Genomic DNA, 54,830 nt, shown 5'->3' on the forward strand with positions numbered 1-54,830 from the left:
CCCGGGTCGGAAGCGGTGAGAGTCTCCAGTCGGGCACGGACGCCTGCGTCGTGCAGGCGCGGGTCGGTGTTGCGGGTGGACGCCGTCGCGCGGGCCAGTGCGAACTCGTCCGCGACGGATTCACCGCCGCTGGTCAGGACAGTGCCGAGAACCACCACTTCACGGACCTTCTCCGCGCCGAAGGCCAGCCACGACCGCAGCGCCTCGTCAAGGCCGGTTTCCGCGTCAAGGGTGTATGGGACGTGCAGCAGGGAGCACGACGTGGACACGGCGAGCGAACCGACGTTTCCGAGTAGGGTCTCGAGCGCTGCTGATGCCCGGTCGAGATCGGTGCGCCAGATGTTGCGTCCGTCGACGATGCCGGCAACAACATGCTTGCGCTTCAGTCCGGGAACCGAAGCGAGCGAATCGGATCCGTCCACCAGGTCAACGCTCAGCCCTTCAATTCCTGTCGAGACCAGTGGCGGGAGGGCGTCACCCAGGCTCCCGAAGTAGGACGCGACGAGGATCGCCGGACGCGATTCGACCGCGGACAACTGATCGTAGGCGCGCTTGACTGCGGCAATCTGTTCGGCCGTGCGGTCGGCGACCAGTGCGGGCTCGTCGATCTGGACCCACTCGGCGCCGGCGTCGGCGAGGATAGTGAGCAGGTCTGCATACAGCGGGACGATTTCGTCGAGGCGGTCGAGGAGCGGAGCGTCCGAGCCGACCGACTTCGACAGAAGTAGGAACGTCACCGGGCCCACAACAACCGGACGGGCCGGAATGCCGAGGGACAGAGCTTCTTCGAGTTCGCGGAGCACCTTCGAGGGGTCCAGGGAGAACGTGGTGGACGGCGAGATCTCGGGCACCAGGTAGTGGTAGTTCGTGTCGAACCACTTGGTCATTTCGAGCGGCGAGACCGTGTCGTTGCCGCGGGCAGCGGTGAAATAGCGGTCGAGTTCATCCTCGATGCCGGCGACGCGGGCGGGCAGGGCGCCAAGCATCGCTGCGGTGTCGAGGATGTGGTCGTAGTACGAGAACGTGTTGACGGGCACGGAGTCGAGGCCGGCCTCGCACAGACCGGTCCAAGCCTGTCGACGTAGGTCCTTTGCCACCGAGTCGAGCCCTGCCGCATTCAAGCTGCCGGCCCAGTAGGACTCGACGGCCTTCTTGAGCTCGCGGTTCGGACCGATCCGAGGGGAGCCCAGTACGGTCGCGGTGAAGGTGAGTGTCACGAGTTTCTCCACTTGCTTTGGACGGCAGCTGCCGGGCACCGCGTGCGTGGTGACGGGGATCACTCCATGGTTACACGCGCAGCGTGGGCGGCGCAGACGAAGGCTGCCGACTGCCGGCGTGTGTGGCAACTCGAAAGGGAAGCCGCTACTGTGGCAGCCATGCAGCGCGCATATTTCTGGTTTGGCAGGTCGGCCCCGGGTGGGTCGGTCGGCGTGACCACGCGCTGACTTCCACCCCAGAGCCGGATTACAGACCGGCTCGCGGGATTCTTCACAGTCTTCGAGGGTCGGTGTGAGAACAGGAACCCGAATACATGACTGTCACTCTCGACACCACTACCCGTAGTGATCGCCTCGACGACCAGCGCACCGTGAGCATTAGCCCCCTCGTGGCCCCGAACGTCGTGCGCGGTGAATACGCCCCCGACGACGTAGCGTCCGCGACCGTGCGCTCCGGACGTGCCGACACCGTGAAGGTGCTGAACGGCGAAGACGACCGCCTGCTCGTCGTAGTCGGACCGTGTTCGGTGCATGATCCCGTCGCCGCGATGGATTACGCACGCCGGCTCGCCGCGAAGGCCGAGGAACTGCGGGACGACCTGCACATCGTGATGCGGGTCTACTTCGAGAAGCCCCGCACCACTCTGGGCTGGAAGGGCCTGCTCAACGACCCGCACCTGGACGGCACATTCGACATCGACACCGGAATCCGAATGGGTCGCAAACTTCTTCTCGACGTGTCCTCGCTCGGCCTTCCCGTCGGGTGCGAGTTCCTCGACCCGATCATGCCGCAGTACATCGCGGATCTGGTCACGTACGGCGCGATCGGTGCACGCACCGCCGCCAGCCAGGTGCACCGTCAGCTGTGCAGTGCACTCTCGATGCCGGTAGGCATCAAGAACTCCACCGAAGGTGACGTGCAGGTGGCTGTCGACGGCACGCGGGCTGCCGCGGCCAGTCACGTGTTCCCCGGCACCGACCTCGACGGGCGGGTGGCTCTCATCCGCACCGCCGGGAACCCGGACTGCCACGTGATTCTGCGTGGCGGAAGCGATGGCCCGAACTACGACGCGGAAACCGTGTCTGACACGCTCGCCCGGTTGCGCAAGTCGGGGCTGCCGGAACGCGTCGTCGTAGACGCGAGCCACGGCAACAGCAGCAAGGACCACGAGAAGCAGGTAGACGTCCTCGGCGACATCGCCGCCCGTCTCGAGGCGGGGGAGAGGGGCATCGTCGGTGTGATGGTGGAGAGCTTCATCGAAGCCGGCCGCCAGGACCTCGCTCTCGGGAAGGCCGAGGATCTCACCTACGGTCAGTCGATCACCGACGCATGCATCGACTGGAACACGACGGCGGCGCAGTTGGATCGCTTGGCTCAGGTGGTGGTGGCGCGCCGCGGCTAGCTACCGGACGCCTCGCGTTCGGAACTGGACGCTGATTCGCGGTCCGAGCGGGCGGGCACTCTTCGGTACGCAATGTTCCCAGGTGCGCTGGCAGGATCCACCCATCACCAGTAGATCGCCGTGGCCCAGCGAGTACCGGATCGAGCGCCCGCCGCCGCGTGGACGCAACATCAGCGCTCGTGCCGTGCCGAGAGACAGGATGGCCACCATCGTGTCCTCGGTGCGGCTGCGGCCGGTGTCGTCGCCGTGCCAGGCGGCGCTGTCGCCGCCGTCGCGGTAGAAACACAGGCCGGTCGTCACGAACGATTCGCCGAGTTCAGCCTGATAGTGACTGCTCAGGGCCCGCCGTGCGGAATCGAGGACCGGATCAGGGAGCGGGTCGTCCTTGCCGTAGAAGCGGACGAGACGAGGGACATCGACGACGCGGTCGTACATCTGCCTTCGCTCGGCTCGCCACCGCACCGTCTCGGCCAGCGTCGTGAACAACTCGTCCGAACCGGTCATCCAGTTCGGACGCACGTCGACCCACGCGCCCGACGTCAGCGTGCGCCGCGTGACCGTGGGCCCGAGCTCGCCTAGTTCGACGCCGAACGACGCGTCGTCGAACAGCGAGGCCTGCAGCTCGTACCCCGAGTTTGCGGAGGACATCAGCTCACTCTACCCGACTATCGAACATATGTTCCCACCCAAAGATTTCTCCTCTGTCAAGGATTCTGACGAGGTCCCGGAGTTTACGATCCGGGAAGGTCGAGATCGCCGTATCGAAGGATCATCCAATCGCGATCGCGCCAGAGATCGATGGAGTCGGCACACCGGGGATGGCTACCGGGCCGATTTGGAGAACCGTTGCGCCCAGCGGGTCCCAGTACGTGATGGCATAGCCGTAGGGCGACGGACGCGGGTTGATCAATGCCGAGGGAACTCGGCCCCCGGAAAGGTCGGCGGGAAGCCAGAACTCATTCGTCAGGGCCTTGCCCGCGATCGCGTACCTTGCCGTCTCCGGCGCTCCGGCTTGCGGGTTCGGGATCCGACGCAAGCGCAGGTACTCGCCGTTCGACCCGGGGCGGAGTTGGGTCTCGGTGAACCAATCGACGCTGACGACCTCGTAGACGGGCACGTCGGCGTCGAACAGTGCCTGATACCCAGCGGCTCCGACGTCGGAAATCGGGTCGGCCGCTGCCATGCCCGGTCCCAGCGCCACGCCGGCGAGAAAAATCGCTGCCAATCCTGAAGTGACTCTTCGGCGTACGGCCATCTTGTCAGCCCCCCTCTGCGATGATGCGAAAAGCGACATACAAACCGTAATGGCGGGATCGCGCCACCTGAGAGTGTGTCGTGTTCAGTGCCAGTTCTGTTACCGCAATCAGGGGAGGACTCCTACCATGACAAGGCTGGTCAAGACTCTGACGTACGACGAGACGGCCCGATTCGGTTTCCGGGCCACCGATCTCGGATTTACCGCGCAGACCAACCACGGGTACTGCATCACGATCTTCGGCGACACGTTCAACGACACGCCCGATCCCGCACCCGACCAGGACTGGCGCAGTCCGGTCGGGCTACGGCAATCCAACGCCGACATCGAGAACGGAATCATCTGGGACAACGCCATCAGCGGTGCCCGAGCGGAGCAGATGCTGCCGTATCGGCATTTCCGCGGCGACGGCATCACCCAGATTCCGAACGATTTGATCCACCTACCCGACGGCCGCTATATGCTGACCACGTTCGGCGTGCGGGACTGGGCCAACGCCAGCCGGGGAGGTTCGTGGACGACGTGGAATTCGAGGATGTGGACCTCGACCGACGCCCATGGGGAGAACTGGGTCCGTAGCTGGGACGTCGAGGCCAACCACGTGAACTTCGACTTCCCCAACGGCTGGGAGTGGAGCCACTTCCAGAACAACAGCATGATCATGTTTCCGGGCGAGCCGTGGGTCTACTTCTACGGCACCAACGAAGGCCGCTGGAACGGCGGCGGCATCCACCTGATGCGTGTCAACTGGACATCGATGTGGCATCGCAGCACCTACGAGTTCTGGGGTGCCGACGCGAGCGGAACCTGGGCGTGGCGCCGCGGCGGGAACACCACCCCCATCCTGATTCCCACCTTGCCGAACAACGCGATCGGAGAACTGTGCGCACAGGTCATCGATGGCCGGGTGGTGCTCGCCTACATCGATGGAATCCTCGGTGCGGTCACCCGCACCTCGCCGCGCCCCGAAGGACTGTGGACGGGCCCGAAGGTTCAGGTCACCGGCATCGCCGCGCCCGCGCTGTACGCCGCGGCAATCCACCCCTTCAGCCACCTGGGCCGGGCGCAGATGCTGCTTTCTCAGTGGCCGCAGAATCCTCTGAATCCGGCGGCACCGACCATCTGGTACGGCGTCAAGCAGTGGGAGGTCAGCCTCGAAGGCTCGCTGATGTTCACCAAGAACGCGCGGATGCTCGAAGACACGGGCAACGTGCCGGACGGCATTGTCACCCCCGAGTGCTACCGCGGATACCTCACGCCCCAGCTGCAGAATCTCGAGCGAAAGGAGCTGGCCGAAGTGTTGATCGATCTCGCCGACGATGATGTCGACCCGGACTGCATCAACCAGGCCGTAACCACCGACGAGATCGAGGACACTCGTACCTCGCCCGCGTCGACGAACAACTTCGGCGAAAAGTAACACGGAGGCTGGTCCAGCGCTGAAATCTCTGCGCTGACCGAAAGGTCGACCACGACACGATCTCGGTCCTCGAGAGCGGACGTGCCGGTCGGGCCGAGATCCCGCGTTGACATGAGCTTTGTACAGGGGACCTGCCGTTGTGGCCTCAGCCGGTCGGGGTCAAGGTGTCCTGTCGGCGTTCATAGACGGGCCCACCCGGCCCCCGTCATCGGGTTCACTGCTGCCAACGGTGTCATCGTCTCCGGTTGTGCCGACTGGGCCACCAGAACGGACGCCCCTCGAGCGCGGACAGACTCGGCACCAACATCGGAGCCATCGCGAAAGCGGCGATCGCAACGCCGATTGCCACACCGAATCCGAGTTGGACGAGGTTCGCCAGCCCTGTGAGGGTCAGCGATGCGAATGTCAGTGCGAGGATCAGCCCCGCCGCTGCCACGGTGGGCGCGTCGTTCGCGACGGCGATCCGCGCCGCGTCGCGCGCGCGGTGACCATTGCGGAACTCCTCTCGCAGCCGCGAGGCGAGCAGGATGTTGTAGTCGGTTCCGATCGCGACGACGAACAGGTAGAGCACGATCGGAATCGAGAAATCGATGCCGACGTATCCGAGGCCGTGCAGGAACATGAGCACCACTGATCCGAGAGTGGCAACGAATGTCAGTGCGACGCAGATCAACAGATTGAGGGGAGCCAGCACCGCGAGTAGCAGCAGGGCCAGGATCACGGCGATCGCGATACCGGCGACCGGGAACACGAGACGGGTGTCGGCAGCAAGCTGCTCTCTGACGTCGGCGAATGTGGATGTCTGTCCTCCCACAACGACTTCCGCGCCCGGGACGGCGCCGTGGGCTGCATCCCGGATCGGCCCCTCGACCAGGTCGAGGGCCGAATTCGTATAGGGGTCGTCGCCGAGGACCACGTTGACGAGGGCCGCGTGACCGTCCTGGCTGAGCTGCGGCGGGGCCACCGAGGACACACCTGGCACCTGCGACACAGACGTGACGAGTGGAGTGAGGGAGTTCGGGTCGAGCGGACCCGGCGCAACTACGTACACCTGGGTCGGGCTGAGCGCGCCGGCGGGGAACGACTTCCCGAGAGTGTCGAATGCTTGCTGTGACGGGGTGTCAGAGGGTAATTCACCCAGCGTGTTGTACGTCGATTTGTAGCCCGAAGCGAAGGATGCCAGCGCGATCAGCACCACACCGACGGCGGCGGCGAACACGGCCGGGCGGCGCCCGATCGCGGCGCCGATCGAGGCGAACGGTGTGTGGGGACTGTCGTGACCCGGCCCGAGTGGCCAGAACAGGTGCCGGCCGAGAACGGTGAACACCGCGGGGATGAGCGTCAATGCGGTCACGAGCATGACGGCCACGGCCACAACGAGCCCGGGTGCGAGCGTCGAGAGCGAGCCGAGTTGCGCCAGTAGGAGGGCGGCGAAGGCGACGATAACCGTCAGTGCCGACGATGCGATCACCCTCCCCACGACGCCGACCGAGAAGATCAACGATTCCTCGTGTTCGGACATGCCGGTCCCTGTTTCGAGGCGTCCTTCGCGCGCATTTTGCCGCAACCGTTCGCGATAGCGGAACAGCAGGAAGACGATGTAGTCCGTGCCGACGCCGAACAGGACGACGACCAGTAGAGGTTGCAGCGTCGTGCTGACCTCGAAGTCGAACACATTTGCCAGCATGGCGGTGAGCCCTGTAACCACCGCTAACACGGCTCCGATCACGACTACCGGCAACACCGAGATGATGGGACTGCGGAAGATCAGGCCGAGTAGGGCGAGGATGATGATGACGGTCGCGATCGTGATGACCTTGTCCGCGTTGTCGTAGGCGGCGGTGGTGTCGACCTGTATGGCTGCGTTCCCCGTCAGGCCGCTGACGAGTCCGCTGCCCTCGAGTTGCGTCTCGGCGTCGGCGCGGACGATCGGCACGGCGGCATCGACCTGCTCGTCGCCGGGTTGTCCGTTGAAAATCACTTGAAGGGCGGCGGCCTTCCCGTCGGTCGACAACGAGGCCGGCGATTCCTGCACACTCAACACACCTGGTATGGCCGAATCTTGCAGCGAGGTAGCGAGACTCAGTGCCGTTTGCTGATCAGTGGTGGACAGGTCTGCGCCGTCGGCACGAGTGACCACCAGGCTTCCGGTAGCGCCCGACTGAGTGGGGAAGTATTCGCTGCCGACGTCCTGGGCCTCTGAGGACTCGAATGAACTGGGAAGGAACGACTGTTGGTTGCCGGTGGTGTAGTCGTCGAGACTGGGCGCGAACACAATGACGGCGATCGCGGCGACCACCCATGCCGCGATGATCTGCCACGGATGCGTGACGACTGTGCGAGCAATGTAGGCAAACATCATTCCCCGTTCCGGGAGACGAAGGTTCGACCGCCCGGGCAGGGTGGTCGCACACTGCCTCGTTATCGTCGCACGCAGCGGGTTGAGAAGGTTGCGAATGAGCGCAGTTCAGTCCTGGAGCGGGCACGCGGCCCAGCTCCAGGTCAGGGAGCGGGGCCGCAGTGGATCGTGGTGCTCGTTACCGCAAAGGCGTGAAATCTCGGCTACCGAGGTAGTCGGGGCGGCGCGCGGGCGCGGCGAACGGTTCCGTCAGTGTGTTCTCCACACTGTTGAACACGATGAAGAGGTTGGAGCGGGCGAACGGTGTGATGTTGCCGTTCGAGCCGTGCATACAGTTGGAATCGAATACGGTGGCCGAGCCTGCTCCACCGGTCATTACGTCGATTCCGTACTCGTTGGCCATTCGCGTCAGGGTGGGGCGATCAGGAGATCCGGTCGGCGGGACGTAACTGACCAGAGACTCTTTGTAGTAATCCTCCGGGGTCTGCCCCGCGCACGAGACGAAAGCGCGGTGCGAGCCGGGCATTATCATCAGCCCGCCGTTGTGCCCGTAGTTCTCGGTCAGCGCGATCGAGATACTCGCGGCCCGGGGTCTCGGCATTCCGTCTTCGGCATGCCAGGTCTCGAAGTCGGAGTGCCAGTAGAACGGCCCACCGGTGAAGCCGGGCTTGAAGTTCAGCCGAGACTGGTGGATGTACACCTCGGAGCCGAGGATCTGCCTGGCGATGCCGACGACTTCGGGCCTTCGGACGATATCGTCGACGACGTCGCTGAGGTGATGGACGTCGAAAACGGAACGGACGTCGCCGTCGCCGTTCTCACGCACCACGCGGGCATCGCCGCGTAGGGTGTCGGTTTCTGCGAGGCGCGTCATCTCGTCCATGAGGTCGAACACGTCTCGCGGAGGGATGATCTTGTCGGCGCAGTGGTAGCCGAGACTGTCGTAGTCGGCGACCTGGGCGACTACGAGCGGTCCGGACTTTGGGTCACCACCAAGTGGATCGAACCAGGTGACCGGATCCTCTCGGAGTGACGTCGTGCATTCGTTGCGGTCCCGCGTGGGGTAATTGTCGACGACGGCCGTACGCATAACTCGTGTTTCACCCTTTCGGATTGGACAACGATCTACGCCTCCGACGTTCCCACTGGTCGTCAACGATTGCAATAGGACACAGGTCCAGTGAAGCTGGACTGGACCGCGACGACGAGGCGTCGCGGTGGGATCCTCACCGTCATGGTCAACTCGGCGGCAGTACTCGGTGTGGCGGCGATCGCGCTCGGCTTGGTCCTCACCCCAGGCCCCAACATGCTGTATCTGGTCTCACGCAGCATTACTCAGGGGCGAAGGGCGGGCCTGATCTCACTGGCCGGTGTCGCTTTCGGGTTCCTGTGCTATCTGGCCGCTGCAATTCTGGGAATCTCGGCGTTGTTCTCGGCGGTTCCGCAGGCGTACACGGCGTTGAAACTAGTGGGGGCGTGCTATCTAGGGTGGCTCGCTTGGCAGGCATTGAAGCCTGGTGGCACGGCGATCTTCGCCCGAGACCAGTCGGAACACGGAGCGGTGCGAACGGATTCTTCGCGGAAGCTCTTCCTCATGGGTCTGACCACCAATCTTCTCAATCCCAAGATAGCCATCCTGTACTTGGCTCTGATCCCGCAGTTCGTCCACCCTGCGGCCGGGTCTGTGTGGCTGCAGAGCCTGTTGCTCGGCGGTGTACAGATCACCGTCGCGCTGACCTTGAACGCGGTGATCGTGTGTCTGGCAGGATCTGTCGCGGTCTTCCTGTCGGATCGGCCGACGTGGGCTCGGGCCCAGAAGCTGTTGATGGGCACAGTCCTCGGCGGTCTCGCCGTCCATCTGGCGGTCGATTGAGCGGCTTCGTTGAGCCGGGAGTGCTCCGGACGTGAAGTTGCCGGCCGGGACGCTGCGCAAGCCCCCCGACCGGCTGAAATCACGCCTCTACGCGGGATCGCCTGTATGCCCCGATCATTGCATCGATCAAGACGAATGCGAGCAGGCTCACAACGAGTGGCGGCACGAACCATCCGATGGTGCCGACGACGGCGGCCCCAACCGCGAGGTGCCACGCGCGGAGGCGCCGAACCGACCCCCTGGCAGGTGGTCGGCCGACAGCCCACTGTGAACCACGCGTCGGTCGCCTGTGCCACCACATGAGGTATCCGCGCACGATCACCGTCATGAGCGCGACGGTGAGTGCGAGCAGGGCTAGCTGGTTCGCGAGGCCGAACAGCAGACCCGAGTGCAGCTGAACTCCCCAGGAGGTCAGCTTGGCGGCGAGGGGCCAGTCGGCGAAACGCACCGTGTCCGTCACCGTCCCTGTCTCGCCGTCGATGGCGATGGTGTCGGTGCTGAATACCCAAGATTCGCGCGTTTGGGTAACGGTGAACGCGGTGTCGGCCGTCGCGGGTATCGAGGCCTCGACTGCTCCGTCGACCCCGTGCTTGCGCGCGATAGCCAGTACCGAGTCGATATCGGATACGGCTGTCCCCTCCGGCTGTGTAGACGGCGTGTCCGCGGTGGGCGAGAGGGACTTGGTGATGGAGGGCGTCGTCAAACTGAGTTCCTCACGCACCGCGCCGGCGTTCTCTTCGGCGTATGCCCAAGTCAGCCCGGTGGCCGAGATCAAGAGCAGACCGAGGCCGATCCAGAGGCCGACAGCGCCGTGCCAGCTGAGCGCGCGTCGTCGTCCCTTCGCGGCCAGTTCCGGGGTCAGCAGTCGTGAGGTAGAGGTGTTGCGGCGTCGGGCACGCAGGTATCGGCTGACCCAGAGATAGATTCCGCCGAGCGCGATGACCCACAGCCATACCGCCGCCAGCTCAATGTAGACGTGTCCGGGCTCGCCGAGGTTCAGATCTTTGTGGAGCTGGCTGATCCAGGCCCGCACCGGCAACGCGTTGTCGGCGCCGTAGACGGCGGACTCGCCGAGTGCGGCTCCGGTGGCAGGGTCGATGAAGACGGCGAGCCTTTCCTCCTCGCCGAGCGTTGGGTCGGTGAACAGGACCTGCGTCGTGTCGCCCGGTCCGGGTGCTGGACGGACGCCGGCCAGGGGCAGGTCCGGTTGCCCCCGCTGCGCGGCCGTGACCTGTTGCGCGACAGGGATCGGTTCACCGGTCGATTCGACGTGCAGGTAGTCGCGGTAGGCGAACTGCTCGATGGTCAGTGCGGCCGCGTAGAGGCCGCCGCTGATGGTGGCGACGAGGATGAACGGCGCCACGAGGATTCCCGCGTAGAAGTGCAGCCGTAGCATCAGTGCGCGGAATGTGGAAGCGGTTCCGGGTGAACCGGCGGGGTCTGGTGCGCGCGACGGCGCGCGTTTGGGTATGGAAATGGACATTGACAGTCTCGTTTCGCCTTCAGAGGGCAGGGGGAGCGCAGCGGCGCCCACCTGCCGGTGCGCGTCGCTACGAGAAGAGGTGTGCGAAAGTCCTTGGTGGTCCACGGGTTCCGATGCCCGAAGAGGCGAGTAGGCGAAGAACCACCCGTGCGTGGTAGACGAGGGGCTGCGCCGTCGAGTGATCGGAGTCGACACCGACCGCTCTCAACAGCACCCGTGTCACACGCCTCACGACGGATGTCGCTATCGAGAATCCGCGCTCGGCCGCGCGAATCAGTAAGGCGGTGACCAGCACTGCGGCCGCGTGTGCAGAGATCATCGACACGGACGGCAGGCTCATGGGATGTGCAGACGCAGCGGCGGGAACCGAGTGCCCGATGACCTGACCCGCGAAGAGGATGGCCATCAGTGTCAGGAGCGGATTACGTGTGCTGCGAAGGGATGCCCCGGCCACACCGACAGCTGCGCAGACGAGTACCAGCAAGGCCAAAGACCCCTGGCCGATGGACGTGTGACCGCCGCTCGCCGCATGCGTGGCGATGCTCGTCGCGCCCGACATGCCGCCCACGAAGGCACCGCGCAGCTGCACGGTGCCAGGGCGTTGCGGAGTCATGGAGGCAGCGTACCTGTGGTCAGGAGCTGCAGGTACCCCATGCGATCGCCGGCGATGGGATACGAATTTCACGTCACAGTGGACGCGGAACACGCAAGCGGGCGTGCCGTGGCCGGTTGGTCGAGTTCCTGGTAGTCGCCCTGCTCGAGGTTGACGATCGTGCGGTCGCTCGATCCGCTGATCTGGATCATTGGAAGACAGTTGACGGTCGCGTTCGCGAGCGCCACCAGCCCGTTGAGGAAGCCCGGCGCCGACACTGTCAGGCAGATGCCGGGGCGCCCGGTGAGATAGCCCGCGGCGGCGATCTTCCCAGAGCATCCCCCCGCAGCGGTGCCGGTCCGCCCGTGCGGCCAGGCCGGACCGAAACGTTGGGCATGCCCGGATGTCGGCTCTCGGTGCGGCCGACGGCGCACGGTCGACAAAATAGGTCATATGACCTAGTCTTGTGTCATGAACGACGAACTCTTGTATGACCCCTCCGGACCGGTGCTGATCGCTGGTGGGTATGGCACCGTGGGCGCCCAACTTTCCGAACTTGCCGGGACCGAATGGCCGCTGTTGCTCACCGGGCGCCACCCGGAGCGGGGTGAGGATCTTGCTCGGCGGCACGGGGCGACGGTGCGGCGATGGGACGTCACCGGACCGGAACCGTTCGCAGCCCACGTCCGCGCCGTGGTTTCCGCGGTCAACGACCCGGACGACCGGGTGCTCCGCGCGGCGGTGCAGGGTGGTGTGCCTTACGTCGACATCACCCGGTGGACCACTCGGCTCGCACGTGCGGTCACAGTCGCAACGCTTGCGGATCCGACTGCGCCGGTGCTTTTCTCGTCGTCCTGGATGGGCGGCGTCACGAGTCTGGTCACGGCCGCCCTGGTTGCCGAACGCGGCGGAGACGCGACATCGGTCGACATCGCGATCCGGTACGACATGCAGGATTCGGCCGGCATCGACTCGGTCGACTTCCTCGACCGGCTCGGCTACGACTTCGAGGTGCGACGTTCCGGCAACGCCGTGACGGTGGCGCCGTTGTCCGACACCCGGTGGGTCGACGTCGCCGGCTCTCGAACCAAGGTCGTCAGGCTCGACACTCCCGAGCAGTTCACGCTGCCGTTGACGCTGAGTGTGGGCAGCGTGGCCACCAGGATCGGGTTCAGCTCCAACTCTGCCACGGCAGCCCTTCTGGCGGCGAAGAAGGTGGGACTCTTCCGATGGGGGCGCGGTGAACGTTGGACCTCCGTTCGCCGATCCCTGCTGTACTCACCCGGCGACGGCGGAAGCGCGCAGATCCGCATCGACGTCGTCGGTGACGCGGGCGCTCGTCCGCGACGATCGTCGATTCCCGCGGTCAGGCGCATCTCACCGCGCTCGGCGGATTCCTCGGCCTGCGCCGGGTACTCGCGGCCGATGCGGTGGCCGGCGTCACCTTCCCCGAACTGCATCCTCGTCCCGAGCCCGCACTGGGGGAACTCACGAAGAACGGGGTGGAAGTATTGAGGTCATGATTTCGTCCAAGGGTGCGCAGCGACAGACCGAACTGCTCGACGCCGCCGAACGTGTGCTCACCGCACGGGGCAATGCGAACGCTGCGCTCCGGGATTTCGCGGCGGAAGCGGGGGTGCGAATCGGCCACCTGCAGCACTACTTTCCCACCCGCGCCGACTTGATCAGGGCAGTGCTCGACCGCGCGATGGCACGTTCGTTGGCGCGCTTGGCGGAGGCGACGGGTCTGGATGCAGACGACGGAGCGGAACCGGCGGTGACCCGTGAGGACACGCAGCGGATGCTCGAGGTTCTTCTCGCCGAGCACGACGACGTCGGCTTCGTCCGCCTGTACCGGGAGATCTGGGCGATCGCCGGGGGAGACGAGCCGACCGCCGCGGTTGTCCGGGCCTTCTACCGCAAGTACGTCGACTTCGTCGCGGACCTGATCGCGTGTGCAAGGACGAGCGTCTCGGAGGAGCAGCGAAACGCGTTGGCGGAGATCGTGGTCAGCCTCCTCGAAGGCTCCTCCGTCGTCCGATCGGACATAGGGGTCCTGCGCACGGCGGAAGGGGACCGCGAACTGGTGCGGACCGCGGTGATGCTGATCCACGGTGACGGGGTCAGCCCGGACTGACCGGCCGGGCGTACCCCGTCACCTCCGCGGGTATCAGCCCTTCGTGGCGCTGATACCCGCGCGACGACCGAGGAAACTGCCGTCGCCGAGGGACGTGCCGCTGGCGTAGCCCCACGCACATACGCCCGCGGTGCAGCGTCCGGCTGCGAACAGTCCGGGAATCGGATCGCCGGAGACGTGCAGCACCTCCGACGCGGTGTTGGTGCGCAGGCCGCCGAGCGTGAACCCGGCGGTGAAGTGCGCAGTCACCGGCAAAGCATACCGGCGGCCGAGATGTGTCGGTGTGCCGCGCTAGCGTCGGAACATGGGATATGAATTTCAGGTCACAGTGGATGCGGAAAACCCGCATACCCTGGCGAAATGGTGGGCGCAGGCGCTCGACTGGGAAGTGGAACCGAGCGACGAGGGATTCATTCGCGGGCTCGTCCAGGCGGGTCACGTTCAGGAGTCCGACACAATGAAGTTCGAGGGCGTCCTGGTCTGGCGAGAGGGCACCGCAATCCGGGACCCGGAGCATTCGGAGCGGCCCCGTGTGCTGTTCCAGCTAGTCCCCGAATCGAAGACGGTCAAGAATCGACTTCATCTGGACCTCCGCGTCGGGGACGGCCGCGACAGGGTCGCCGAGCGACTCGAGCAGTCCGGCGCCACACTGCTTCACCGAGGCCGTCAGGGACCAAACGAATGGATTACGATGGCCGATCCCGAGGGCAACGAGTTTTGTGTCTGCTGAGGAGAGGTTCACTCAGCGATAGGAACTCGGCGTACCGCCAGTCCAGCGCTTGAACGCACGCCGGAACGCACTGGACTCGGAGAAGCCGAGCCTTGCCGACAAATCCTCCACGGTTTCCCCGCGTCGGAGTCCGGCGACGGCGGCGTCGCGCAGGACTTCCTCCCTCAGTTGGTTGAGCGACGTTCCCTCTTGGCGGAGGAGGCGTCGAAGGTGGGGCACACTGATCGACAGCATCTGAGCGATGTCCTCGGCGGTGGACGTGCGGCCCTTCAGTCCGAGTTCGAGTACGCGCCGTACCTGGGTCGACGCCGCGCTGTCATAGTCGCGCTCGGACATCAGGAGTGTGGGCGACTCACGGAGATAGTTCTCGAGCGTCTGCTCGTTCTGAATGATGGGCGAACGCATTACTGCGTTGTCGAATTCTATTGCGGGGATGTGCGAATCAAAGTCGACCGGTATGCCGAAGATGTGATCGTAGTTCTCGGCGAGACGCGGGACCGGTGGTGGATACGGCAGTTCTACCGCCAGCAGTGGCACCCGTTTGCCCACAAGCCATGCGGCGAAACGGTGGAGCAGGATCAGCAGGAAGTCGGTGGTGAGCCGAGCGGCTTCGAGCGACAGATGAGCATCTTCGGTCTGCTTCGCGGCGCCGGGGCGGATGTCGATGGTCATCCGTGTCCCGCCGTTGGATCCGGATGCGATGTGCAAGGCGGGTAGTGCCGGCAATGCATGGAGGATGTCGGCCATCCGCTCGAGGGCTGCCGACAGATCCTCGGTGTGGATCAGGGCGAGACACACCAACCGAAAGGTACCGCGGGGGACGGGTGCCGGACCCAGTCCGAACAATTCGTCATCCGTGATCTGCCAGACCGCCTGGGTGAACGCGGTGACCTGCGTTGGCGTCAATCGGGCCAGAGGGTCGGAGAGCGAGGCTGTCGTGAGTCCCGCCGCAGACAGCGCGGGCGACAGGTCTACTCCGCTGCGCGAAGACATTTCGAGTGCGCGTCGCACGAAGTCGGCGGGGATGGTGCGCGCCGTCACGATCGGGACGCCCCGAGGGTTCGGAGCCGTCGCCCGGCCTCCTCGAGTACGTGGTCTCGTTTGCAGAATGCGAAGCGCACCAGGGTATTCCACTGCTGTGGATGGTCGGTGAACACGCTGACTGGTACCGCGGCGACGCCGATACGCTGGGGGAGCCTACGACAGAAGTCGATACCGTCGTGCTCGCCGATCCCGGTGATATCGGCGCACAGGTAGTACGTGCCGCCGCCAGAGAGGACGTCGAGACCGGCTCCGACGAGCGCAGCGTAGAGCACGTCGCGCTTGGTCTGAAGGCTGTCTCGCAGTTCCTTCACCCACTTCTGTTCGTGCGTCAACGCGTGGGCGATCGCGGGCTGGAACGGTCCGCCGCCGACGAAAGACATGTACTGCTTCGCCGCGCGCACCGCGTCGATCAGTTCCGACGGTCCACAGGCCCAGCCGATCTTCCATCCCGTGACGTTGAACGTCTTCGCGGCGCTCGAGACGGAGACGGTTCGTTCGTACATCCCCGGCAGGGTGGCCAGGGCCGTGTGCGTTCGGCCGTCGAAGACCAGGTGCTCGTACACTTCGTCACTGAGAACCAGCAGGTCATGCTCGCAGGCGATTTCCGCGATGGCGCCGACCTCGTCCGAGGTGAATACGGTGCCGGTAGGGTTGTGCGGAGTGTTGACCACCAGCATCCTGGTCTTCGGCGTGATGGCGGCCCGAAGAGCGTCGAGGTCGAGGACGAAGTCCGTGCCCGAGCGGGCGAGCGGCACGCTGCGACGTACTGCTCCGGCGAGCGCGACGGATGCGGCGTAGGAATCGTAGTACGGCTCGATCAGCACCACTTCCTCACCCGGCTCGACGAGGCCCAGGATCGCGGCACTGATTGCCTCGGTGGCGCCCACGGTGATCAGCACTTCCGAATCGGGCTCGTGGTCGAGACCGTAACGGGCCAGCCGGTCGGCTGCGACAGCCTGGCGCAACACTGGCATGCCGGGGCCAGGCGGGTACTGGTTGAGCCCATCTGCGATGGATTGGCGCGCGGTGTCGAGCATCGAAACCGGTCCGTCGCTGTCGGGGAATCCCTGACCGAGGTTGATGGCGTCCTGACTGACCGCGAGCGCAGTCATCTCGGCGAAGATGGTGGACGCGAACGGCCGCAAGCGCGCGACGGTGCGATTGCGCGGCGTTGCGGGCATTACTGCAGCGTAGTCGGTGTGATGTCGGATGTTGCACACGGCCGCGTCACGTTTGGCGGGGCTGCCTCGTCCTCTGTATAGACGGCGCGCGAAGGGCGCCCGGTAACGATGGAGGACACAATGCCGCGCATTCCTGCAATGGCCCCGGCTGACGCAGGCCCGTTGGTCAAGGTCGCGTACAAGTACGCCGCCCACAAGTTCGACGAAGTGCCCGAGCCGTTCACCGTGCTCGCACATCACCGCAAGCTGTTCGTCGCATCAGCCCGCCACGAGATGGCGGTACAGAAAGCGTCGACCGTGCTCCCTGCAAACGTGCGTGAGATCGCCGTCTACCGTGTGGCCTGGACGATCGGTTGCTCGTGGTGCGTGGACTTCGGCACGATGCTGCAACGCTTCGACGGACTGGACGTCGAGCGGCTCGAGCACATAGGCAACTACGCGGACTCGCCCTCATACAGCGAGGACGAACGCGCGGCTATCGCATACGCCGACGCGATGACCGCGACACCCACCGAGGTCACCGATGAACAGGTTGCAGATCTCGAGCGCCGGTTCGGGCGCGACGGCGTCGTCGAACTTTCCTATCAGATCGGTATCGAGAACATGCGGGCCCGGATGTACTCGGCCCTTGGCATCACCGAGCAGGGATTCGGCACCGATTCGTGCCGGGTACCTTGGGCGGACGACGGGGTCACGAAGGGGCGTCCGGGAGCCTGATTCCGCCGAACTTATCCGGATTGGCAATGTCGTAGGCGGCGTAGACGACACCGTCCCTGACGGTGAACCCACCCACTCGTGGGGGCGAGCTGCGGTGGGTTCCGTCGCCGGTGATTCCGGCATTGAACACGCCGAGTTGCCCATTCACCAGGACGGGATGGATCGCGGTGAACGCTTCCGGCCCGTAGCGACGGGCGAGACCGAGGAAGAATCGCGCGAACTTGTCTGCACCGCGGATGATATTGATCGCTGTGCTCGTGATGCCGTTGGCGTCGCCGATGACGAGGGCATCTGGGTGCAGCGCAGCGACCACGGCGCCGAGGTCTCCTCCGGCGAGGGCATCGAGCAGGCGCTGCACGGCGAGGGCATGCTCCTGGTCGGGAACGGCAGGTGCGGTTGCGGCAGCGGCTTTGCGCGCCCTCGATGCGAGCTGCCGCGCGGCCGGCGTTTCGATGCCGAGGATGCTTGCCACTTCGCCGAAGGGCACCCCGAACCCGTCGTGAAGGACGAATGAGACCCGCTGCTGCGGAGTGAGCGTGTCGAGCACGATCAGGGCCGCCAGACGGTTGTCTTCGTCCCGGACAACCGATTCCAGCGGATCCGGTTCCTCCGACGGAGACAGCGAGGTGACTATCGGTTCCGGAAGCCATTGGCCGACATACTGTTCCCGGCGCACCGCGGCCGAGCGTAGCCGATCGAGACAGATCCTGCCGACCACTGTGGTGAGCCAGCCGCCGAGGTCGCGGATATTCCCGGCATCCGCACCATGGAGTCGAAGCCACGACTCCTGCACTGCGTCCTCAGCGTCGCTGACACTTCCTGTCAGCCGATAGGCGACGGAAAGCAGGTGCCGCCGGTGGGCCTCGAACTCGTCTACCAAACCGGCTACGGCCATGCCGATATCCTAGCTGCGGCCCCGACTACCTTCCCGGGGTATGCGAAACGTTTCACCGTGGTGATGGGCGGCCCCAGGGATCAGTTGCGCCTTCGTTTCGGCTCTCCTCGTGTATCTGCCAGCCCCCCGGCGAGATCTTCCCACGGCCCGCACTGATAATCGCAGGTACATTCGTTCTCATGCGCTTCGGATTGTTCGTTCCTCAAGGTTGGCGTCTGGATCTCGTCGGAATCGACCCCGCGGATCAGTGGTCGGTGATGCGTGACTTCGCGTTGCGTGCAGACCAGAAGTCGTGGGATTCGCTCTGGGTCTATGACCACTTCCACACCGTTCCGGCCCCCACCGAGGAGGCCACGCACGAGGCGTGGACTCTGATGTCCGCTCTTGCGGCAGTGACCTCCCGGGTCCGTCTCGGCCAGATGTGTACGGCGATGAGCTATCGCAATCCTGCGTACCTCGCGAAGGTCGCCGCCACGACCGATCTGATCTCCGGTGGACGTGTCGAGATGGGGATCGGCGGAGGCTGGTACGAGCACGAGTGGCGGGCGTACGGGTACGGATTCCCCTCTGCCGGAGAACGTCTCGCCCGGCTCGACGAGGGCGTGCAGATCATGCGCCAGGCATGGGCTACGGGAACGGCGACCTTCGAAGGCAAGCACTATCAGGTTGACGGCGCCATCGTCCGTCCACGTCCGCTGCAGGAAGACGGTATTCCCCTCTGGATTGCCGGCGGCGGGGAGAAGGTGACGCTGAAGATCGCGGCAAAGTACGCGCAGTACACCAATTTCGACGGAACCCCCGACGTATTCGCGCGCAAATCCGAACTCCTGCGCAAGCACTGCGATACCGTCGGTACCGACTTCGACGCGATCGTTCGGTCGGCCAATTACAACGTCGCGATCGGCGCCACCGAGGCCGAGGTCGAACAACGGTTGAACACGCTGAAGCAGCGCCTCACGCCCTACGTTGGCGCCGACGCTGCGGAGGGCACGCTTGTCGCGTTCCGCGGTTTGCCCGGTGTGGGAACGCCGGAACAGGTCATCGAGAAACTGTCCGCCGTGAAGGAGAGGGGAATGTCCTACGGCATCTTCTACTTCCCCGAAGCCGCGTACGACACATCGGGCATCGAACTGTTCGAGCAGGAAGTCCTGCCGGCGTTGCGATGACCACCGGACCCGGGCGGGCATAGGGTGGCAGGCATGTTCGTCGTCGCCTTGGATTCCGAGATGGTGCGGCTGAATCCACCGGTTCTCACCGATATCGATGAGATCTGCACGGGGTGCCAGGACCGTTCCATCGCGGAGTGGACGACCCTGCCCGCTCCGTACATGCGCTCGGACGCCGAGCGGTTCGTCCGGCACACGGCGCCGTCTGGTTGGTCGGATCGCAGTCCCACGTGGACAGTTCGAGAAACAGACGACGGGCCCGTGGTGGGAATGATCGGCCTCATTGCACGAGACGCCACTGCCGGGGAGATCGGATACTTACTCTCGCCCGCCGTGAGATCACGGGGACTCATGACTGCTGCGGTGAACCTGGTGTGCGATTTTGCGTTTCGGTCGGACGGAATGGGGATGGAACGGATCGAGTGGTGCGCGTTCGTCGGCAATCGCGCCTCGGCGGCGGTCGCCCGGCGGGTGGGATTTCGGTTCGAGGGTGTCCAGCGCGCAGGGCTGGTGCAGCGCGGTGTTCGACGCGATGCTTGGATGGCTGGTCTGCTCGCCGACGATCCGCGGCGGCCCGTCGCCGGCTGGCCCGGTTACGAGCTGATCAACGTAGGATCTCCGGAAGTTCTTCCTCGGACAAGATGACTCGCTGATCGGGGCGGGTCCGGATCTCCTCGGACTCCGCGATCCGGCTCTGCAGGAAGTCCCACTCCACCTGATCGATGGCGTTCACCGCACGCGAGCGCACTGCGGTGTCGCGGGTGCCCCACGCGATCGGCATCGGGCTGACCGTCTCCCATCTGTCGGCGTCACTGTGGTTGCGGCGGTCGCCCAGCAGCGCGACGGATGGCACCTTGTCTCCAATGCTCTGTTTCTGACCGGCACGAATCGGAATGTTGCGGGTGACCAGCGCGTACGATGGCCCGCCCGTGCCGGGCTTTGCGATGTCGATCAACGACAGCAGCGTCATCGCGCGCGGATGGATCTCCGCCACGAGAGCCGGAACGAGTGGACTCTTTGCGTACAGGTCCTCGATGCTCCCGACCTTCTTCGGCACCCATAGCGCTACCCACACCGAGGCGAGGGCTGCGATCGCGGCGAAGACGCCGAGGGCGATCGACCAGAGCTGGCCCAGCAGGATCAGAACGACTGCGGTTGCTGCGAGCAGAAAACCCAAGATGATCGCAGACACCTGCAGGCGTCGCATGTCGGCGAGCGTCTGGTTGACAGACTTCGCGTAGGCCCGGTCGACGGTGAACTCGAAATGTCGCACGGGCTCAGCTTAGGGCCCCACGTTTGGCGCTATCGGGTTGCCCGATGTTTGGACCGGGTTACCCCATGGTTGGACCTGTCGGGTTACCCGATGGTTGGACCTAGCAGGTCGTCGGCGTCGGTGATCCGGTAGGCGTAACCCTGCTCCGCAAGGAAGCGCTGCCGGTGGGCGGCGTATTCGGCGTCGAGGGTGTCGCGTGCCACCACCGAGTAGAAGTGGGCCTGGCCGCCGTCTTGCTTGGGTCGCAGCAGTCGGCCGAGCCGCTGAGCCTCCTCTTGTCGCGAACCGAACGTCCCCGAAACCTGGACGGCGACGGATGCTTCCGGGAGATCGATCGAGAAGTTGGCGACCTTGCTGACCACGAGGATCCCGATCTCGCCCGCGCGGAACTTGTCGAACAGTTCCTCCCGGTCCTTGTTCTTGGTGGAGCCCTTGATGACCGGGGCGTCGAGGGCCTCGCCCAACTCGTCGAGTTGATCGAGATACGCGCCGATGACCAGCGTCGGTGCGTCGGTGTGCCGCGCCAGGATCGACTTCACCACCGCGGTCTTGGTGTGCGCGGTGGAACAGAGTTTGTAACGTTCGTCGGGTTCGGCGACCGCGTACGACATGCGTTCGGCGTCCGTAAGAGTCACCCGCACCTCGACACAGTCGGCAGGGGCGATCCACCCCTGTGCCTCGATGTCCTTCCACGGGGCGTCGTACCGCTTGGGCCCGATCAGGGAGAACACGTCGCCCTCGCGACCGTCTTCGCGTACCAGAGTGGCGGTGAGGCCGAGGCGTCGACGCGATTGCAGGTCAGCGGTCATCCGGAACACCGGTGCGGGAAGGAGATGGACCTCGTCGTAGATCACCAGTCCCCAATCGCGGGAATCGAACAGTTCGAGGTGCTTATATTCGCCCTTAGTGCGTCGGGTGATCACCTGATACGTGGCGATCGTGACCGGACGGATCTCCTTGCGCTCGCCCGAGTATTCACCGATCTCCTCCTCGGTGAGCGAGGTGCGCGCGATCAACTCGCGCTTCCACTGCCGTCCCGCGACGGTGTTGGTCACCAGAATCAGGGTGGTGGCCTTCGCTCTCGCCATCGCCGCCGCGCCGACCATCGTCTTGCCTGCGCCGCACGGGAGAACGACGACGCCGGAACCACCGGCCCAGAATGAGTCCACGGCCATCGTCTGGTAGTCGCGCAAGTGCCAGTGACCGTCTGCGGACCCCGGTGAGGTGCCATCGAAGTCGAGGTCGATGGGATGGGCCTCGCCGTCGACGTATCCGGCGAGGTCCTCGGCAGGCCAGCCGACCTTGAGCAGCAACTGCTTGAGGCGCCCGCGCTCGCTGGGGTGCACCATGATGGTGTCGTCATCGACGCGCTCACCTAGCATTGGCGCGATCTTCTTGTGTCGGGTGACCTCGGTGAGGACGGCGCGGTCGAGGCTGACGAGGGTCAACCCATAGGCAGGGCTCTTCACCAGTTGCAGGCGACCGTAGCGGGCCATTGTGTCGACGATGTCGACCAGCAACGGCTGAGGGACCGCGTATCGGGAGTAGTTGACCAGCGCGTCGACCACCTGCTCGGCGTCGTGACCGGCGGCCCGTGCATTCCACAATGCAAGGGGAGTGATCCGGTAGGTGTGCACGTGTTCGGGCGCGCGTTCGAGTTCCGCGAACGGCGCGATCGCCTGGCGGGCGTCGTTCGCGCGTTCGTGATCGACCTCCAACAGCAGGGTCTTGTCGGACTGGACGATCAACGGTCCGTCGGTCACAGAAGCCTCCTCGTATACGGTCCCAGATGCGGTCAGCCTGTCCATTGTCCTGATATGTGCGCCGCGGCGCCACGCCGCTTACCGCCCGCTGCGCCGGGTACCGACATATTTCGGGTCAGTCGACCCTCGCGACGGACGTGATGCGATGGAGGGTGAACCGCCGAAGGCTGCCGCTCGCAGGGTCGAACGCGTCGAGTTGGCCGCCACCGACGGCCACGGGATCGACGACGCGGTGGGACGCGACGCCCTGCGCATCGACGTAGCCGATGGCGATGCTGGCCCGCTCGCGCGCGGCGGCGGCGAGCAGTGCGACGGTCGCCGCGCTGCCGGCCCTTGAACCGTCGGAGCGGATGCGGCCGGAGCCCTGGGTCGATGCGGCGAGATCGCCCGCCCGGATAGTCCGTACCACTGCGGCGAGTTGGGCATCGGTGGGGACGGCCGGTGTTCGGTTGGCCGTGGCCTTGCGGCGGGTCAGCACACGCGCACCGCGCGCTCGTAGGTCGACGAGCGCGCCGGACGAATCTTCACCGGCAGGAGCGAAGCCTGCTCTGCGTAGTTCGCTGAGTACCGCACGCAGTGGCGCCTGCGAGACCGCCACGGTCGGTGCCAACGCTCGCAGTGCCAGGGAAGCGGCCACCGGCGACGCAAGGACCTCCGCGAGTAGTGCGGGGTCCTCGCAGCGCACGAACGACGACGCGACACCGGCGCGCAATCGCCCGTGCCGTCTTGCAACATCGTCGATCAGGTACGACAGCGACTGCGGGACGGGAGTGCGTGATCGCGTGGAGAACAGGCGGTGGAGTTCTGCTGCCGTCATCCCGACGTCGAGTGCACGCCGGACGCTGGCCTCGCTGATCCGGTACATCGATGCCGCGCCCGCCGACTCGATGTCCGCAACCAGTGTGATCTGCTCGAGCAGGTCGGGAGTGAGCGGGCCCGGGGCGACCACGGTCAGGTCGGCCTGCACGAGCACGTGGTCGACAGGCTCGGGAAGGGACGAGTGCATCTCGGCCTCGGCGTCGCCGCCGTGCAACAGAGCCCGGCCTGATGAACTGAGGGCCCCGCGGGCGACAAGCCCGAGCGTGGCAGCCTCTTCGAGGGTGCGTTCCACCGCGTGGACCCGAAGTCGGGTGCCCCAGCGGGGACGACGCCAGGCCAGTAGCCGGCTGACCTCTGCGGGCCCCGCCGCCTGTCCGCTGTCGAACTCAGCCAACAGTCCCAGTATCGCCTGCCGGTCGCGGGGTGCGGACGGCGCCCGCACCTCCTCGGAAAGTGCGGCGACAGGCTTGTCGTTGGCATCCCGCATGCCGATCAACCACGCCATGCGGGGTAACGCCAGCCACGCTTCGGCGAGCGTGTGCCACCGCCGGGCCACTGGCGCGTGCAGCCAGTTGTCGACGGCCGCGGTCGGGGCCCAGTAACTCTCTCCGCCGCCCGCCGCTGGTACGTGGTCGGGGATGCCGTGGGCGATCAGCCCTGCGGCCGAGAGTAGTTCCGCGAGGAGGCTCAGCCGGTTCTCGTCGATGCCCGTCGTCTTGGATATGCGCCGGAGTTCACGGACCCCGAGGCCGCCCGCTCGCAACGCGGGCGCCGGGGCCTCGCCGAGGGCATTGATCACGTCCTCGCAGTGGCGAACCAGTTCGAGTGCCTCGCCTGCTGCAGCGGCATTGACGTCGGCTGGTTTGTGCTTGCGTCCCGCCACCTTCGGCGGGGTGAGCGATGTGACATCGAAGACGGCCTCCCCACGTAGCACTTGCCGCACTTGGTGGTGCAGTTCGACGGTTTCCTCGTCGATCCGGCGCAGCAACCCCGCGGCGAGGAGTCGTTGGACAGGTCGGTCCGCCGGCGTTCCAGGGGCGGCGTCTCGGGTGCGCCCGATCGAACTAGACTTCGACAGTGTCTCGAGTATGTCGCGCTCGACGGTGTGCAACTCAGCAAGCGCGGCGGTGATCCCGGGTTCGTCGAGTGCCGCGGTGGGTTCTGCGCCGTGCCCGATGCGCCACGGGATGGTAGACGCCACGGCGGGGACGATGCGGAGGGTGGTCTTGTCGCCCCAGACGAGTGCCAGCGACCGCAGGGCCTCCAGGGTGGCGTCGACAGTCTTCTTCGACGCCCGAGACCCCACCGCTTCCTGCAGGTTGGCCCGTGACACCACGTACTCGTCGGCCTGCTCGAGGGCGAGGAGTTCGAGGATGCCGAAGTCCAGAGCGGTGAGGCCGTCTGCCGCGCGCGCCAACGAGGCCCGCTGTTCGGCACGTCCGGCGAGGACGGCGACGGTTGCAGGTGGCGGTACCGCCAGGTCGGGGCGCTTGCGTAGTAGGTCCGTCAGTTCGGCGTCGCTGAACGCGGCCAACCACTCCGCGAAGCTGGCGACGCCACGCGGAGTGTCAGCGGCGACAGGAGTGCTCGCGGAAGTGTCGTCGGTGTCGGTCATCGACTATCAGATTAGTTCTCCCAGGGCGCCATCCTCCGACCTGGGCAGAAAACATGCTGCTCCGGGCACGCTGAGGGCCTATTGAAGAGACCTGGGCTGTACGCCGCCGCGCGCTCCTGTCAAAATGACTCCGTGGCTAACAATTCGAAGCAGCAGTACGTGGATCCAGGGTGGCCCGAAACCGCCGACGGAGATCAGGCCGTGACCGAACTGTCATCGACCCGCGCGGGCGGGCTGTCTCCGTTCGGTGAGGACACCGAGTTCCCGTTGCCGGCGGACTCACTGCCGTACGCACACCCGTACACGGTGATCAACCGCTGAACTAGCAGCAGACGAATGACCCTGCACGGGATCGGTGCAGGGCCACTCTGCTGTTACGGCGTGCCCCCCATGATGAGCGGTGTTGTCCCGGAAGCAGCGGTGACAAGTCCGATGCGCATTGTTGCGGGGGACTACTGCGCGAACATCTTCAGGATCTGGCCCATGCCCTGCACGATCTGGAGCGCGGCGTCGATCCCGTCCTGAATGTCTTCGGTGTCGGGTGCGTCCTGCGTGCCGTTGGGGAGAGATTGGGTCCCGGGGGCGCCGATCGCATCCTCGATCGTGTCTGCGTTCGATGAGGTGCTGGGTGGGCTCTGCGTGCCGTTGGGGACAGATTGGGTCCCGGAGGTGCCAATCGTGTCTGCGTTCGATGAGGTGCTGGGTGGGCTCTGCGTGCCGTTGGGGAGAGATTGGGTCCCGGAGGTGCCGATCGTGTCTGCGTTCGATGAGGTGCTGGGTGCGCTCAGAGTTTGAGTGTCGGACACCTCGTGCACAGGCGCAGGGGCGTTGCGCTGGGTGGGTGCACTGTTCAGGCCGAGGTTCGAGGAACAGGTCGGCCATGCGCCCCAGCCTTGGGAGTCGAGAACCTTCTCGGCGACGACGATCTGCTGTTCGCGCGTGGCCTGGTTGGCGGTGGCGGCGTACTGGGTTCCACCGTGTTCGTTCCAGGTGCTGTTTGAGAACTGGACTCCGCCCGCATAACCGTTTCCGGTGTTGATGCCCCAGTTTCCGCTGGACTCGCACTGCGCAAGGCGGTCCCAGTCGGAGTCGGGGGCCGCGTTCGCGGTGCCAGAGAAGGCTGCTCCTGCCACACCCATGATCGCACTGGTGACGGCGATCTTGGCGACGGTGCGGCCGGTGTTGCTCTGCTTGCGATGGCGTCCGCTCATTGTGGTCGAGATCATTGTGGTCGAGATCATTGTGGTTGAGTTCCTCTCCACACGCGCCTGCGAGGTCAGCTGTCGGGTTCTGGCTGAGAGGTCGCCCGGCCTCGCCGCTCTCTGCTAGAGAGGGTCTGGCTTCACCCCAAGATTAAAGTGTGCGTGACACATTCGAATCGGTGTCCATCTGAGAACTTGCGTTCCCTGGAGGACCTTGGGTCCCCCGTCCTCGTCCCTGGAATGCTTCGTTGGGACTCCGATACCCGCGGGACGAGGCTTGGCGCGGCGGGTCGGACGCGGCCGATTTCCTCGACCGCTGATGAACGTAATAGGACAAAGCTGCGATGTCACTAGTTTGATAAAGCAACGTGTTTTTCGTCATTGCGAGGTTCCGTTTACGTGCACCCGAACTCTTCCCAGCTCGCAGTAGCGATGGGGCGTGTATATCGACACTCCGCCACGCCGCCGCTACTGTTCCGATATGTGATAGAGATCACATCGAAATGCGTCGCATTGTCGAGGCACGTCGACTAGGTCCTCGCTTTGGAGCATGAGGGAGATGGCGATCATCTCGAGATTCGCGTCAGCGAGGGGGGTGCCGATGATGGTGATAGCCATGGCAGTCGCCGACGACGTGACCGATCGCAGGCAACAGGCAGAAGAGGGGCCCTGCACCGGATCGGTGCAGGGCCCCTCTTCTGCGAGGTTGAGGGGGGGGGCTACTGCGGGAGCAGTGCCTTGTTCGCGTCGATGAACTGCAGGATCTGGGGATCGATCTGGAAGCCCTGAGCCTGGACGGCCTCGATCGCGGAGTCGACGACATCTGCGAACTGCGAGGTGCCGGGAGCGCTTTCCATGAAGCCGGTGATAGCCGGGGCCTCAGGGGTTTCGCGCACGGGAGCGGGGGCGTTGCGCTGGGTGGGTGCACTGTTCAGGCCGAGGTTCGAGGAACAGGACGGCCATGCGCCCCAGCCTTGGGAGTCGAGAACCTTCTCGGCGACGACGATCTGCTGTTCGCGGGTGGCCTGGTTGGCAGTGGCGGCGTATTGGGTTCCACCGTGCCCGCTCCAGGTGCTATTTGAGAACTGGAGTCCGCCCTGATAACCGTTTCCGGTGTTGATGCCCCAGTTTCCGCCGGACTCGCACTGCGCAAGGCGGTCCCAGTCGGAGTCGGGGGCCGCGTTCGCGGTGCCAGAGAAGGCCGCTCCTGCCACACCCATGATCGCACTGGTGACGGCAACCTTGGCGACGGTACGGCCGGTGTTACTCGGTTTGCGATGACGTCCGCTCATAGTGGTCGAGTTCCTCTCCACACGCGCCTGCGAGGTCAGCTGTCGGGTTCGGGCTGAGAGGTCGCCCGGCCTCGCCACTCTCTGCTGGAGAGGGTCTGGCTTCACCCCAAGATTCGAGTGTGCGTGACACATTCGAATCGGTGTCCATCTGAGAACTTGCGTTCCCTGGAGGACCTTGGGTCCCCCGTCCTCGTCCCTGGAATGCTTCGTTGGGACTCCGATACCCGCGGGACGAGGTTTGGCGCGGCGGGTCGGATGTGGCCGATTTCCTCGACCGCTGATGACCGTAGTAGGACAAAGCTGCGATGTCACTATTTGATAACGCAAGGCGTGTTTGTCCGTTATTAGGTCCCGTTTGGGTACATGCGGACTCTTCCCTGCTCGTGGCGGTAGAACGGCCTGAATGTCGGTCCGTCACCGTATCGTTACCGCGCCGTTATGTGATTAAGGTCACATCAGCGAGGGGTATCGACTATGTCTTTGCCGAGTGGCATTAGCGAAATGGGGATCATCTTGAGGTTCGCGACGGCGAGGGGGATGCCGATGATGGTGATCGCCATGGCGATCGCGGTGAGAATGTGACCGAGTGCGAGCCACAAGCCCGCGAAGATGAACCAGATGACGTTGCCGATCAGCGACCCCGCACCCGCCGTCGGTTTGTCGACCACGGTCTTGCCGAACGGCCACAGTGCGTAGACGCCCACCCGGAACGATGCGATGCCGAACGGAATGGTGATGATCAACAGGCAGCAGATGATGCCGGCAACGAAATACCCCAGCGCCAGCCACAGGCCGCCGAACAAGAGCCAGATGATATTGAGCAGCAGTCTCATGATCGCTCCATCGGTCGGTGGTCGAGATCGTCAGCGCGCGCGCCTGCCCTGCATCAGCGCCGCGACGATGCCGAGCAAGAATCCGATCGGGCAGGCGAGGGCGATGAGATACAGAACGAGTCCGGGTTTGTTGTCGGACAGGATCGGGGTCAGGAAGATCGCAACGATAGCCACGAAGCCGAGCGCGAACAGGGTGAGTGCGACCCGCAGGAAACCGTCGCTGGTCCGTGACGGGCGAGTGGTGCTCTCAGGAGTCGGTTCGTGGGCCACAACTTGCAACGATAGTGCCTGGAAAGTGGAATGCTGGATAGGGTCCGCGCAAGGTAGACTGAGAGCGCTGCGCGTCCCGCACCAGAGGTGGGGGCGCGCTGTTTTGCATACTGCATATCAGTGCAAAAAATGCACTTCAAGGGATGAGCGGGTGAACGCGGTGCCGACCGGCAAGGTGAAGTGGTACGACGTCGAAAAAGGCTTCGGATTTCTGTCGCAGGAGGAGGGGGAAGACGTCTATGTGCGTTCGTCCGCTCTGCCCGACGGGATCGAGGGCCTCAAGGCCGGCCAGCGAGTCGAGTTCGGTATGGCTGCCGGACGTCGAGGTCCCCAAGCACTGAGCCTGAAGGTGCTCGACCCGGCGCCGTCGCTGCACCAGAAGAGCGTCGCCCGCAAAGAGCCCGCCGCCAAGAAGCACACGCCGGACGAACTCCACGGCATGGTCGAGGACATGATCACTCTGCTCGAGGCGACGGTTCAACCAGATCTGCGCAGGGGCAAGTACCCGGACCGCAAGACGGCCCAACGAATCTCCGAGGTAGTTCGCGCCGTCGCCCGCGAACTCGACAGCTGACCTGCGTTCTCGTCAGCGTCCTGATCAGGCCTCAGCGTCCTGATCAGGCCGTCTTGATCGACCAGACGGCCCGGGCATGTGGCAGTCCCTCCTCGTCGACGACTGCAGAGGGCAATTGGATCTCGACTCCGGCCAGCTGCAAGTCCTCCGACGAAGGCACGGTCACGGCACGGGTCTCACCGGCGCGGTGCGTCTTTTCCAGAATGACGGGTCCGCCCGACGCGTCCTGGTAGAGGGCGAAGATGCGCCAAGGCGCGTTGACGATTTCCGGTGGCAGCGACAGTTGCAGGGGGTAGCCGGGGGGAACGTCGAGTTCGGTGATTCCGCCGCTTTCGCAGTCCTCGAGGTACAGGTTGCAATACCCGAAGGGAATCACCTGCTCGGATCGGTCGTGCGCGAAGGCCGTGATCACGGGCAGACGGGTCGGCGAGTCGCGAACGAGTGTGTAGAGGACTCCGACGAAGGCCACCAGGACCACTACCAGTCCCGCTGCCGACAAAGCCAGGATCTTCTTGGTGCGCAACTGCATGCTCACTTACTTCACACTTCCTGTCGATCGGCCGACCCGGTGGGTCGAGAGAGGGTCGGCTACTTCTTGTTCTGCCAAGTCGGGGCGTTTTCCACCGAGTCCTGGCAGCAGCGTGTTCCCGCGATAGGTGAGGATGGTCTGGACGAGTCCGACGGTCATGACGGCCGACACCACCGAGAACCCGATCCAGTATTCGGTAGGCAGCAGGACGCCCAGCGCACCACCGACCACCCAGCTCAGCTGGAGAACCGTCTCAGATCGTCCGAATCCCGACGCGATCGATTCTTCGGGGAGGTCGTGCTGAAGCGACGCGTCCAGCGATACCTTGGCCAGCGCGCTCGCCGCAGACGCGACGAGGGTGGCCAGCGCTGCCGTCATCAGGTTGTCGGTGACGGCAGCGATCACGGCGATGATCCACACCGCGCCCGTGCATCGCAGGACGATCAGCGCGGGACGGCCGAGTTTGAGCCGGGCACCGGTTGCGTTGCCGGAGAAGTTGCCGATAGCGGCGGCCGCACCGATGAGTCCGAGCATGGCTGCCTGGACGAGGGGTTCGTGGTCGGTTCGAGATTTCGCGACGAACGCGATGTACAGGGTCAAGAATCCGGTGAGGACACGGATGGTGCTGTTGCCCCACAGCCCGGTGATCACCGCTCGGCCCAGCGGTTGTCTGCGTCTACCCGACTTCGTCGCAGCGGCCGAGTCGGGCTGCGACTTCGTCTCAGCGGTGGAGTCGGGCTGCATCAAGGGGGTGCGGCTGATGACCTCAGTCACCTGGTCGCCGCCGTGATATTTGAGAGTGGCCGGAACCTCGCCCTCGGTGACCTCGACCCACGACGGGATGCGCATGCTGAGATACGCGCCGAGCGCGGTGGTGACCGCTGCCAGCCACAGTGCGCCGACGGAACCGGCAGCGAGCGCCAACCCGCCGGCAATAGCGCCGGCGCCGATGGTGCCGCCGAGGAGGCCGAACACGGTGAGCCGGGAATTGACTCGCACGAGGTCGATCTCCGGTGGTAGTACGCGCGGGGTGACCGCGCTCTTGAGCACCGAGAAGGACTTGCTGAGCACCATCATGCCCAGCGCGGCCGGGTAAAGCATCCAACTGTCGAAATTGAAGACGAGAACGAGCGCAAGCGCGGTCCGCAGTCCGAACGACGTGGCGAGGGCGACTCGGCGGCCGTGCTGCAGTCGGTCCAGCATCGGGCCGATCAGCGGGGCGATCACCGCGAACGGGGCGATCGTGATGAGTAGGTACAGCGCGACCTTGGTCTTGTCCTCACCGGTTGCGGCGGAGAAGAACAGGGTGTTGGCGAGAGCGACCGCAATGGCAGCGTCCGTCGCGAAGTTTGCCATCACCGCGTAGGTGAGTGCGGTGAGTCCCGACTTGTCCGCACCGTCGGCCTTCGCCGCGCGATGGAATGTCGCGATGCCCCTGTTGGTGAGTTCGCGGCTTCGCATCGCCGCAACTCGCGTCACCGTGAGCCTGCGCGGCATCGGGGGCGCCTTGGGCGCATCCGCCGAATCCTCGTCGGCGCGCGTTCGTGATTCGCCGCCGACCGGGTGAAGGGGAGGGAGGGGCGAGCGCCGGCCTCCTACGCGGGCCGCAGGCGGGTATTTGTCGTAGCCGGGATGGGCGGTGGGCCCGAACTTCTCGTCGGGAGCCCAACCGCCGCCCGAGTCGTAGGGTTCACGCGGTCCGGTCACACCTCAATTCTGTCCTAGTCGGGTGACATGTGACCGGGCAACCCCAGGCAATGCTGGTCATTGCGGCCTGTCAGGGAACGAACCGCACCTCGTACATGCGTGGCCAGTACTTTCCCGTGAGTAGGAAGCGGTCGGTTCCCGGAATCTGGGCGATGCCGTTGAGGACGTCGATGGCACGTGGGCCCGGCGGGAGCGCAGCGCGCAGGGCAGAGGCATCGATCATTGCTTCGACCCGGCCATCCGCAGGATCGAGGCGGGCAACGGTGTCGGTGGTCCAGATGTTTGCATAGATCGAGCCGTCGTCTGCGCACTCGAGTTCGTTGAGATTGGTCAGTGGAACCCCGTCACGCATTGCCTCGACGGTCCGCCGGGGTTCGAACGTCGCGGGGTCCCGGAAGGTGAGGGTGGATGAACCGTCGCTCGTGACGAGAAGATCGGGCAACGCGCAGATACCCCACCCCTCGCCGTCGAACGGGACCCTGCGCTGCTCGGCGAGGGTGGTGCGATCCCGGACGATGGCGAAGCCGTCGCGCCACGTCAACTGCCAGACGGCGCCGTCGCTCACCGTGATGCCCTCCCCGAACAGGGGCGCCGGCAAATCGGCTCGCGCACGGACGATTCCGCTGTCGAGATCGGTTGCCTGCACCCAGGACTCACCTGGCCGCCCCGTCCCCTCCAGTAAATCGGTGCCGTCGATCTCGAGCCCCTGGGTGAAGGCGTTCGGGTCGTGGTCGAGGGTTCGGACTATCTCGACGTGCAGATCGACGGCGGACACACCCGGCGATGCGGGACTTTGCGGGGCGCAGGCGGTGACCACCCAGGCCATCGTGAACAGGGCTGCGACGAGGTTCCGGCGACCGGTCATCAGACCAGCATGACAGCCCAGGTGGGCGCGCACTTGTGATGGTGCGGCAAACTGGTGGTGTGAGTGTTGCTTCTTCCGATGAGCGCGCAGCGGTGCGCCCCGTACTGACCCATGCCGCCGACCTTGCCCGTACCGCATTGCTCGAACTGCAGGACGGGGGAGTCGGCGACTACCTGGATGTCGCGTACGAGGACGAGTGCGCCGCGACACACCGCTTCGCTGCCGACCTTCCGGGCTACCGGGGCTGGCAATGGGTGGTGGTGGTGGCTGCCGGTCCCGAATCGGACCGCGCCACTATCAGTGAAATTGCCCTCCTCCCCGGACCCGATGCCTTGGTCGCACCAGAGTGGATTCCGTGGGACCAGCGCATCCGCCCGGGCGACCTGTCCGCAGGCGATCTACTGGCGCCCTCCGCCGGTGACCCCCGGCTTGTCCCCGGCTACGTCGCGAACGGCGACCCGGAGGTCGACGACGTCGCACTCGCACTCGGTATGGGTCGCAGACAGGTGATGAGCCTCGAAGGTCGCCTCGATGCGGCTCAGCGTTGGCACGACGGCGACTTCGGACCCGATTCCGATATGGCCAAGGCTGCGCCGTCGACGTGCGAGCTATGTGGGTTCTATCTTCCGCTCGCGGGGTCGATGCGCGCGTCGTTCGGGGTGTGCGGCAATGAGATGGCTGCAGACGGGCATGTCGTCGACGCAATGTTCGGATGCGGAGCACACTCCGACACCACGCTGCCGTCGGGCGCGGGCTCACCGCAATACGACGCCTACGATGACGGCGCCATCGAGGTCGTCGAACAGCCCCAGTCCCAGTCCCAGGCAGAGGGTGTCGGCGAGTCAGGGTCTGCTACTGAATCGGCTGCGGCCGAGGACCCCACATCGACCAGCTAGCCGACCCTTTCGGCACCCGTGGGCTGCGTGATTCGACGCTGCTCGCCTGGCGCACATCCCCCACTCGACTGCGTGAGGACGCCGCCGCCGAGTCCGACCTGGCCCGCGCCGGCTACCGCGACCGACTACTGACCGAACTGGCGCAGAACGCCGCCGACGCCGCGGCCCGTGCCGAAGTGCCCGGTGAGCTGTCCGTGCACCTGGACGGACGGGTTCTGACGGTATCCAACACCGGCGCCCCGCTCGACGAACCGGGAGTCCAGGCGCTGGTCGCGTTGCGGGCGTCGAACAAGGCGGCGGGAACGGTCGGCCGCTACGGAGTCGGGTTCACGGCGGTGTTGTCGGTGAGCGAGGAGATCGAGGTTCGGTCGACATCTGGTTCCATCCTGTTCTCCGCCGTCCGGACTCGGTCAGCCTTGACGGACGTCGACGGAGCGGATCCGGGACCGGTTGTGCCGGTCCTCCGACTGGCGTGGCCGACCGAAAACCGCCCCGCCTCGGGAGCGGCGTCGGAGGTCGTGCTGACACTGCGCGAAGACGTCCACGCGGAATCGCTCCTGGCCTATATGACCCGTGAGGCCCCCGACCTTCTGCTCGAACTTCCTGCCCTCGTCTCGATTACCCTGGGAAACAAGCAATTTCGGCGAAGTGAGCGTCCGTTGGACTCGGGGCTGACGGAGGTTGCGATCGGCGACGACCGCTGGTGGCAGTTCGAGTCGGGGCGTGCACGCTGGCTGGTACCGGTCCAGGACGGTGTCGCCTCTCCGGTGTCCGAGGACGTCTTGCGTGCACCCACCCGGTCGGACGAGGAACTATCGGTACCCGCGATCCTCGTTGCCGACATCGCCATGCAACCCGACCGCAGGCGCGTCCTGCCGGGTGCCGCGATCGCCGCCGTGGCCTCCGGTTACGCCGAGTTCGTAGCCGCCCTGCCGCCCGACCAGCGAGTGTCGCTGGTTCCCGTCCCGGCCTTCGCGCGCGGCGAAGTGGACTCGGCGTTGCGCGAACACCTGGTCGCTGAACTGCGGGCGCGGCCTTGGTTGCCGACTGTGGGCGGCAAGGACAGGGCACCAGACCGGTCGTCGGTCGTACCGGGGCTCACCGAGGAACTCGCCGACCTCCTCGCCGACCTCGTAGACGGTCTTGTGGTCCCGGATCTGTCGGGGCCACGGTTCTCGCCTGCCCTGGCAGCCGTCGATGCCCACCGCATCGGACTGGCCCGTATCACCGAACTCCTCAGCGGCATCGAACGCGAACCTTCCTGGTGGCAACGCCTGTACGCGGCGCTCGAACCCCTCGCCGTCGACGCGATCGCGGCCGAGGAACTGGCCTCCATCCCGGTTCCGCTGTCCGACGGTCGCACGGTTACCGGTCCGCGAACGGTGTTACTGGGACACGACATCGACGGTGCCCTCGGGGTCGACTGGACGAGGCTGGTACACCCCGATGCCTCACATCCCCTGCTGTCGCGACTCGGCGCGAAGACCGCCACGGCCATCGACCTCCTTTCCGACCCGGCGTTGAGGGCCGAGATCGAAGACCTCGACCACGACGATTCGGCAGCGGCAGAGGAGTTGTCCTCCACTGTGCTGGCGCTTGCGGGACGTGTCGATCCCGGCACTCTGCCGTCGTGGCTCGGACAGCTACTCCTTCCGTCCGTCGACGGCGAACTGCGAGGCGCGGATGAACTGCTGTTGCCCGGTGCGCCTCTCGCAGAGGTCCTGGTGGACGATTCGCCGTTCTCCAGCCTGGATGCGTCGTTCGCCCAACGGGTAGCTGAAGACGCACTCCAGGCGGTGGGCGTCGGCTGGGGATTCACCGTACTGCGCGCCGAACTTCCCACCGGTCCCGATCAAGACCTCGACGACGAGGACCTGTGGTGGGAAACGCTCGACGACGATCCCGACACGATGGAAGCCGTCCGAGACCTGGACCTGGTCGAAGATGACCGCTGGCCGCGGGCGTTGACGATGCTCGCGCAGGATCCGGTCACCCGTCCTCTGCTCGCGGACCGCGGCGGCTACACCGCATGGTGGCTGCGTCGCAATGCGGAAATGGGCGGTCAGGCTCTGGGTCTGCTTCGCGGACCCGCGGATGACACCTTCGCCGGCCTGCTCGACCCCGTCGACCACCCGGAGTCCGCAGTGCTCGCCGCAGCGTTGGCTCCCGCGACGGTCGACTCAAACGACCTTGCGCAACTGCTCCTGGACCGACTGGCGGATCCGCGTCGCGAGCCGACCCCTGCGGTGACCGTGCGCGCTCACAGCCTGCTCGCCGCGGCCGTCGCCACACGCGTTCTCGACCTCGGGGAACTCCGACTCCCCGAGAACGTGCGCAGCCTCACCGGCGCGCTGATCGACCCGGCCGACGCATTGGTGTTGGACAAACCCTGGCTCGCCGCTGCGGTGCCCCACGAGCGTCTTGTGGTCGGAAGCATCGAGACCGCCGACGCGCTCGCTGATCTCCTTGACATTCCCGTCACGTCCACCGCGATCCAAGGAGCCGTCAGCAGTTCCGGCCGCGAGTCGTCGTGGGAACGCGAACCCGCCGCCGTGCTCGCGTTCGCCACGCTCGGTCGGACGCTCCCACAGGGGATCGTGTTCGTTCATTCACGGCTCACGGTGACACTGACCGGCGCGATCGACGCGGAGGTGACGGTGCCGTGGTGGGTGGACGGGGCTGGGACGGTGCACTGCTCGGCATCGTGGAGCGAGCAAACATGGAGTGGTACCGGTGTCGCTTGATCAGAGCGTTCTCGACAATGTGATCGGCGATCGCACCGCGTGGATGATCGACGTCGCGACCGTCGTCACGAACATCGGGGGAACAGTCGCCGTCTTGATCGCGTCCACAGTCTTGACGGTCGCTCTCCTGCTGCAGGATCGCCGTCGAGAAGCCGTACTCGTGTCCGGCGCCGTGCTGTCGGGCCTTGCCGTGATGACCGGGCTCAAGTATCTATACGAGAGGCCGCGCCCACCGCTTCCGGAACGACTGGTCGAGACGTCGACCTACTCGTTCCCCTCGGGTCACGCGATGCTTACGGCTGTCCTCGTCTGCGTCCTCGTCGCCGTGACCCTGAGGGTGGTGCTGGACCGGCAGGTGCGAATCGTGGTTGTCGTCCTGCTGGTGCTATACACGCTCGCGGTCGGACTGTCTCGGGTCTATCTTGCGGCACACTGGACGACCGACGTCCTCGCCGGATGGACGTTCGGAGCGATGTGGGGGGCGTTCTGGGTCTTCTCAACCCGCACCCAACGCATTCTCACCCGTCGCATTCGCGTCTAGAGCGACCCCTGCTGTTGCGTTAGGGCAGTTCCCTGCAGAGCTGCGTTAGAGCAGTCCCTGCAGCTGCGTTAGAGCAGTCCCTGCTGTGCACCCCGACTGCCACGCCGGGCCGCTCTCCTCTGCAGCGCGAACAATCCGTAACCGAGGCACCCAACGACGATGCCGGCAATGCAAGTCGAGAGCGCACTCGACCACCGGTCGCCAGTGATGATCACCACCACGGCCGCGGCCGCCCATGCCAGTGTCCCCAGGATCAGTGCAGGTCGCGGGTCTGCCAGGCGTTGCGACAGGGGTGGGCGGTCTGCGATCTCGTTCACCAGGAGAACGTTACTCTCGCCGGCGTGCCCTAATCTCCTTCTGCGACGCGCGACTTCAGGTGAGGAACTGAGAACATATGGGCACGACCCCGAAACTGCTCGACAACTATTTCAAGATCACCGAGCGTGGTTCGACGGTAAGCGCGGAGATCCGCGGTGGGGTGGTCACATTCGTGGCTATGGCGTACATCGTGGTGCTCAACCCGCTCATCCTCGGCAGCTTCTCCGCGGAGGATGCTGCCGCGAAGACCGATGTCCTCGGAAACATCCTCCCCGTCGACCAGTTGGCCGCCGTCACGGCCCTGGTCGCGGGGCTGATGAGCATCATTTTCGGCCTCGTCGCCAACTATCCCTTCGCCATCGCGGCGGGCTTGGGCATCAACAGCCTTCTCGCGGTGACGATCGCACCGCAAGTCACCTGGCCCGAGGCGATGGGACTCGTGGTCATCGACGGCGTCATCATCGTCGTGCTGGCGCTCACCGGATTCCGGACCGCCGTATTCAATGCCATTCCGGCTGAGCTGAAATCTGCGATCGCCGCGGGTATCGGCATGTTCATCGCCTTCATCGGCCTCGTCGACGCCGGTTTCGTGCGCCGCATCCCGGATCTCGCAGGAACCACCGTCCCGGTCGGCCTGGGCATCAACGGATCGATCTCCTCTTGGCCGACCGTCACGTTCGTGTTCGGTCTACTGCTCATGGGCGTTCTTGTGGTCCGTAAGGTGCGAGGTGGTCTGCTGATCGGCATCGTCGTCACTACGGTGTTCGCAGCGATCGTCGAGGCCGTGATCGGCGTCGGGCCGTCGCTAGGTGTGAACCCTCAAGGCTGGAACCTCAGCGTCCCCGCAGCTCCAGATGTGCTGGCCGAACTTCCGGACCTCAGCCTGGTCGGCGACGTCAGCATCTTCGGTGCCTTCACCCGTATCGGTGTTCTCGCAGCCAGCCTGCTGGTGTTCACCCTTGTGCTGGCCAACTTCTTCGATGCCATGGGGACGATGACCGGCCTGGGTAAGGAAGCCGGCCTCACAGACGAGGACGGCAACGTCCCCAAGATCGGACGGGCTCTGGTCATCGAGGGAGCGGGGGCAGTCGTCGGTGGCGGCGCGTCGGCCTCGTCCAACACGGTATTCGTGGAATCCGCGTCGGGTATCGCCGAGGGTGCCCGCACGGGGCTGGCGAATGTCGTGACGGGTGTTCTGTTCCTGGCAGCGATGTTCTTGACCCCGCTGTACGAGGTTGTGCCGATCGAGGCGGCGGCCCCAGCGCTGGTCGTGGTGGGTGCCATGATGATCGGCCAGGTTCGTGACATCGACTTCAGCAAGTTCTCGATGGCGTTGCCCGCATTTCTCACAATTACCGTCATGCCGTTCACGTACTCGATCGCGAACGGTATCGGCGTCGGATTCGTGTCCTGGGTCGTCCTGAATGCCGCGAGCGGGGGTATCAGGAAGATTCACCCGCTGATGTGGGTCGTGGCTCTGCTGTTCGTGGCCTACTTCGCGGTGGATCCAATCACCGACGCGTTAACGTAAACGCGGGCCCGCCGGTCCCGTATTGTCATTGCAGTGACCACGGAAACCCGAGCACTCGCCAGCGACCTCTCCCTGGCTGTCGTGCGCCTCACCCGCCACCTGCGCGGACGGCGCATGGATGCCCAGGTGTCGCTCACCCAGTTGTCGGCTCTGGCCACCCTCTCCCGCGACGGTGCCATGACACCGGGCATTCTGGCCGCCAAGGAAAAGGTGCAACCACCGTCGATGACCCGCGTCATCGCCTCGCTGGTCGAACTCGGTCTGGTCGAGCGTGCACCACACCCCACCGACGGACGGCAGATCATCGTCACGCTCACGGATTCCGGTCACGCGCTGATCGTCGACGAGACCCATGCCCGTGAGGCATGGATGAACGAGCAACTGTCCGGACTCGACGATGCCCAACTGAAGGTTCTCAGCGACGCGGTCGGCATCATTACGTCCATCGTCGCCAATTCGGAGTAGACCCGGCGCGTCTTCGAGCACGTTCTGGCGGTACGCCCTGCTGAACCGGATGAGACGCCGATATCGCACTTCTGCTGATTGTCACTGGTGGCACTGTGTTTGCGCGACTGGTCGTTTGCGCGACTGGCTCGTCATCCCGGGCGGTGTGCGTTGTGACGGCGTGCATACGGCACGATGGACCGGTGGTTCATGTCATCGACACAACGGATCCGGCCGACACCAGGCTGGACGACTTTCGTGATCTCAACTCTTCGGATCGGCGCCCCGACCTTCCTTCGGGCAAGGGGCTGGTCATCGCTGAGGGAGTGCTGGTGGTGCAGCGTCTGCTGGCGTCCCGGTTCGACACCATCGCTCTGCTGGGTGTCGATCGGCGCCTCGAGGAACTCTCCGGCGACCTCGACGGTGTGGACGTGCCGTTCTACCGGACGACGGCGGAGGTCATGGCCGAGGTCGTCGGATTTCATCTCAACCGGGGTGTGCTCGCGGTGGCGCGGCGTCCCGAACCTCTGGAGTTATTCGACGTGCTCGGCAATTCCAAGACGGTCGCGGTGCTCGAAGGCGTCAACGATCACGAGAACCTGGGTTCGATGTTCCGCAACGCCGCCGGACTCGGTGTCGACGCCGTGGTATTCGGAAAAGGGTGCGCCGATCCGCTGTACCGGCGAGCAGTGCGGGTCTCGATGGGACACGTTCTGCGAATTCCGTTCGCCCACATGACGAAGTGGCCCCACGACCTGGAGGTGCTGCGGGAGCGAGGTTTCCAGTTGATCTCATTGACCCCGAACCCCGAAGCGGTGACCTTGGCAGAGGCCATGACGGGGGAGAAGGTGGCGCTCATACTGGGCGCGGAAGGTCCCGGACTCACCGAGCACGCCATGCGGGCCGCCGACGTTCGTGCCTGTATTCCGATGGCACCCGGAACTGACTCGCTCAATGTCGCGACCGCGGCAGCAATGGCGTTCTACGAGCGCGTCCGAACGGGCGTGTGAGGATGCGGCACCCCCAGTCCCCGAATCAGTCGCATTACTCGTATCAGTCGGCGGGAACGCCGTGGTTCACCGGACTCGTCGTCGCGGGGTTCTCGGCAACTCTGGTGCTCGTCGCGGTCGTCGCGTTTGGCTCCCAACTCGCTCGTATCAGTGTGGCGCTCGCCGTCATTCTCGAACTCGTGGTGGTGGCCGGTGTCGCACCGTCGGCGTGGCGACTACGCCGGGTCCCGGTCTGGCGCTGGCTCGTGTACGGCTCCGCGGCAGGGGTTCTCGGTGGGTGGGTCGCGATGATCATGGGCGCCGTATAGCGTGGACGGGCGCGTTCAGAGGCCGAAGTATCGACGGAGCGCCACACCCTTGCGGGTGCCGCGCGGTGGTGCGGACCTCTTGGTAGCGGGATGTTCCGTGTCGGCCGGCGGTTCGACCTCAGGGTCTTGGCTCGGATGGTGAACCGCGAATCCGAACACGGTCACGCTCTTCGGATCGACCTCCGCGCCCTCGGGTGCGCTGTTGTACCTGAATCCCAGCCACTCCAGGTTGGCGCCCTCGGCGAAATGCTGTGGGTGGAACGGCAGCGACTGCGGGTCGGGAAGGGCTGCAGAGGGGTGCTGCAGCGGAAAGTCACCGGCCCAGAAGGGTTTCTCCCACACCAGAGGGATCCCGAGATCCTCGTGGATGTGGACCGGTGTCGCGCTGAACGACCTTGTCAGGATTCCCTCCTCCCACATCGCGAACGAACCCCACGCGATATCGGGCTTGGAGGCCACATAGTAGGTCTTCGCGAATCCGGTAGGGCGGATGTGTGTCTCGGGCAGGGTAGATGGACGCGGAACCGCCAGATCGATTCCACACACCACTGCGATGCCAGGGTAGCAACCGACGTGGACAGTTCCAGGCGCGCCGAGAGCCGCGGCCTCCGACAGTGGAACCGGGCCAGTTGGGGTGGATTCCACGTCAGGGAAGAGGCGCGCTGCGAGTTGCCGTGCGGCCTCGAGATCAGGCTGTGTTCGTGTCCGCAGAACGGCCGCAGCCTCGGGAACGTCGGTGTACCAGATCGTTGATACCTTCGGCCACACGGCCATCCCCCTCTTCCGGTATCTGCCTGAAAGAGTACGACCTCAGCTAGCTTACTGTCCCTGGCGATCAGCGTCCGTTGCTGCGCACACCGAGTAGGACGTCGTCCCAGGACGGGAGAGCGGGTTTGCCGCGCTTGTCCTTGTTATTCGTGTGGTGCGGTGCGATTTTGGGGGCCGCGGCTTCTTCGGAAAACGCGGAATCTCCCTCTGCTTCCTCTGCCTCGATGATCTCTTCCGGTTCGATCGACGGCACCACCACCTCGGTGGGGAGCTCGGCGAGTTCGAGTTGCTCCGGCTCGTCCGAAGTCACCGGCGCCAATCCTCGTAGGGGTCGACCGAAGTCGGGGTCGATCAGGTCGAACGCGGTGTCGTCGAGCGCGACGATGGTGCCGCCATGTGCGTCCGGCTGATAGCGCCAGTGAGCGGCGTTGGTGGTGCGCCCGGCCTGCCATTGCAGTTGGGCGACCCAGTGGTTGTCCTCGTCACGCCACGCGTCCCATGTGGCGTCGTCGACGTTGTGACCGCGCGCGCGGAACGCCTGCGTCACGATTTCGGAGAGAGTCGGAACGGCGGGGCCGTTCTCGCGCACCGGGTGCCCGCCCTGCGCCATCTCGGCCGCACGGGAACGTTCGAGCAGTACCGGATAGGCGAAACGCTCCACCTTCGCCAGAGGGATACCGGCCTCGTCGGCGACCTGTTCGACGGAGGCGCCGGCACGGATGCGGGCCTGAATTTCGCGGGGTCTGAGCTGACTGTCCATTTGGATCTCAATCTGGCCGAGTCGAGCAATGTCCCCGCGGGATGCGGCACGGAGTTTGTCATCGGCTGGAAGCCGAAATCTCTCGCCGGTACTGGCATCAGCGCACACTACGTGCGAACCATCGGGTTCGAGACCGATCACTCGAAGCTCTCGCACGTTGACCTCCTCATCGCGCCGGCTCGCGATTATGCGCCGGAGCCAACTGTAATTCATTCGTGACAGCTTGTGCAGCAAGACACGCGCGACTATATCCCGCCCCGAGGTCAGGTGGGCGCTAGGCTTCGACGTTTCGCGATCTGCCTTCATCCGGGTGCGATGTCTCGACCGAACGCCGTCAGCCCCCGGCACCGGAAGGGCGGGGGCTGACGGAGGTGTCCGCCCGGATTCAGCCGAGCTGCGAGACGACCCAGTCGATGCTCTTGGTGAGTTGAGAGACGTCCTCGGGATCGATCGCCGGGAACATGCCGACGCGCAGTTGGTTGCGGCCCAGCTTGCGGTATGGCTCGGTGTCGACGACGCCGTTTGCGCGGAGGATCTTCGCGACCTGGGCTGCGTCGATCTTCTCGTCGAAGTCGATGGTGCCGACCACCTGGGACCGGTGCGCCGGATCGGTGACGAACGGTGTGGCGTACTCGCTGGCCTCGGCCCACTGGTACAGGCGTGATGACGAATCTGCGGTACGCGAGGTGGCCCAGTCGAGACCGCCCTTGGTGTTCAACCAGTCGATCTGGTTGGCGAGCAGCAGCAGAGTCGCGACCGCTGGTGTGTTGTACGTCTGATCCTTGGAGCTGTTGTCCACCGCGATGGGCAGTGACAAGAAGTCAGGAGTCCAGCGACCCGAGTTCTTGATCTCCTCGACACGCTCGAGCGCCTTCGGGCTCATCAGGGCGATCCACAGGCCGCCGTCGGCTGCGAAGCACTTCTGGGGAGCGAAGTAGTACACGTCGGCGTCGGCGACGTTCACCGGCAGGCCGCCGGCACCGGACGTGGCGTCGATGGCGACGAGTGCATTCTCCGAGCCCGCGGGACGCGAGACGGGAATCGCGACACCGGTGGAGGTTTCGTTGTGCGCCCAGCCGATGAGGTCGACGGACGGATCCGACACCGGCTCGGGTGCGCTGCCCGGGTCTGCGGAGACGACGATCGGGTCACCGATGAACGGGTTGTTCTTGGCAACGGAGGCGAACTTGGAGCTGAACTCACCATTGGTGAGATGCAGCGACTTCTCGCGGATCAGGCCGAAGGCCGCGGCATCCCAGAACGCGGTGGTGCCGCCGTTTCCGAGCACCACCTCGTAGCCCTCGGGGAGGGAGAACAGATCGGCGAGTCCGGACCGCACGCTGGCGACCACGTCCTTGACGGGTTTCTGGCGGTGGCTGGTGCCGAACACCGAGGAGCCAACCTCCACCAGCGACTGAAGCTGCTCGGGACGAACCTTGGAGGGTCCGCAGCCGAATCGCCCGTCTTCGGGCAGGAGGTCTGCGGGGATGATCGGGGTGGGGGTCATAGCTACTCTCTGTTCCTCGAGATTCAAAGATGTGGTCAGCGGGTGTGGGTGATCTGGTCCCAGCCCTCGACGGTCTCAGGGGTGCGGGGTGCGGGGCCGGTGTAGATCGCGGCGGGGCGGACCAGTTTGCCGAGACGCTTCTGCTCGAGGATATGGGCGCACCAACCGGCGGTGCGGCCACAGGTAAACATGGCGGGCATCATGTGCGCGGGAACCTCTGCGAAGTCGAGGATGACGGCAGCCCAGAACTCGACGTTCGTCTCGATGGCCCGGTCGGGACGACGCTCCCGCAGTTCGGCGAGGGCGGCCTGCTCGAGTGCGGCGGCCGCCTCGAAGCGGGGCGAGTTCAGGCGCTTGGCGGTTGCACGCAACACCCGGGCGCGGGGGTCTTCGGCCCGGTACACGCGGTGCCCGAAGCCCATCAGCTTTTCCTTGCGGTCGAGGATGCCCTTGACCACGGCGCGCGCGTCACCGGACTTCTCGGTGTCCTCGATCATCGGCAGAACGCGGGCGGGCGCGCCGCCGTGTAGCGGGCCGGACATCGCACCGATTGCACCGGAAAGTGACGCGGCAACGTCGGCGCCGGTGGAGGCGATGACGCGGGCGGTGAAGGTGGAGGCGTTCATGCCGTGCTCGGCGGCGGAGACCCAGTAGGCGTCGATGGCTTCGACGTGGGCGGGGTCGGGTTCGCCCTTCCAGCGGACCATGAACCGTTCAGTGACGGTCGCGGCTTGGTCGATCCGCGCCTGTGGGACAGCGGGTTGGTGGATGCCGCGCGCGGACTGGGCGACGTAGGACAAAGCCATCACCGAGGCGCGGGCGAGTTGTTCGCGGGCGGTGTCGTCGTCGATGTCGAGCAACGGTTGGTAGCCCCAGATGGGGGCGAGCATCGCGAGGCCGGCCTGGACGTCGACGCGCACGTCGCCGGTGTGTACCGGCAGGGGGAACGGTTCGGCTGGGGGCAGCCCGGCGCCGAAACGTCCGTCGACGAGCAGGGCCCAGACGTTGCCGAAGGTGACGCGCTTTGCGACGAGGTCTTCGATGTCGACTCCGCGGTAGCGAAGTGCACCGCCGTCCTTGTCAGGCTCGGCGATGTCGCTGGTGAACGCGATCACGCCTTCCAGTCCGCTGACGAAATCATCCGGTATTGCCGCGCTGGTTGCCATAAGCTCGTGGACTCTCCTCGTTCGAGTGCCCCCTTCAGAGCGGCACTGTCTCGGCGTTCGACAATTGCGCCGGGCGCACCTGCAGGATCGGCAGGCACTCTCCTCCGGGCAATCGGTCTTCCCTCCCCGAGGCATCGCACAATCGCCGCTGCAATCGGGGGGCGGGTTCGGTCATCAAAACTTTAGCCGGTGTCACCGGAGGATTGATCAGTGCATTCCCGGGAGTAGCGTTCTTCGCTGTGTCTTCAGATACAGAACCGTCGAAACCAGTGGACAAGGACCTCGCGGCGATGCGCGTCGGCTACGGGTCTCAGGATCCCGGCGGACGTTACGACGAGTCCGATCTGGATGTCGACGAGCTGAGCGACGGCTGGCTTCCGCTGATGCGCCGTTGGATGGTGACAGCCGCCGACGCCGAGGTCGCCGAACCCAACGCTATGGCGCTCGGAACTGTCGACGTGCAGGGACATCCGTGTACTCGCACCGTCCTCTGCAAGGGGCTGAGCGCCGACGGCGTGCTGTTCTTCACGAACTACGCATCGGACAAGGCCCGCCAGTTGGAGGCTGTGCCCTACGCGTCAGCGACCTTCGCGTGGGTGCCGATCGCGCGGCAGATCACTGTCCGCGGTCCCGTCGAGCGTGTCAGCGCCGAGGTCACGGATGAGTACTGGCACAGCAGGCCCCGCGGATCCCGGTTGGGTGCCTGGGCGTCGGATCAGTCGCAGCCGATCGGCTCGCGGGCCGAACTGGACGCGGCACTGCGCCATGCGGCCGAGCGGTTCGGAGGCGATGTCGACATCCCGGTGCGGCCGAACTGGGGTGGCATCCTGATCAGGCCCGAGATCGTGGAGTTCTGGCAGGGCCGCGCCAACCGGATGCACAACCGCATCCGGATGTCGCGGGTCGATGACGGTTGGATCGTCGAGCGTCTGCAGCCGTGAGCCGGATCCTCGCAGATACGACACCTCTCGAAAACCTCGACTACCGGCGGCTGTGGCTTACCGGCATCGTCACCGTCATCGGTGGACAACTCAGTGTCGTGGCCGTGCCGCAGCAGGTGTACGAGATCACCCGGAGTTCGGCGTACGTCGGGCTGACCGGTGTCTTCGCGCTGTTGCCGCTGGTTGTTTTCGGGTTGTGGGGCGGCGCACTGGCCGACGTCATGGACCGGCGGAAACTGCTGGCGGTGACGACGGTCGGCCTCGGTCTCACGTCGGTGCTGTTCTGGGTTCAGGCCGCGCTGGGCATGAACAACGTCTGGCTGGTCCTCGGACTGCTTGCAATGCAACAGGCGTTCTTCGCCGTCAACCAGTCCACCCGCAGCGCCATCATCCCGCGACTCATCCCCGCGAGACAGTTGGCGGCAGCCAACTCGCTGAACATGACGGTCATGCAGTTCGGCGCCATCGCCGGACCGTTGCTGGCCGGGGTGATGATCCCGACGGTCGGTTTGTCCACCCTGTATCTCGTCGATTCCGTAGCCCTGCTCGCCACGCTATGGGCGGTGCTCCGCCTGCCTGCTGTCCCGCCGACGGGGGAGTCGCGCCGAGCAGGGTTGCGTGAGGTGTTCGACGGCTTCGCCTATCTCGCGACGCAGAGGGTGCTGCTCGCGTCGTTCGTCGTCGACATCATCGCGATGGTGTTCGGGATGCCGCGTGTGTTGTTTCCACAGATCGCGCACGACACGTTCGGCGACCCCGCCACCGGCGGCATTGCGCTCGGATTGCTCTTCGCCGCGATGTCCGTCGGCGCCGTGGCCGGCGGAGTGTTCTCCGGGTGGCTGCCGAGGGTCCGGCGCCAGGGACGTGCCGTGGTCGTGTGTATCGCACTGTGGGGTCTGGCCATGCTCGGGTTCGGTCTTGTCGTGGGGGTCGCCGCTCCGGGGGACAGCCCGGTTCTGTTGTGGGTGGCCCTCGCGTTCCTCGCATTCGGCGGCGCCGTCGACATGATCTCCGCCGCGTTCCGGAGCACGATGCTGCAACAGGTCGCCACAGACGAGATGCGTGGACGACTGCAGGGCGTCTTCATCGTCGTGGTCGCCGGCGGGCCTCGGATGGGAGATGTGCTGCACGGTGCCGCGGCGGCAGCGGTCGGGACGAGCGTGGCCGCCGCGGGTGGTGGCGTCCTCGTCGTGATCGGAGTGGTGATCGCTGCGCTCGCGTTTCCAGCACTGATGCGCTACCGCGTCAGCCGCTAGGTTCCTGTGCGCCATCACATAATTCGTGCACACTGAATTGCATGGGTGAAGCGAAGTTGCCGAGAACGGATAGTTCCACCGCGGCTGCCTTCGAGATCCGGGGAGGCGGCTACCGGGCAAACATTGCGGCGACGGGGGCTGGGCTCCGGCAACTCGAGCGGGACGGCTCGGAGGGGACCATGGCACTCACCGAGACGTGGGAGATCGGGACGCGCCCGCCGATGTCGGCCGGATTGATACTGGCGCCTTGGCCCAACCGGATCCGAAACGGTCATTTCATCTTCGACGGTATCGATCATCAACTCGAGATCACGGAACCTGCGTTCGACAATGCCATCCACGGATTTGTCCGGTCCAGGGATTGGAGCGTCGTGAACCGCGCCGACGACCGGATCGAGTTGTCGATCGACGTCCGTCTCCACAAGGGGTGGCCGTACCCACTCGGGCTCACCGTCGACTACGCACTGGGCGACGACGGACTGACGGTGACACATACCGCAACCAACACGGGCGCCATCCCGGCACCGTTCGGGATGGGATTTCACTCGTACGTGCGCGCGGGCGACTTTCCGCTCGACGAATGCACGCTGCGCCTGTCCGCCGGAACCCGACTGCCCCTCGACGAACGCATGCTTCCGAACGGAGGCTCGCAGGCCGTCACAGGTACCAACTACGATTTCACCAGCCCGCGCACGCTAAGAGGTGTGGCCCTCGACACTCCGTTCAGCGCGCTCGACTTCGACGCGGACGGCCGGTCGCGGCACGAGTTGCGCGCACCCGACGGCACCGGAACCGTTCTGTGGGCAGCCCGTGAATTCAGTTGGCTGCAAGCGTTCGTAGCCGACCCCGACGCAGGTAGGTCGTACCCGGGCCGGGGGCGTGCGCTGGCACTCGAACCCATGACTTGTCCGCCAGATGCGTTCAATTCCGGGATCGACCAACTCGTTCTCGCTCCGGGGCAGAAGTGGATCGGGCGCTGGGGCATGTCGGCAGTGGGTTCTCCAGAGTGAAACGCTCGAGCAGATGTGTGTCCACCTGGTGGGACGGTGTACCACCGGTCGCGTCCCGGTCGATTCGTACTGCTGCGGGGTTCCTTCGTGGCGCCGGCGGGCCCGCGGTGGTGTCGGTTCTGCACTCCTCTCCCCGAGGCGGATCGAGGTGTACGTTGTTCGCTTTTGCCGATATCGGCGCAGGTAACGAGCTCGGCTCAGACTCAGGCGGCAGACCCCCGCCCGTTTCGTTCTCACGTCGTGCGGGCAGCTCGGACCCTTACTCAGCGTCCCCGAGAGCACTTCTGTGTGGTTGCCTCGCGTCGGGTGGTGGAGTCGGCTCACAGGCTCCGGGTAGACCCTCCCTCGGCGCGCGGGCCAAGGTGGGACTAGTTTCTACCTGAATGAAGTTGTTACTCATTGGTTCGAGCTTGAGAGGGATGCTTCGTGCCTGACAATGACACAAAGCCCACGCTTACCTACCCTGGTGGTGAGCACAAGATGTCCATTGCCAGGGCAACCGAGGGCAATGACGGGATCGAACTGGGTAAGCTGCTCGCCAGCACCGGGTACACCACCCTGGACCCGGGATTCGTCAATACTGCCTCCACCAGCTCTGCGATCACCTATATCGACGGTGAGCGCGGGATCCTCCGTTACCGTGGCTACCCGATAGAACAGTTGGCCGGGAAGTCGACGTTCATCGAGGTCAGTTACCTGCTGATCTACGGTGAATTGCCGACTGCAACGGAACTCGAGGCGTTCACCGACCGGATTCGGCGCCACACCCTGCTGCACGAGGATCTCAAGAGGTTCTTCGACGGGTTCCCCCGGAACGCGCACCCGATGCCGGTTCTGTCCAGCGCCGTCAACGCGTTGTCTGCGTACTATCAGGATTCGCTGGACCCGGCCGACCCCGAGCAGGTCGAGCTGTCGACCATTCGCCTGCTGGCGAAGCTGCCGACGATAGCGGCATACGCATACAAGAAGTCCGTCGGTCAGCCGTTCCTGTACCCGGACAACTCACTGAACCTGGTGGAGAATTTCCTGCGGATGACGTTCGGGTTCCCCGCGGAGCCTTACGAGATCGACCCCGAGATCGCCAAGGCTCTCGACATGTTGCTGATCCTGCACGCCGACCACGAACAGAACTGCTCGACGTCGACGGTGCGGCTGGTCGGCTCCTCTGACGCCAACCTCTTCACATCCATTTCCGGCGGCATCAACGCGCTCTGGGGCCCGCTGCACGGCGGGGCCAACCAGGCCGTGCTCGAGATGCTCGACGAGATCAAGGCCAGCGGTAGCACCGCCGGCGACTTCGTCCGCAAGGTCAAGAACAAGGAAGACGGCGTGAAGCTCATGGGCTTCGGGCACCGCGTCTACCGCAATTACGACCCGCGCGCGGCGATCGTCAAAAAGACTGCGCACACGATCCTCGACAAACTCGGTGGCGACGACGAACTTCTCGAGATCGCGATGGCCCTCGAAGAAGCGGCGCTCACCGACGACTACTTCGTCGAGCGAAAGCTGTACCCGAACGTCGACTTCTACACCGGTCTGATCTACCGAGCGATGGGCTTCCCGACCCGCATGTTCACCGTTCTGTTCGCGATCGGCCGCCTGCCGGGGTGGATTGCACACTGGCGTGAGATGCACGAAGATCCAGCTACGAAGATCGGCCGCCCGCGCCAGATCTACACCGGTTACACCGAGCGTGAATATAGGGACGCTGCAGGTCGCTGATCGCGAGCACCTGTGCCGAACTGCGAAGTCCCCACCAAGGAGCACACATGACTAAGCCCGAGATCGAGTTCCAAGAGGGACCCGCACCGACAGCCCTGGCCATCAATGACTTGGTTGTCGGCGAAGGTGCAGAGGCCGTTCCCGGGGGCACCGTTGAAGTACACTACGTCGGCGTCGATTTCGAATCCGGTGAAGAGTTCGACTCTTCCTGGAACCGTGGCGAGTCCATCCATTTTCCGCTGCGCGGGCTCATCAAGGGCTGGCAGGACGGCATCCCCGGCATGAAGGTGGGCGGACGTCGTCAGCTCACCATCCCGCCGGAACTGGCCTACGGCCTCGCTGGTGCCGGACATCAGCTGTCCGGCAAGACCCTGGTGTTCGTGATTGATCTTCTAGACGCGAAAGAATAGCCTCTCCAGTAAGAAGGCCCCGCATCGTCTCAGTGTGATGCGGGGCCTTCTGCGCTTCGCATCCTGTGCGCCGGGCCGGTGTGAAGCTCGACCACCAGTCGAGCGCCGCCGAGCGGGCTGACCTCGAAATGCGCGGTGCCGTTGTGTAGCGCGGCCTGCTGAGCGACGAGTGCGAGGCCCAGCCCGGACCCGCTCGTCGTGGCGGTCGAGCCTCGGTGGAACCGTTCGAAGACCACCGACCGTTCGGCTTCGGGTACGCCGGAGCCGTTGTCGTCGACGACGACCGTGGTGCTCCCGTTCGATTCGCGCAGTGTGATCTTCACGGCGGTGGCACCGCCGTGCCGGGCGGCGTTCTTGATGGCGTTGTCCAGGATCAGGCGCAGTCCGCCGGGCATTCCGTGAACCGACACGGGGGACGTGTCCACGCTCACCTGCAGCCCGGGGTGGTGCCGCATGGCGTCTGCGGCCGCGAGATCGCTGATGTCGACCAGATCGCAGTCCACGAAGTCCTCATCGGTGGACAGCTCGCCGCGGGCGAGGCGCTCGAGGTCCGACAGCGTCGACTCCACCCGGTTTTGAGCGCGTGCGACGTCCCGGAGGATCTCGCCTCGCTGCGGGGACGTCAACTCGTGTGTGGTGAGGACCTCGAGGTCGGTGCGCATGGCGGTGAGCGGTGTGCGAAGTTCGTGGGCGGACACGGCCGCGAAGTCGCGCGCAACGGACAGCGCGGTAGTGGTTGCTTCCTGCGCCTCGGCGACGTCTCTCAGCATCGATTCGGCGGCGGCGGCTAATTCGTCTGCTTCCCGGACACCGGAGGAGGCGGGTGTCAGCTCGGGTTCGCGGCGCACGATGCGGGCGGTCAGGTCGACCAGAGGGCGTACGGCACGTCCGCCGAACAACCAACCGAGACTGCTGGCCGCAGCGACGGCGAGCACGCCCACGAGGGCGACCTGGCGTTGCTGCTCGGACGTCACGTCTTGGGCCTCGGCGTACGGAACGGCCAGCGAGATGCGGGTGCCGAGGATGGGCACGATTGCAGTGAACGCCCGGTACTTCGTGCCATTGACTTCGGCGGTCTGCCAGCCCGGGTCGAGTACGGGCAGTTGCGTGGGAGTGCTGACGAGCACGGTGTCGCCGCTGGCCGAGCGGATGGTGATGGAGAACGCGCCGTAGTCGCCCAGCGCGCCGAGGAACAGTCCGGCGGTAGCCGCGTTGGGAACCAGGACTTCCGATGCCGTTTCCAGTCGCCGGTCGAGTTGCGAGAGGTTGTTGCGGTTGATGGCCAGCGATACCAGGATGCCGAGTGCTACGACGATGATCGTCGCTCCGAGGGCGGTGGCGGCCGCCACGCGGGTCCGGAGTGAGAAGGATCGCTTCATGACGCTACTCGAAGCACGAACCCGACGCCCCGGACGGTGTGCAGGATGCGTGGCTGATTTCCGCCTTCGAACTTGCGTCGGAGGTAGCCGACGAAGACGTCCACCACATTGGTGTCGGCGACGAAGTCGTAACCCCATACCAGTTCGAGGAGTCGCTCACGGCTCAGCACGATGCCGACGTTGTGGGCGAGAACCTCGAGTAGTTCGAATTCCCGCTTGGTCAAGGTGACTTCCTCACCTGCCATGAAGACCCTGCGTGCAGACAGGTGGATTTCGAGAGCACCGATGCGGATCGGTGGAGTCGCCGGCGAGTCGGTGGCCGCCACCGTTCCGTGTCGCCGCAGCATCGCACGGATTCTGGCGACCAATTCGGCGAGGACGAAAGGCTTGACCAAGTAGTCGTCGGCGCCCGATTCCAGACCGGAGATACGGTCATCTACGGTGTCGCGTGCGCTGAGCACGCAGATTGGGATGTCGTTGTTCATCGCGCGCAGGGCCGTCACGACGCCCGTACCGTCGATGACCGGCATGTTCATGTCGAGCACCATCGCGTTGGGTCGCTGTTCACTGATCACCCGGAGGGCGTCTGCTCCGTCGACCGCCGTGAGAACGGTGAATCCGGACAGGCGCAAGCCGCGTTCGAGGGATGTCCGCACATCCTCGTCGTCGTCGACCACGAGGACACTGGCTGAGTCGGTGACGTTCACCCCTGCATTGTGCCGCGGGAACCTGTACTGAGTGCGCGGATGGCGATCGCAGGAGCGGGCTCGGTCTGCAACATCCTGTCTCGCCCGTATACTCGCTGGAGATGTTTTCTTCGCAACTGGCCTTCGAACTGACCGATACCAACCGGGATTGGCTCATTCAGCGACCGCTCCAAATCGCGATCTACATCGTGATGGCGCTCATACTGCGATTCGTCCTGCATCGAATGATCCGGCGAATCACGCGCCCGCGCGACCCGTCGGGCAAGCCCGCCCTGTCGAAGTCGTTGCGCGAGCGGGCGCCGCGGGGCGTCAAGGATGCCATGGTCAACGCGCGCAGCGCGCAGCGCGCGACGACGATCGGTTCGGTTCTCGAGTCCACCGTCTCGATCGCGGTTCTCGTCTGGGTGGTGTTGCAGGTCCTGGGGATCCTCGGGATCAACGTCACGCCGTTCATCGCGTCCGCGGGGGTGATCGGTGTCGCACTGGGGTTCGGTGCGCAGAACCTCGTTCGGGACTTCCTGTCTGGCATCTTCATGCTGCTCGAGGATCAGTACGGCGTCGGCGACGTGGTCGATCTGGGTGAGGCGACTGGCACTGTGGAGTCGGTCGGTCTTCGGGTAACGACGATTCGCGACATCAACGGGACGTTGTGGTATTGCCGCAACGGTGAGATCTTGCGCGTCGGCAACATGAGCCAGGGGTACGCGGTCGCAGTGGTCGATCTCCCGATCTCTCATTCCGCGAACGTGCAACGTGCGTGCGAGGTGGCACTGAGCGCCGTCCTCGATTCCGCTGTAGATACTGCGATCGCGGCCGATATTCTCGACCCACCTGAACTGCTGGGCGTGAATTCTGTGACTGCCGCGTCGGTCACCCTGCGCATCACGACGCGGGTGAAGCCGGGCCGGCAGTGGGCCGTGCAACGCGCCTTCACCCGCGCGGCGCTCACCGCGTTCGAGAATCACGGCGTGGAGGCCCCGTTCCTGTCAGTCGTGTCCTCTGGGCCGTCCGATAGTTGAGACGGCGAGCGACTCACCCGCGCAGTTGTTTCTTCAGCGCCTCGAGTACTGCGACGTCCTCAATGGTGGACGGCACGGTGTACTCCTCGTGGTCGACAATCTGCCGCATCGTCTTGCGCAGGATCTTGCCTGACCGCGTTTTCGGCAGCGCCGCCACGACCGTCACGTCGCGGAATGTCGCGACCGGCCCGATCTGATCGCGCACCATCGAGACCAGATCGCTGCGCAGAGTTTCGGGGTCTATGTCCACACCGGCTTTGAGGACCACGTAGCCGCTGGGCCGCTGCCCCTTGAGTTCGTCCCGGATCCCGACCACCGCACACTCGGCGACGGCCGCATGCCCGGCGACGACAGCCTCGATGCTTCCCGTTGAGAGTCGGTGTCCGGCAACGTTGATGACGTCGTCGCTCCGGCCGAGCACGAAGACGTACCCGTCCTCGTCGACGTACCCGGAATCGCCGGTGAGGTAGTAACCGGCGAACGCGGCGAGGTACGACGTCACGTACCGTTCCGGGTCGTGCCAGATGCCGGTCAGTGTTCCCGGCGGAAGGGGAAGGGCGATCACGATGCTTCCCTCGGTGCCTGCAGGTACCGCGTCGCCGTGGCCGTCCAGCACTTCGACGCGATAGCCGGGAACCGGAACGGTCGGGGAACCGGCCTTCAGCGGCAGGGGCTCGAGTCCGCGCAGGTTTGCGCAGATCGCCCAGCCGGTCTCCGTCTGCCACCAGTGATCGACCACGGGCCGGTCGAGGACCTTCGTCGCCCAGGCGTAGGTGTCGGGGTCCAGGCGTTCACCGGCGGCGAACAACGCCTTCAATGACGAGATGTCGTACTTCGTGATCTCCTGTGCGTCCGGATCCGCTTTGCGGATGGCCCTGATCGCCGTCGGCGCGGTGAACAACGCGGACACGCGGTGATCGGAGAGGACTCGCCAGAACGCGCCCGCGTCAGGGGTCCCGACCGGTTTGCCTTCGTAGAGCACGGAAGTGGCACCGGCCAGCAGTGGGCCGTAGACGATGTACGAGTGGCCGACCACCCAGCCGACGTCCGACGCGGTCCACCACACATCACCGGGGCCGATGTCGTAGATGTTGTGCATCGACCAGGTGAGCGCGACGGCATGCCCCCCGTTGTCGCGGATCACACCCTTCGGCTTCCCTGTGGTGCCGGACGTGTAGAGGATATACAGCGGATCCGTTGCGGCCACCGGAACAGGTTGCACGGGTGACGCGTCCGCGATCAGGGCGTCCCAGTCGAACCATGCGGACGTGCTGCCCTGGTAGTCGGCTGCCGAACCGGGGATCTGCTCCCGGTCCTTGACGATCACCGTGTGCGGAGGTGTATCCGACAACTCCATCGCCTTCTCTACCATCGGCAGGTACTCGACGGTGCGCCCAGGTTCGAGGCCGCCCGACGCGGTCACCAGCACGACCGGGCAGGCGTCGTCGATGCGAGTCGCGAGTTCCTTGGCGGCGAACCCGCCGAACACAACCGAATGCACAGCGCCGATACGTGCGCACGCGAGCATCGCGATTGCGGCCTCGGGGATCATCGGCATGTAGATGATCACCCGGTCGCCGACGGCCACGCCTTGTGAGGTGAGAACTCCCGCGAACCGGGACACCTCGTCGAGTAACTGTGCGTACGTATAGGTGCGTGAGGCGGCCGGGATCATCGCGGAGTCGTAGATCAGCGCCGCGCGGTCGCCGTGTCCGTCCCGGACGTGCCGGTCGAGGGCGTTGAAGCAGGTGTTCAGCACCGCGCCGGGGAACCACCGGTACATCGGGGCAGCGGAGTCGTCGAGGGCGCGAGTCGGCGGCGTCTCCCACTCCACGGCCTCTGCCGCGGTGAGCCAGAACCCCTCGGGACGGTCGACGCTCTCGCGGTAAACCTCCGCGTAGCTGCGACCCGAGTGTTCCGTCGGGGAGTTCATCGTGTTCGTCCTCTCGTCGTACAACCTGTGATGCGACACACTATGCGATTTGCCGGGGCATGTGTTTTACCGAGGAGATCACGGGCCATGTGTTGCGTAGGACGTCGTGGCAGTGCCCTATCCGCCGCCGCAGTCGTCGCCCCCGCCGCCGCATTCGCCCGGAAGGGCTATCGTGGACGGTAGGTGATTAGCAAAAGTAAATAATGGCAAAATGATCGCCACGGTTGGGGCTGGAGCTTGCCGCCC

At 65.2% G+C, this 54,830-nt stretch carries 52 protein-coding genes, 3 pseudogenes and 2 riboswitches (1 of these 57 cut by a window edge); of the genes and pseudogenes, 25 read left to right on the forward strand and 30 right to left on the reverse strand.

What is annotated here, in order from left to right; translation table 11 throughout:
* Positions 1 to 1,217 carry the 5' portion of a 5-methyltetrahydropteroyltriglutamate--homocysteine S-methyltransferase gene (metE, locus tag RM2_RS01915; protein WP_072687124.1) on the reverse strand. Its footprint begins 1,051 nt before the window's first position, so only the first 1,217 of its 2,268 coding nucleotides appear in the window; the start codon lies at positions 1,215 to 1,217; its stop codon lies off the left edge, out of view.
* A 66-nt stretch (positions 1,218 to 1,283) separates the two neighbouring features.
* Between metE and RM2_RS24375 the strand changes: the two genes are divergently transcribed.
* Together RM2_RS24375 and RM2_RS01920 are read left to right on the forward strand one after the other, a co-directional pair.
* Complete coding sequence (locus RM2_RS24375) at positions 1,284 to 1,445, forward strand: hypothetical protein (RefSeq protein WP_169846666.1); 162 nt, start codon at positions 1,284 to 1,286, stop codon at positions 1,443 to 1,445.
* Positions 1,446 to 1,531: 86 nt separating this feature from the next.
* Positions 1,532 to 2,620, forward strand: a complete 1,089-nt coding sequence (locus RM2_RS01920) for a 3-deoxy-7-phosphoheptulonate synthase (protein WP_072687125.1) — start codon at positions 1,532 to 1,534, stop codon at positions 2,618 to 2,620.
* On the opposite strand, the gene RM2_RS01925 is transcribed toward RM2_RS01920, so the two are convergent.
* Together RM2_RS01925 and RM2_RS01930 are read right to left on the reverse strand one after the other, a co-directional pair.
* A complete protein-coding gene (locus RM2_RS01925) occupies positions 2,621 to 3,268 on the reverse strand; it encodes an alpha-ketoglutarate-dependent dioxygenase AlkB (protein ID WP_072687126.1) in 648 nt (215 codons plus the stop codon).
* A 121-nt stretch (positions 3,269 to 3,389) separates the two neighbouring features.
* Complete coding sequence (locus tag RM2_RS01930) at positions 3,390 to 3,845, reverse strand: hypothetical protein (protein ID WP_072687127.1); 456 nt, start codon at positions 3,843 to 3,845, stop codon at positions 3,390 to 3,392.
* Positions 3,846 to 4,002: 157 nt separating this feature from the next.
* Between RM2_RS01930 and RM2_RS01935 the strand changes: the two genes are divergently transcribed.
* Positions 4,003 to 5,295 (forward strand): glycoside hydrolase family 183 protein, encoded by a 1,293-nt coding sequence (locus tag RM2_RS01935; protein ID WP_072687128.1) that lies wholly within the window; start codon positions 4,003 to 4,005, stop codon positions 5,293 to 5,295.
* 232 nt (positions 5,296 to 5,527) lie between these two features.
* On the opposite strand, the gene RM2_RS01940 is transcribed toward RM2_RS01935, so the two are convergent.
* Positions 5,528 to 7,657 carry an MMPL family transporter gene (locus tag RM2_RS01940; protein WP_072687129.1) on the reverse strand — a complete coding sequence of 710 codons (2,130 nt, stop codon included), beginning with the start codon at positions 7,655 to 7,657 and terminating at the stop codon, positions 5,528 to 5,530.
* A 175-nt stretch (positions 7,658 to 7,832) separates the two neighbouring features.
* Complete coding sequence (gene thpD / locus RM2_RS01945; RefSeq protein ID WP_072687130.1) at positions 7,833 to 8,744, reverse strand: ectoine hydroxylase; 912 nt, start codon at positions 8,742 to 8,744, stop codon at positions 7,833 to 7,835.
* Between the two features lie 144 nt (positions 8,745 to 8,888).
* Between thpD and RM2_RS01950 the strand changes: the two genes are divergently transcribed.
* Positions 8,889 to 9,527: a LysE family translocator gene (locus RM2_RS01950; protein ID WP_072687216.1), complete on the forward strand. Its 639-nt coding sequence runs from the start codon at positions 8,889 to 8,891 to the stop codon at positions 9,525 to 9,527.
* A 79-nt stretch (positions 9,528 to 9,606) separates the two neighbouring features.
* On the opposite strand, the gene RM2_RS01955 is transcribed toward RM2_RS01950, so the two are convergent.
* From RM2_RS01955 to RM2_RS25030, 3 genes and pseudogenes are all read right to left on the reverse strand, one after another.
* The gene (locus RM2_RS01955; protein ID WP_072687131.1) at positions 9,607 to 11,010 is read right to left on the reverse strand and encodes a PepSY-associated TM helix domain-containing protein; all 1,404 of its coding nucleotides are present in this window, start codon (positions 11,008 to 11,010) and stop codon (positions 9,607 to 9,609) included.
* Positions 11,011 to 11,077: 67 nt separating this feature from the next.
* Positions 11,078 to 11,623 (reverse strand): hypothetical protein, encoded by a 546-nt coding sequence (locus RM2_RS01960; protein ID WP_072687132.1) that lies wholly within the window; start codon positions 11,621 to 11,623, stop codon positions 11,078 to 11,080.
* Positions 11,624 to 11,706: 83 nt separating this feature from the next.
* Positions 11,707 to 11,925: pseudogene (locus RM2_RS25030) on the reverse strand (thiamine pyrophosphate-binding protein); the annotation flags it as partial.
* Positions 11,926 to 12,073: 148 nt separating this feature from the next.
* Between RM2_RS25030 and RM2_RS01970 the strand changes: the two are divergent.
* A complete protein-coding gene (locus tag RM2_RS01970; RefSeq protein WP_245813692.1) occupies positions 12,074 to 13,117 on the forward strand; it encodes a saccharopine dehydrogenase family protein in 1,044 nt (347 codons plus the stop codon).
* 4 nt (positions 13,118 to 13,121) lie between these two features.
* The gene (locus tag RM2_RS01975) at positions 13,122 to 13,739 is read left to right on the forward strand and encodes a TetR/AcrR family transcriptional regulator (protein WP_072687133.1); all 618 of its coding nucleotides are present in this window, start codon (positions 13,122 to 13,124) and stop codon (positions 13,737 to 13,739) included.
* 33 nt (positions 13,740 to 13,772) lie between these two features.
* Here RM2_RS01975 and RM2_RS01980 read toward each other — a convergent pair.
* Positions 13,773 to 13,976: pseudogene (locus tag RM2_RS01980) on the reverse strand (FAD-binding protein); the annotation flags it as partial.
* Between the two features lie 67 nt (positions 13,977 to 14,043).
* On the opposite strand from RM2_RS01980, the gene RM2_RS01985 reads away from it, so the two are divergent.
* Positions 14,044 to 14,469: a VOC family protein gene (locus tag RM2_RS01985; protein ID WP_072687134.1), complete on the forward strand. Its 426-nt coding sequence runs from the start codon at positions 14,044 to 14,046 to the stop codon at positions 14,467 to 14,469.
* A 12-nt stretch (positions 14,470 to 14,481) separates the two neighbouring features.
* Here the strand turns inward: RM2_RS01985 and RM2_RS01990 are convergent, their stop codons facing one another.
* Together RM2_RS01990 and RM2_RS01995 are read right to left on the reverse strand one after the other, a co-directional pair.
* Entirely contained in the window at positions 14,482 to 15,510 is a 1,029-nt protein-coding gene (locus tag RM2_RS01990) for an AraC family transcriptional regulator (RefSeq protein ID WP_072687135.1), read from the reverse strand.
* Positions 15,507 to 16,694 (reverse strand): pyridoxal phosphate-dependent aminotransferase, encoded by a 1,188-nt coding sequence (locus RM2_RS01995; RefSeq protein ID WP_072687136.1) that lies wholly within the window; start codon positions 16,692 to 16,694, stop codon positions 15,507 to 15,509. The genes RM2_RS01990 and RM2_RS01995 overlap by 4 nt, the downstream gene beginning before the upstream one ends.
* Positions 16,695 to 16,814: 120 nt before the next feature.
* Between RM2_RS01995 and RM2_RS02000 the strand changes: the two genes are divergently transcribed.
* Positions 16,815 to 17,411: a carboxymuconolactone decarboxylase family protein gene (locus RM2_RS02000; RefSeq protein WP_072687137.1), complete on the forward strand. Its 597-nt coding sequence runs from the start codon at positions 16,815 to 16,817 to the stop codon at positions 17,409 to 17,411.
* On the opposite strand, the gene RM2_RS02005 is transcribed toward RM2_RS02000, so the two are convergent.
* Complete coding sequence (locus tag RM2_RS02005) at positions 17,386 to 18,306, reverse strand: sigma-70 family RNA polymerase sigma factor (protein ID WP_072687138.1); 921 nt, start codon at positions 18,304 to 18,306, stop codon at positions 17,386 to 17,388. The two genes, RM2_RS02000 and RM2_RS02005, sit on opposite strands and share 26 nt — an antisense overlap.
* 179 nt (positions 18,307 to 18,485) lie before the next feature.
* On the opposite strand from RM2_RS02005, the gene RM2_RS02010 reads away from it, so the two are divergent.
* Together RM2_RS02010 and RM2_RS02015 are read left to right on the forward strand one after the other, a co-directional pair.
* Positions 18,486 to 19,472 carry an LLM class F420-dependent oxidoreductase gene (locus tag RM2_RS02010; RefSeq protein ID WP_072687139.1) on the forward strand — a complete coding sequence of 329 codons (987 nt, stop codon included), beginning with the start codon at positions 18,486 to 18,488 and terminating at the stop codon, positions 19,470 to 19,472.
* Positions 19,473 to 19,505: 33 nt separating this feature from the next.
* Positions 19,506 to 20,117 carry a GNAT family N-acetyltransferase gene (locus RM2_RS02015; RefSeq protein WP_072687140.1) on the forward strand — a complete coding sequence of 204 codons (612 nt, stop codon included), beginning with the start codon at positions 19,506 to 19,508 and terminating at the stop codon, positions 20,115 to 20,117.
* Here RM2_RS02015 and RM2_RS02020 read toward each other — a convergent pair.
* From RM2_RS02020 to RM2_RS02030, 3 genes are all read right to left on the reverse strand, one after another.
* Positions 20,077 to 20,745, reverse strand: coding sequence for a DUF3239 domain-containing protein (locus RM2_RS02020; RefSeq protein WP_072687141.1), 669 nt, complete (start codon positions 20,743 to 20,745; stop codon positions 20,077 to 20,079). The genes RM2_RS02015 and RM2_RS02020 overlap by 41 nt on opposite strands.
* A gap of 83 nt (positions 20,746 to 20,828) precedes the next feature.
* A complete protein-coding gene (locus RM2_RS02025; RefSeq protein WP_072687142.1) occupies positions 20,829 to 22,508 on the reverse strand; it encodes a DNA repair helicase XPB in 1,680 nt (559 codons plus the stop codon).
* Positions 22,509 to 22,623: 115 nt separating this feature from the next.
* Positions 22,624 to 24,942, reverse strand: a complete 2,319-nt coding sequence (locus RM2_RS02030; protein ID WP_072687143.1) for a helicase-associated domain-containing protein — start codon at positions 24,940 to 24,942, stop codon at positions 22,624 to 22,626.
* 132 nt (positions 24,943 to 25,074) lie between these two features.
* On the opposite strand from RM2_RS02030, the gene RM2_RS02035 reads away from it, so the two are divergent.
* A complete protein-coding gene (locus tag RM2_RS02035; protein ID WP_072687144.1) occupies positions 25,075 to 25,263 on the forward strand; it encodes a hypothetical protein in 189 nt (62 codons plus the stop codon).
* Positions 25,264 to 25,747: 484 nt separating this feature from the next.
* On the opposite strand, the pseudogene RM2_RS25720 reads toward RM2_RS02035, so the two are convergent.
* The 4 genes and pseudogenes from RM2_RS25720 to RM2_RS02055 all read right to left on the reverse strand — a co-directional run.
* Positions 25,748 to 26,153 (reverse strand): annotated as a pseudogene (locus RM2_RS25720) (transglycosylase family protein); the annotation flags it as partial.
* Between the two features lie 38 nt (positions 26,154 to 26,191).
* Positions 26,192 to 26,399, reverse strand: a riboswitch (cyclic di-AMP (ydaO/yuaA leader).
* 464 nt (positions 26,400 to 26,863) lie between these two features.
* The gene (locus tag RM2_RS02045; RefSeq protein ID WP_072687145.1) at positions 26,864 to 27,436 is read right to left on the reverse strand and encodes a resuscitation-promoting factor Rpf1 domain-containing protein; all 573 of its coding nucleotides are present in this window, start codon (positions 27,434 to 27,436) and stop codon (positions 26,864 to 26,866) included.
* Positions 27,437 to 27,444: 8 nt separating this feature from the next.
* Positions 27,445 to 27,652, reverse strand: a riboswitch (cyclic di-AMP (ydaO/yuaA leader).
* Between the two features lie 239 nt (positions 27,653 to 27,891).
* The gene (locus RM2_RS02050) at positions 27,892 to 28,269 is read right to left on the reverse strand and encodes a YccF domain-containing protein (RefSeq protein ID WP_072687146.1); all 378 of its coding nucleotides are present in this window, start codon (positions 28,267 to 28,269) and stop codon (positions 27,892 to 27,894) included.
* Positions 28,270 to 28,299: 30 nt separating this feature from the next.
* Positions 28,300 to 28,539 (reverse strand): hypothetical protein, encoded by a 240-nt coding sequence (locus RM2_RS02055; protein WP_072687147.1) that lies wholly within the window; start codon positions 28,537 to 28,539, stop codon positions 28,300 to 28,302.
* A gap of 160 nt (positions 28,540 to 28,699) precedes the next feature.
* Here RM2_RS02055 and RM2_RS02060 point away from each other — a divergent pair, with 160 nt between their 5' ends.
* A complete protein-coding gene (locus RM2_RS02060; protein ID WP_174553812.1) occupies positions 28,700 to 29,113 on the forward strand; it encodes a cold-shock protein in 414 nt (137 codons plus the stop codon).
* A 43-nt stretch (positions 29,114 to 29,156) separates the two neighbouring features.
* On the opposite strand, the gene RM2_RS02065 is transcribed toward RM2_RS02060, so the two are convergent.
* The 3 genes from RM2_RS02065 to RM2_RS02075 form a co-directional block, all read right to left on the reverse strand.
* A complete protein-coding gene (locus RM2_RS02065; RefSeq protein WP_072687217.1) occupies positions 29,157 to 29,642 on the reverse strand; it encodes a DUF2771 domain-containing protein in 486 nt (161 codons plus the stop codon).
* 6 nt (positions 29,643 to 29,648) lie between these two features.
* Positions 29,649 to 31,349, reverse strand: a complete 1,701-nt coding sequence (locus RM2_RS02070) for an MFS transporter (RefSeq protein ID WP_072687149.1) — start codon at positions 31,347 to 31,349, stop codon at positions 29,649 to 29,651.
* Positions 31,350 to 31,419: 70 nt separating this feature from the next.
* Positions 31,420 to 32,214, reverse strand: coding sequence for a glutaminyl-peptide cyclotransferase (locus RM2_RS02075; protein ID WP_072687150.1), 795 nt, complete (start codon positions 32,212 to 32,214; stop codon positions 31,420 to 31,422).
* Between the two features lie 38 nt (positions 32,215 to 32,252).
* On the opposite strand from RM2_RS02075, the gene RM2_RS02080 reads away from it, so the two are divergent.
* From RM2_RS02080 to RM2_RS02095, 3 genes are read left to right on the forward strand one after another with little or no spacing between them, the layout of a single operon-like run.
* Positions 32,253 to 33,110 carry a DUF3027 domain-containing protein gene (locus RM2_RS02080; protein WP_072687151.1) on the forward strand — a complete coding sequence of 286 codons (858 nt, stop codon included), beginning with the start codon at positions 32,253 to 32,255 and terminating at the stop codon, positions 33,108 to 33,110.
* Positions 33,111 to 33,133: 23 nt separating this feature from the next.
* Positions 33,134 to 35,854 (forward strand): sacsin N-terminal ATP-binding-like domain-containing protein, encoded by a 2,721-nt coding sequence (locus RM2_RS02090; RefSeq protein WP_169846668.1) that lies wholly within the window; start codon positions 33,134 to 33,136, stop codon positions 35,852 to 35,854.
* The gene (locus tag RM2_RS02095) at positions 35,844 to 36,395 is read left to right on the forward strand and encodes a phosphatase PAP2 family protein (RefSeq protein WP_072687218.1); all 552 of its coding nucleotides are present in this window, start codon (positions 35,844 to 35,846) and stop codon (positions 36,393 to 36,395) included. Before RM2_RS02090 ends, RM2_RS02095 begins: the two co-directional genes overlap by 11 nt.
* Before the next feature lie 68 nt (positions 36,396 to 36,463).
* On the opposite strand, the gene RM2_RS02100 is transcribed toward RM2_RS02095, so the two are convergent.
* Positions 36,464 to 36,712 carry a DUF2530 domain-containing protein gene (locus tag RM2_RS02100; protein WP_072687153.1) on the reverse strand — a complete coding sequence of 83 codons (249 nt, stop codon included), beginning with the start codon at positions 36,710 to 36,712 and terminating at the stop codon, positions 36,464 to 36,466.
* Positions 36,713 to 36,789: 77 nt separating this feature from the next.
* On the opposite strand from RM2_RS02100, the gene RM2_RS02105 reads away from it, so the two are divergent.
* From RM2_RS02105 to RM2_RS02120, 4 genes are all read left to right on the forward strand, one after another.
* The gene (locus RM2_RS02105; RefSeq protein WP_072687154.1) at positions 36,790 to 38,244 is read left to right on the forward strand and encodes an NCS2 family permease; all 1,455 of its coding nucleotides are present in this window, start codon (positions 36,790 to 36,792) and stop codon (positions 38,242 to 38,244) included.
* Positions 38,245 to 38,277: 33 nt separating this feature from the next.
* Positions 38,278 to 38,709: an Rv0880 family HTH-type transcriptional regulator gene (locus tag RM2_RS02110; protein ID WP_072687155.1), complete on the forward strand. Its 432-nt coding sequence runs from the start codon at positions 38,278 to 38,280 to the stop codon at positions 38,707 to 38,709.
* Positions 38,710 to 38,891: 182 nt separating this feature from the next.
* On the forward strand, positions 38,892 to 39,698 hold the full coding sequence (locus tag RM2_RS02115) for a TrmH family RNA methyltransferase (protein ID WP_072687156.1): 807 nt from the start codon (positions 38,892 to 38,894) through the stop codon (positions 39,696 to 39,698).
* A gap of 2 nt (positions 39,699 to 39,700) precedes the next feature.
* Positions 39,701 to 40,006: a DUF2537 domain-containing protein gene (locus RM2_RS02120; protein WP_072687157.1), complete on the forward strand. Its 306-nt coding sequence runs from the start codon at positions 39,701 to 39,703 to the stop codon at positions 40,004 to 40,006.
* A 15-nt stretch (positions 40,007 to 40,021) separates the two neighbouring features.
* Here RM2_RS02120 and RM2_RS02125 read toward each other — a convergent pair whose 3' ends face one another.
* The 4 genes from RM2_RS02125 to RM2_RS02140 all read right to left on the reverse strand — a co-directional run bounded on the left by RM2_RS02125 (position 40,022) and on the right by RM2_RS02140 (position 44,207).
* On the reverse strand, positions 40,022 to 40,780 hold the full coding sequence (locus tag RM2_RS02125; RefSeq protein ID WP_072687158.1) for a DUF6928 family protein: 759 nt from the start codon (positions 40,778 to 40,780) through the stop codon (positions 40,022 to 40,024).
* A gap of 61 nt (positions 40,781 to 40,841) precedes the next feature.
* Positions 40,842 to 41,690 (reverse strand): septation protein SepH, encoded by an 849-nt coding sequence (gene sepH, locus RM2_RS02130; protein WP_072687219.1) that lies wholly within the window; start codon positions 41,688 to 41,690, stop codon positions 40,842 to 40,844.
* Positions 41,691 to 41,919: 229 nt separating this feature from the next.
* Positions 41,920 to 43,041, reverse strand: a complete 1,122-nt coding sequence (serC, locus tag RM2_RS02135) for a phosphoserine transaminase (RefSeq protein ID WP_072687159.1) — start codon at positions 43,039 to 43,041, stop codon at positions 41,920 to 41,922.
* A gap of 35 nt (positions 43,042 to 43,076) precedes the next feature.
* A complete protein-coding gene (locus tag RM2_RS02140; RefSeq protein ID WP_072687160.1) occupies positions 43,077 to 44,207 on the reverse strand; it encodes a citrate synthase 2 in 1,131 nt (376 codons plus the stop codon).
* A 269-nt stretch (positions 44,208 to 44,476) separates the two neighbouring features.
* On the opposite strand from RM2_RS02140, the gene pdxH reads away from it, so the two are divergent.
* The 5 genes from pdxH to RM2_RS02165 all read left to right on the forward strand — a co-directional run bounded on the left by pdxH (position 44,477) and on the right by RM2_RS02165 (position 49,546).
* Positions 44,477 to 45,148: a pyridoxamine 5'-phosphate oxidase gene (pdxH, locus tag RM2_RS02145; protein ID WP_084721592.1), complete on the forward strand. Its 672-nt coding sequence runs from the start codon at positions 44,477 to 44,479 to the stop codon at positions 45,146 to 45,148.
* Positions 45,145 to 46,404 carry an MFS transporter gene (locus RM2_RS02150; RefSeq protein ID WP_072687162.1) on the forward strand — a complete coding sequence of 420 codons (1,260 nt, stop codon included), beginning with the start codon at positions 45,145 to 45,147 and terminating at the stop codon, positions 46,402 to 46,404. The genes pdxH and RM2_RS02150 overlap by 4 nt, the downstream gene beginning before the upstream one ends.
* Positions 46,405 to 46,445: 41 nt before the next feature.
* Positions 46,446 to 47,414 (forward strand): aldose 1-epimerase family protein, encoded by a 969-nt coding sequence (locus tag RM2_RS02155; protein WP_072687163.1) that lies wholly within the window; start codon positions 46,446 to 46,448, stop codon positions 47,412 to 47,414.
* Between the two features lie 426 nt (positions 47,415 to 47,840).
* Positions 47,841 to 49,136 carry a citrate synthase gene (locus RM2_RS02160; protein WP_072687164.1) on the forward strand — a complete coding sequence of 432 codons (1,296 nt, stop codon included), beginning with the start codon at positions 47,841 to 47,843 and terminating at the stop codon, positions 49,134 to 49,136.
* Positions 49,137 to 49,183: 47 nt separating this feature from the next.
* The gene (locus RM2_RS02165) at positions 49,184 to 49,546 is read left to right on the forward strand and encodes an FKBP-type peptidyl-prolyl cis-trans isomerase (RefSeq protein ID WP_072687165.1); all 363 of its coding nucleotides are present in this window, start codon (positions 49,184 to 49,186) and stop codon (positions 49,544 to 49,546) included.
* A 29-nt stretch (positions 49,547 to 49,575) separates the two neighbouring features.
* Here RM2_RS02165 and RM2_RS02170 read toward each other — a convergent pair whose 3' ends face one another.
* Positions 49,576 to 50,925: a sensor histidine kinase gene (locus RM2_RS02170; RefSeq protein WP_072687166.1), complete on the reverse strand. Its 1,350-nt coding sequence runs from the start codon at positions 50,923 to 50,925 to the stop codon at positions 49,576 to 49,578.
* Entirely contained in the window at positions 50,922 to 51,632 is a 711-nt protein-coding gene (locus tag RM2_RS02175) for a response regulator transcription factor (protein ID WP_072687167.1), read from the reverse strand. Before RM2_RS02175 ends, RM2_RS02170 begins: the two co-directional genes overlap by 4 nt.
* 101 nt (positions 51,633 to 51,733) lie before the next feature.
* Here RM2_RS02175 and RM2_RS02180 point away from each other — a divergent pair, with 101 nt between their 5' ends.
* Complete coding sequence (locus tag RM2_RS02180) at positions 51,734 to 52,651, forward strand: mechanosensitive ion channel family protein (protein WP_072687168.1); 918 nt, start codon at positions 51,734 to 51,736, stop codon at positions 52,649 to 52,651.
* A 13-nt stretch (positions 52,652 to 52,664) separates the two neighbouring features.
* Here RM2_RS02180 and RM2_RS02185 read toward each other — a convergent pair whose 3' ends face one another.
* Entirely contained in the window at positions 52,665 to 54,584 is a 1,920-nt protein-coding gene (locus tag RM2_RS02185; RefSeq protein ID WP_084721593.1) for a propionyl-CoA synthetase, read from the reverse strand.
* Positions 54,585 to 54,830 lie beyond the last annotated feature (246 nt).

This window comes from Rhodococcus marinonascens NBRC 14363 (genome assembly GCF_001894885.1).
GTDB classification, from domain to species: domain Bacteria; phylum Actinomycetota; class Actinomycetes; order Mycobacteriales; family Mycobacteriaceae; genus Rhodococcus_F; species Rhodococcus_F marinonascens.

Excerpts from the sequence above, each read along its gene's own strand:
- RM2_RS02045 (WP_072687145.1), bottom strand. The coding sequence starts at position 27,436 with ATGAGCGGACGTCATCGCAAACCGAGTAACACCGGCCGTACCGTCGCC.
- RM2_RS01950 (WP_072687216.1), top strand. The coding sequence starts at position 8,889 with ATGGTCAACTCGGCGGCAGTACTCGGTGTGGCGGCGATCGCGCTCGGC.
- RM2_RS02170 (WP_072687166.1), bottom strand. The coding sequence starts at position 50,925 with ATGAAGCGATCCTTCTCACTCCGGACCCGCGTGGCGGCCGCCACCGCC.
- thpD (WP_072687130.1), bottom strand. The coding sequence starts at position 8,744 with ATGCGTACGGCCGTCGTCGACAATTACCCCACGCGGGACCGCAACGAA.
- RM2_RS01975 (WP_072687133.1), top strand. The coding sequence starts at position 13,122 with ATGATTTCGTCCAAGGGTGCGCAGCGACAGACCGAACTGCTCGACGCC.
- RM2_RS02165 (WP_072687165.1), top strand. The coding sequence starts at position 49,184 with ATGACTAAGCCCGAGATCGAGTTCCAAGAGGGACCCGCACCGACAGCC.
- RM2_RS02010 (WP_072687139.1), top strand. The coding sequence starts at position 18,486 with ATGCGCTTCGGATTGTTCGTTCCTCAAGGTTGGCGTCTGGATCTCGTC.
- RM2_RS01970 (WP_245813692.1), top strand. The coding sequence starts at position 12,074 with ATGAACGACGAACTCTTGTATGACCCCTCCGGACCGGTGCTGATCGCT.
- RM2_RS01920 (WP_072687125.1), top strand. The coding sequence starts at position 1,532 with ATGACTGTCACTCTCGACACCACTACCCGTAGTGATCGCCTCGACGAC.
- RM2_RS02005 (WP_072687138.1), bottom strand. The coding sequence starts at position 18,306 with ATGGCCGTAGCCGGTTTGGTAGACGAGTTCGAGGCCCACCGGCGGCAC.
- RM2_RS01925 (WP_072687126.1), bottom strand. The coding sequence starts at position 3,268 with ATGTCCTCCGCAAACTCGGGGTACGAGCTGCAGGCCTCGCTGTTCGAC.
- RM2_RS24375 (WP_169846666.1), top strand. The coding sequence starts at position 1,284 with ATGGTTACACGCGCAGCGTGGGCGGCGCAGACGAAGGCTGCCGACTGC.
- RM2_RS01935 (WP_072687128.1), top strand. The coding sequence starts at position 4,003 with ATGACAAGGCTGGTCAAGACTCTGACGTACGACGAGACGGCCCGATTC.
- RM2_RS02180 (WP_072687168.1), top strand. The coding sequence starts at position 51,734 with ATGTTTTCTTCGCAACTGGCCTTCGAACTGACCGATACCAACCGGGAT.
- RM2_RS02075 (WP_072687150.1), bottom strand. The coding sequence starts at position 32,214 with ATGACCGGTCGCCGGAACCTCGTCGCAGCCCTGTTCACGATGGCCTGG.
- RM2_RS02015 (WP_072687140.1), top strand. The coding sequence starts at position 19,506 with ATGTTCGTCGTCGCCTTGGATTCCGAGATGGTGCGGCTGAATCCACCG.
- RM2_RS02140 (WP_072687160.1), bottom strand. The coding sequence starts at position 44,207 with ATGGCAACCAGCGCGGCAATACCGGATGATTTCGTCAGCGGACTGGAA.
- RM2_RS02050 (WP_072687146.1), bottom strand. The coding sequence starts at position 28,269 with ATGAGACTGCTGCTCAATATCATCTGGCTCTTGTTCGGCGGCCTGTGG.
- RM2_RS02185 (WP_084721593.1), bottom strand. The coding sequence starts at position 54,584 with ATGAACTCCCCGACGGAACACTCGGGTCGCAGCTACGCGGAGGTTTAC.
- serC (WP_072687159.1), bottom strand. The coding sequence starts at position 43,041 with ATGACCCCCACCCCGATCATCCCCGCAGACCTCCTGCCCGAAGACGGG.
- RM2_RS02000 (WP_072687137.1), top strand. The coding sequence starts at position 16,815 with ATGCCGCGCATTCCTGCAATGGCCCCGGCTGACGCAGGCCCGTTGGTC.
- RM2_RS02120 (WP_072687157.1), top strand. The coding sequence starts at position 39,701 with ATGCGGCACCCCCAGTCCCCGAATCAGTCGCATTACTCGTATCAGTCG.
- RM2_RS01995 (WP_072687136.1), bottom strand. The coding sequence starts at position 16,694 with ATGCCCGCAACGCCGCGCAATCGCACCGTCGCGCGCTTGCGGCCGTTC.
- RM2_RS02125 (WP_072687158.1), bottom strand. The coding sequence starts at position 40,780 with ATGGCCGTGTGGCCGAAGGTATCAACGATCTGGTACACCGACGTTCCC.
- RM2_RS02065 (WP_072687217.1), bottom strand. The coding sequence starts at position 29,642 with ATGCAGTTGCGCACCAAGAAGATCCTGGCTTTGTCGGCAGCGGGACTG.
- RM2_RS01960 (WP_072687132.1), bottom strand. The coding sequence starts at position 11,623 with ATGACTCCGCAACGCCCTGGCACCGTGCAGCTGCGCGGTGCCTTCGTG.
- RM2_RS01985 (WP_072687134.1), top strand. The coding sequence starts at position 14,044 with ATGGGATATGAATTTCAGGTCACAGTGGATGCGGAAAACCCGCATACC.
- RM2_RS02105 (WP_072687154.1), top strand. The coding sequence starts at position 36,790 with ATGGGCACGACCCCGAAACTGCTCGACAACTATTTCAAGATCACCGAG.
- RM2_RS01940 (WP_072687129.1), bottom strand. The coding sequence starts at position 7,657 with ATGATGTTTGCCTACATTGCTCGCACAGTCGTCACGCATCCGTGGCAG.
- RM2_RS02080 (WP_072687151.1), top strand. The coding sequence starts at position 32,253 with ATGGTGCGGCAAACTGGTGGTGTGAGTGTTGCTTCTTCCGATGAGCGC.
- RM2_RS02155 (WP_072687163.1), top strand. The coding sequence starts at position 46,446 with ATGGGTGAAGCGAAGTTGCCGAGAACGGATAGTTCCACCGCGGCTGCC.
- RM2_RS01955 (WP_072687131.1), bottom strand. The coding sequence starts at position 11,010 with ATGTCCATTTCCATACCCAAACGCGCGCCGTCGCGCGCACCAGACCCC.
- RM2_RS02030 (WP_072687143.1), bottom strand. The coding sequence starts at position 24,942 with ATGACCGACACCGACGACACTTCCGCGAGCACTCCTGTCGCCGCTGAC.